This is a genomic window from Methylorubrum rhodinum, from assembly GCF_014199935.1.
Taxonomy (GTDB): domain Bacteria; phylum Pseudomonadota; class Alphaproteobacteria; order Rhizobiales; family Beijerinckiaceae; genus Methylobacterium; species Methylobacterium rhodinum.
Genome location: NZ_JACHOP010000004.1, coordinates 275,361 through 331,461, shown reverse-complemented (window position 1 = coordinate 331,461; position 56,101 = coordinate 275,361). Strand labels below are relative to the sequence as shown.

Annotated in this window: 50 protein-coding genes, 1 other RNA gene and 1 pseudogene (2 of these 52 only partly in view); 23 read left to right on the top strand and 29 right to left on the bottom strand. The window is 71.1% G+C overall.

Annotated features, from left to right (window positions below):
• The 5 genes from HNR00_RS07650 to HNR00_RS07630 all read left to right on the top strand — a co-directional run.
• Positions 1–2,449 carry the 3' portion of a caspase family protein gene (locus HNR00_RS07650; RefSeq protein ID WP_183567307.1) on the top strand. The gene continues 587 nt to the left of window position 1, outside the view, so only the last 2,449 of its 3,036 coding nucleotides appear in the window; its start codon lies off the left edge, out of view; its stop codon occupies positions 2,447–2,449.
• A 100-nt stretch (positions 2,450–2,549) separates the two neighbouring features.
• Positions 2,550–4,139 carry a DUF1800 domain-containing protein gene (locus tag HNR00_RS07645; RefSeq protein WP_183567303.1) on the top strand — a complete coding sequence of 530 codons (1,590 nt, stop codon included), beginning with the start codon at positions 2,550–2,552 and terminating at the stop codon, positions 4,137–4,139.
• Between the two features lie 8 nt (positions 4,140–4,147).
• Entirely contained in the window at positions 4,148–5,347 is a 1,200-nt protein-coding gene (locus tag HNR00_RS07640; RefSeq protein WP_183567405.1) for a DUF1501 domain-containing protein, read from the top strand.
• A gap of 84 nt (positions 5,348–5,431) precedes the next feature.
• Positions 5,432–6,682, top strand: a complete 1,251-nt coding sequence (locus tag HNR00_RS07635) for a NupC/NupG family nucleoside CNT transporter (protein ID WP_183567300.1) — start codon at positions 5,432–5,434, stop codon at positions 6,680–6,682.
• 33 nt (positions 6,683–6,715) lie between these two features.
• Positions 6,716–7,066, top strand: coding sequence for a hypothetical protein (locus HNR00_RS07630; RefSeq protein WP_183567297.1), 351 nt, complete (start codon positions 6,716–6,718; stop codon positions 7,064–7,066).
• A 29-nt stretch (positions 7,067–7,095) separates the two neighbouring features.
• Here HNR00_RS07630 and HNR00_RS26030 read toward each other — a convergent pair.
• Positions 7,096–7,716: pseudogene (locus HNR00_RS26030) on the bottom strand (energy transducer TonB family protein); the annotation flags it as partial.
• 204 nt (positions 7,717–7,920) lie between these two features.
• On the opposite strand from HNR00_RS26030, the gene HNR00_RS07615 reads away from it, so the two are divergent.
• Entirely contained in the window at positions 7,921–8,928 is a 1,008-nt protein-coding gene (locus tag HNR00_RS07615) for a hypothetical protein (RefSeq protein WP_183567294.1), read from the top strand.
• A gap of 65 nt (positions 8,929–8,993) precedes the next feature.
• Here HNR00_RS07615 and HNR00_RS07610 read toward each other — a convergent pair whose 3' ends face one another.
• The 4 genes from HNR00_RS07610 to HNR00_RS07595 all read right to left on the bottom strand — a co-directional run bounded on the left by HNR00_RS07610 (position 8,994) and on the right by HNR00_RS07595 (position 11,853).
• A complete protein-coding gene (locus HNR00_RS07610) occupies positions 8,994–9,278 on the bottom strand; it encodes a type II toxin-antitoxin system RelE/ParE family toxin (RefSeq protein ID WP_183567292.1) in 285 nt (94 codons plus the stop codon).
• Positions 9,278–9,514, bottom strand: coding sequence for a CopG family ribbon-helix-helix protein (locus HNR00_RS07605; RefSeq protein WP_183567289.1), 237 nt, complete (start codon positions 9,512–9,514; stop codon positions 9,278–9,280). Before HNR00_RS07605 ends, HNR00_RS07610 begins: the two co-directional genes overlap by 1 nt.
• 58 nt (positions 9,515–9,572) lie before the next feature.
• On the bottom strand, positions 9,573–11,489 hold the full coding sequence (locus HNR00_RS07600; protein WP_183567286.1) for a propionyl-CoA synthetase: 1,917 nt from the start codon (positions 11,487–11,489) through the stop codon (positions 9,573–9,575).
• Between the two features lie 184 nt (positions 11,490–11,673).
• Positions 11,674–11,853: a YdcH family protein gene (locus HNR00_RS07595; RefSeq protein ID WP_183567283.1), complete on the bottom strand. Its 180-nt coding sequence runs from the start codon at positions 11,851–11,853 to the stop codon at positions 11,674–11,676.
• 247 nt (positions 11,854–12,100) lie between these two features.
• Here HNR00_RS07595 and HNR00_RS07590 point away from each other — a divergent pair, with 247 nt between their 5' ends.
• The gene (locus HNR00_RS07590; RefSeq protein WP_183567401.1) at positions 12,101–12,322 is read left to right on the top strand and encodes a YdcH family protein; all 222 of its coding nucleotides are present in this window, start codon (positions 12,101–12,103) and stop codon (positions 12,320–12,322) included.
• A 24-nt stretch (positions 12,323–12,346) separates the two neighbouring features.
• On the opposite strand, the gene HNR00_RS07585 is transcribed toward HNR00_RS07590, so the two are convergent.
• Positions 12,347–12,523, bottom strand: coding sequence for a DUF3606 domain-containing protein (locus tag HNR00_RS07585; protein WP_183567281.1), 177 nt, complete (start codon positions 12,521–12,523; stop codon positions 12,347–12,349).
• A 219-nt stretch (positions 12,524–12,742) separates the two neighbouring features.
• Between HNR00_RS07585 and purE the strand changes: the two genes are divergently transcribed.
• From purE to HNR00_RS07565, 4 genes are all read left to right on the top strand, one after another.
• Positions 12,743–13,240, top strand: coding sequence for a 5-(carboxyamino)imidazole ribonucleotide mutase (gene purE / locus HNR00_RS07580; protein WP_183567278.1), 498 nt, complete (start codon positions 12,743–12,745; stop codon positions 13,238–13,240).
• Positions 13,241–13,274: 34 nt separating this feature from the next.
• Positions 13,275–14,393 (top strand): 5-(carboxyamino)imidazole ribonucleotide synthase, encoded by a 1,119-nt coding sequence (locus HNR00_RS07575; RefSeq protein WP_183567274.1) that lies wholly within the window; start codon positions 13,275–13,277, stop codon positions 14,391–14,393.
• 360 nt (positions 14,394–14,753) lie between these two features.
• Positions 14,754–15,620 (top strand): tetratricopeptide repeat protein, encoded by an 867-nt coding sequence (locus HNR00_RS07570; protein ID WP_183567272.1) that lies wholly within the window; start codon positions 14,754–14,756, stop codon positions 15,618–15,620.
• 149 nt (positions 15,621–15,769) lie between these two features.
• Positions 15,770–16,147, top strand: a complete 378-nt coding sequence (locus tag HNR00_RS07565) for a response regulator (protein ID WP_183567269.1) — start codon at positions 15,770–15,772, stop codon at positions 16,145–16,147.
• 38 nt (positions 16,148–16,185) lie between these two features.
• Here HNR00_RS07565 and glpX read toward each other — a convergent pair whose 3' ends face one another.
• The 4 genes from glpX to HNR00_RS07545 form a co-directional block, all read right to left on the bottom strand.
• Entirely contained in the window at positions 16,186–17,187 is a 1,002-nt protein-coding gene (gene glpX, locus HNR00_RS07560; RefSeq protein ID WP_183567265.1) for a class II fructose-bisphosphatase, read from the bottom strand.
• Between the two features lie 191 nt (positions 17,188–17,378).
• Positions 17,379–18,698: a homoserine dehydrogenase gene (locus tag HNR00_RS07555; protein WP_183567262.1), complete on the bottom strand. Its 1,320-nt coding sequence runs from the start codon at positions 18,696–18,698 to the stop codon at positions 17,379–17,381.
• A 411-nt stretch (positions 18,699–19,109) separates the two neighbouring features.
• The gene (locus HNR00_RS07550) at positions 19,110–19,484 is read right to left on the bottom strand and encodes a TIGR02300 family protein (protein WP_183567259.1); all 375 of its coding nucleotides are present in this window, start codon (positions 19,482–19,484) and stop codon (positions 19,110–19,112) included.
• A 258-nt stretch (positions 19,485–19,742) separates the two neighbouring features.
• Positions 19,743–20,048 (bottom strand): hypothetical protein, encoded by a 306-nt coding sequence (locus HNR00_RS07545; RefSeq protein ID WP_312886013.1) that lies wholly within the window; start codon positions 20,046–20,048, stop codon positions 19,743–19,745.
• A gap of 350 nt (positions 20,049–20,398) precedes the next feature.
• Here HNR00_RS07545 and aroA point away from each other — a divergent pair, with 350 nt between their 5' ends.
• Positions 20,399–21,763 carry a 3-phosphoshikimate 1-carboxyvinyltransferase gene (gene aroA / locus HNR00_RS07540; RefSeq protein WP_183567256.1) on the top strand — a complete coding sequence of 455 codons (1,365 nt, stop codon included), beginning with the start codon at positions 20,399–20,401 and terminating at the stop codon, positions 21,761–21,763.
• Positions 21,760–22,398 carry a (d)CMP kinase gene (gene cmk, locus HNR00_RS07535; RefSeq protein ID WP_183567254.1) on the top strand — a complete coding sequence of 213 codons (639 nt, stop codon included), beginning with the start codon at positions 21,760–21,762 and terminating at the stop codon, positions 22,396–22,398. The genes aroA and cmk overlap by 4 nt, the downstream gene beginning before the upstream one ends.
• Positions 22,399–22,744: 346 nt before the next feature.
• On the opposite strand, the gene murD is transcribed toward cmk, so the two are convergent.
• The 12 genes from murD to HNR00_RS07475 all read right to left on the bottom strand — a co-directional run bounded on the left by murD (position 22,745) and on the right by HNR00_RS07475 (position 41,226).
• Entirely contained in the window at positions 22,745–24,109 is a 1,365-nt protein-coding gene (murD, locus tag HNR00_RS07530; RefSeq protein WP_183567251.1) for a UDP-N-acetylmuramoyl-L-alanine--D-glutamate ligase, read from the bottom strand.
• Positions 24,110–24,261: 152 nt separating this feature from the next.
• On the bottom strand, positions 24,262–25,344 hold the full coding sequence (mraY, locus tag HNR00_RS07525; protein WP_183567248.1) for a phospho-N-acetylmuramoyl-pentapeptide-transferase: 1,083 nt from the start codon (positions 25,342–25,344) through the stop codon (positions 24,262–24,264).
• A gap of 108 nt (positions 25,345–25,452) precedes the next feature.
• Positions 25,453–26,910 carry a UDP-N-acetylmuramoylalanyl-D-glutamyl-2,6-diaminopimelate--D-alanyl-D-alanine ligase gene (locus tag HNR00_RS07520; RefSeq protein WP_183567245.1) on the bottom strand — a complete coding sequence of 486 codons (1,458 nt, stop codon included), beginning with the start codon at positions 26,908–26,910 and terminating at the stop codon, positions 25,453–25,455.
• Between the two features lie 289 nt (positions 26,911–27,199).
• Entirely contained in the window at positions 27,200–28,663 is a 1,464-nt protein-coding gene (locus HNR00_RS07515; RefSeq protein ID WP_183567242.1) for a UDP-N-acetylmuramoyl-L-alanyl-D-glutamate--2,6-diaminopimelate ligase, read from the bottom strand.
• 170 nt (positions 28,664–28,833) lie between these two features.
• Positions 28,834–30,639 carry a peptidoglycan D,D-transpeptidase FtsI family protein gene (locus tag HNR00_RS07510; RefSeq protein ID WP_376770361.1) on the bottom strand — a complete coding sequence of 602 codons (1,806 nt, stop codon included), beginning with the start codon at positions 30,637–30,639 and terminating at the stop codon, positions 28,834–28,836.
• 62 nt (positions 30,640–30,701) lie between these two features.
• Complete coding sequence (gene ftsL, locus HNR00_RS07505; RefSeq protein WP_183567236.1) at positions 30,702–31,145, bottom strand: cell division protein FtsL; 444 nt, start codon at positions 31,143–31,145, stop codon at positions 30,702–30,704.
• Entirely contained in the window at positions 31,142–32,179 is a 1,038-nt protein-coding gene (gene rsmH / locus HNR00_RS07500) for a 16S rRNA (cytosine(1402)-N(4))-methyltransferase RsmH (protein ID WP_183567233.1), read from the bottom strand. Before rsmH ends, ftsL begins: the two co-directional genes overlap by 4 nt.
• A gap of 416 nt (positions 32,180–32,595) precedes the next feature.
• An RNA gene (rnpB, locus tag HNR00_RS07495) (RNase P RNA component class A) lies at positions 32,596–33,004 on the bottom strand.
• A 46-nt stretch (positions 33,005–33,050) separates the two neighbouring features.
• Positions 33,051–35,495 carry an NAD-dependent DNA ligase LigA gene (gene ligA, locus HNR00_RS07490; protein ID WP_183567230.1) on the bottom strand — a complete coding sequence of 815 codons (2,445 nt, stop codon included), beginning with the start codon at positions 35,493–35,495 and terminating at the stop codon, positions 33,051–33,053.
• A 297-nt stretch (positions 35,496–35,792) separates the two neighbouring features.
• Entirely contained in the window at positions 35,793–38,966 is a 3,174-nt protein-coding gene (locus tag HNR00_RS07485) for an efflux RND transporter permease subunit (protein ID WP_183567228.1), read from the bottom strand.
• Between the two features lie 253 nt (positions 38,967–39,219).
• Positions 39,220–40,545 (bottom strand): efflux RND transporter periplasmic adaptor subunit, encoded by a 1,326-nt coding sequence (locus tag HNR00_RS07480; protein WP_183567225.1) that lies wholly within the window; start codon positions 40,543–40,545, stop codon positions 39,220–39,222.
• A gap of 312 nt (positions 40,546–40,857) precedes the next feature.
• Positions 40,858–41,226, bottom strand: a complete 369-nt coding sequence (locus HNR00_RS07475) for a hypothetical protein (RefSeq protein ID WP_183567222.1) — start codon at positions 41,224–41,226, stop codon at positions 40,858–40,860.
• Between the two features lie 375 nt (positions 41,227–41,601).
• On the opposite strand from HNR00_RS07475, the gene HNR00_RS07470 reads away from it, so the two are divergent.
• From HNR00_RS07470 to HNR00_RS07455, 4 genes are all read left to right on the top strand, one after another.
• Complete coding sequence (locus HNR00_RS07470) at positions 41,602–42,123, top strand: L,D-transpeptidase (RefSeq protein WP_183567398.1); 522 nt, start codon at positions 41,602–41,604, stop codon at positions 42,121–42,123.
• Between the two features lie 58 nt (positions 42,124–42,181).
• Positions 42,182–43,549, top strand: a complete 1,368-nt coding sequence (locus HNR00_RS07465; RefSeq protein ID WP_183567219.1) for a glutamine synthetase family protein — start codon at positions 42,182–42,184, stop codon at positions 43,547–43,549.
• A 248-nt stretch (positions 43,550–43,797) separates the two neighbouring features.
• Entirely contained in the window at positions 43,798–44,604 is an 807-nt protein-coding gene (locus tag HNR00_RS07460; protein WP_183567216.1) for an invasion associated locus B family protein, read from the top strand.
• 188 nt (positions 44,605–44,792) lie between these two features.
• Positions 44,793–46,022 (top strand): hypothetical protein, encoded by a 1,230-nt coding sequence (locus tag HNR00_RS07455; RefSeq protein WP_183567212.1) that lies wholly within the window; start codon positions 44,793–44,795, stop codon positions 46,020–46,022.
• Here the strand turns inward: HNR00_RS07455 and HNR00_RS07450 are convergent.
• The 3 genes from HNR00_RS07450 to HNR00_RS07440 form a co-directional block, all read right to left on the bottom strand.
• The gene (locus HNR00_RS07450; protein WP_246390389.1) at positions 46,010–46,444 is read right to left on the bottom strand and encodes a GtrA family protein; all 435 of its coding nucleotides are present in this window, start codon (positions 46,442–46,444) and stop codon (positions 46,010–46,012) included. The genes HNR00_RS07455 and HNR00_RS07450 overlap by 13 nt on opposite strands.
• Positions 46,444–47,964 carry a UbiA family prenyltransferase gene (locus HNR00_RS07445; protein WP_183567209.1) on the bottom strand — a complete coding sequence of 507 codons (1,521 nt, stop codon included), beginning with the start codon at positions 47,962–47,964 and terminating at the stop codon, positions 46,444–46,446. Before HNR00_RS07445 ends, HNR00_RS07450 begins: the two co-directional genes overlap by 1 nt.
• Positions 47,965–48,335: 371 nt before the next feature.
• On the bottom strand, positions 48,336–48,632 hold the full coding sequence (locus tag HNR00_RS07440; protein WP_183567206.1) for a hypothetical protein: 297 nt from the start codon (positions 48,630–48,632) through the stop codon (positions 48,336–48,338).
• A gap of 165 nt (positions 48,633–48,797) precedes the next feature.
• Here HNR00_RS07440 and ribH point away from each other — a divergent pair, with 165 nt between their 5' ends.
• The 3 genes from ribH to thiL are packed head-to-tail and all read left to right on the top strand — an operon-like array spanning position 48,798 to position 50,821.
• On the top strand, positions 48,798–49,307 hold the full coding sequence (gene ribH / locus HNR00_RS07435; RefSeq protein ID WP_183567203.1) for a 6,7-dimethyl-8-ribityllumazine synthase: 510 nt from the start codon (positions 48,798–48,800) through the stop codon (positions 49,305–49,307).
• Entirely contained in the window at positions 49,304–49,837 is a 534-nt protein-coding gene (gene nusB, locus HNR00_RS07430) for a transcription antitermination factor NusB (protein WP_183567200.1), read from the top strand. The genes ribH and nusB overlap by 4 nt, the downstream gene beginning before the upstream one ends.
• Positions 49,838–49,843: 6 nt before the next feature.
• The gene (gene thiL / locus HNR00_RS07425) at positions 49,844–50,821 is read left to right on the top strand and encodes a thiamine-phosphate kinase (protein WP_183567196.1); all 978 of its coding nucleotides are present in this window, start codon (positions 49,844–49,846) and stop codon (positions 50,819–50,821) included.
• Between the two features lie 146 nt (positions 50,822–50,967).
• Here the strand turns inward: thiL and HNR00_RS07420 are convergent, their stop codons facing one another.
• From HNR00_RS07420 to HNR00_RS07410, 3 genes are all read right to left on the bottom strand, one after another.
• Entirely contained in the window at positions 50,968–51,819 is an 852-nt protein-coding gene (locus HNR00_RS07420) for an SDR family oxidoreductase (protein WP_183567193.1), read from the bottom strand.
• A gap of 5 nt (positions 51,820–51,824) precedes the next feature.
• A complete protein-coding gene (locus HNR00_RS07415) occupies positions 51,825–52,004 on the bottom strand; it encodes a DUF1328 domain-containing protein (RefSeq protein ID WP_183567190.1) in 180 nt (59 codons plus the stop codon).
• Positions 52,005–52,085: 81 nt separating this feature from the next.
• Positions 52,086–53,411: a chloride channel protein gene (locus HNR00_RS07410; protein ID WP_183567187.1), complete on the bottom strand. Its 1,326-nt coding sequence runs from the start codon at positions 53,409–53,411 to the stop codon at positions 52,086–52,088.
• 358 nt (positions 53,412–53,769) lie between these two features.
• Between HNR00_RS07410 and HNR00_RS07405 the strand changes: the two genes are divergently transcribed.
• Complete coding sequence (locus tag HNR00_RS07405) at positions 53,770–54,207, top strand: DUF3429 domain-containing protein (RefSeq protein ID WP_183567184.1); 438 nt, start codon at positions 53,770–53,772, stop codon at positions 54,205–54,207.
• Positions 54,208–54,332: 125 nt separating this feature from the next.
• Here the strand turns inward: HNR00_RS07405 and HNR00_RS07400 are convergent, their stop codons facing one another.
• Positions 54,333–54,509: a DUF1328 domain-containing protein gene (locus HNR00_RS07400; protein WP_003599466.1), complete on the bottom strand. Its 177-nt coding sequence runs from the start codon at positions 54,507–54,509 to the stop codon at positions 54,333–54,335.
• Between the two features lie 241 nt (positions 54,510–54,750).
• On the opposite strand from HNR00_RS07400, the gene HNR00_RS07395 reads away from it, so the two are divergent.
• Positions 54,751–54,894, top strand: coding sequence for a hypothetical protein (locus tag HNR00_RS07395; protein ID WP_183567181.1), 144 nt, complete (start codon positions 54,751–54,753; stop codon positions 54,892–54,894).
• A 358-nt stretch (positions 54,895–55,252) separates the two neighbouring features.
• Positions 55,253–56,101: the 5' portion of a DUF2865 domain-containing protein gene (locus HNR00_RS07390; RefSeq protein ID WP_312886012.1), read on the top strand. It continues 153 nt past the right edge of the window; the window shows 849 of its 1,002 coding nt (coding positions 1–849); it begins with the start codon at positions 55,253–55,255; the stop codon falls past the right edge of the window.

The following is a 56,101-nucleotide window of genomic DNA, read 5'->3' as shown; positions in this document are numbered from 1 at the left end:
GGTCGGCCCCGACGAGAAGGGCCCCTACGGCGCCTACGCCACGGCGCTGGTCGAGATGATCCGCGAGGGCGGCCTCGCGCCGGCTCAGCTGTTGGACCGGGTGCGGCTGCGCGTGGACGAAACCACCAAGGGCGCCGAGGTGCCCTGGCATTCCGCCCGCATCGACGCCGCCTTCACCTTCTTCGAGCGCGCGCCCGACGCGCCGCCGATCGGCCGGCCCGAGGAGGTCGCCTCGCTCCGTTCGCGCCCGCTCAAGGAGATCGGCGCGCGCGACGCCTACGCGGTCTGCCTGCAGCGCGACTCGCTCGACGGTTATCAGGAATTCGTCCAGGCCTACCCGCGCGACGACATGGCCAAGCGCGTGCGCGCCCTCATCGCCGCCCGCCGCGAGGCGGTGACGTGGCGGCGCACGTGGATGGCCGACAGCCGCGACGCCTACTGGTCCTATCTTGACCGCTACCCGCGCGGCCCTCACGCCTGGGACGCCCGCCGCAGGCTCCGCCAGCTCGCCGCCGCCCTGGAGCCGCCGCCGCGCTTCACCGCGATCAGCTACGACGTGCCGCCGCCCCCGCCGGAGGAGATCGTCTATGTCGCGCGCCCGGCGCTCTACCTCGACGATCCGGTCTACGCGCTGGCCCCGCCCCCGCCGCCGCCGCCGATCTTCCTGCCGCCGCCGCCGGCCTACATCGTCGATCTGGCGCCGCCGCCGCCGCCGGTGGCCTACTACGCCCTGCCGACGCCGGCCTTCGTGCCCGTGCCGACCTATGTCAGCGCGCCGGACTACATCGTCCCGCCGCCCAACAACGTGATCTACCAGAACATCCACAACGTCACGGTGATCAACACGATCAACGAGAGCAACCGCGCCTCTTCCCGCGATCCGGGCTCCGTCCCGGCGGTCTCGCCCGGCCTCGCCGCCGGTGCGGGCGCGGTGGCCGGCGCGGTGATCGGTGCGGCGGCCGCTCGCGTCGCCCTGCCCCCGGCGGTCGCGCAGAAGGCGGCGCTGCGCAATCCGCCGACGAACCCGAATCCCGGCATGCCCGGCCCGTTCGGCAATCCGCCAAGCGCACCGCAGGGCGGAAACCCGCAGGCCGCCCGTCCGGGCCCGTTCCCGGCGCAATTGCCCGGCACCGTTCCCGGCCAGCCGAACCCGCAACAGGCGGGCCGCCCGGCCCTCGGCCCCAACGGTCAACCCTTGCCGCAGCAGCCCGGACGTCCGGGCACCGCCCAGCCCGACACGGCGCCGGGTCAGCCCGGCCAGCCGAACGCGCCGCTCGGCGTCGCCGGCCGCGGGCAGCCGGGCCAAGCTCAACCGGGTCAAGCGCTGCCGGGCGCCAACGGGCAGCCGCTGCCACCGCAGCAGGCGGGCCGCCCCGCCCCCGATGGAAGGGACAGGCCCGACGTCAAGGACAAGTCCGATCCTCAGCAGGCCGGCCGTCCGGGTGCACCCGGCGCGACCCCGCCGGGGGCCGACTCCAAGGGCAAGCCGGAGCCGCAGCAGGCTGGTAATCCGCTGCCGGGCCTGAACGGACAGCCGCTGCCGCCCCAGCAAGCCGGTCGCCCCGGCCCGGATGCCAAGGACAGGCCCGACGGCCAGCAGGCCGGCCGGCCCGGCGCGAACCCGGCGGCCCCCGAAGCCAAGGACAAGGCCGCCCCGCAACAAGCGGGCCGGCCGCTTCCCGGCGCGAATGGGCAGCCGTTCTCGCCGCAGCAGGCGGGCCGCACGGGTGCAGACCCGAAGGACCGCCTCGATGCGCCGCAGGCCGCTCGTGCCGGTGCCGGCGCGCCGCTGCCGCCACAGGCCGGGCGTCCGGGACCCATCGGAGGCCCGGCGGGTCGTCCGCAGGGGGCGACCCCACCCGGTTCCGATGCGCCCGATCGTCCCGCCACCCAGCAGGTCGGTCGCCCCGGCGCCCCCCTCGGCCTCGTCCCGCCGAATCCCGCCCCGCAGCGGCAGGACGCGGCGGCCCAGCGCCAGCAGCAGATCCAGGCGCAGCAGGCCCAAGCCGCGCAGCAGCGCCAGCAACAGCAGGCCGATCAGGCACGCCAAGCCGCAGCGCAACGCCAGCAGCAGATGCAGGCCCAGCAGGCCCAGGCCGTACAGCAGCGCCAGCAGCAGCAGGCCGATCAGGCACGCCAAGCCGCAGCGCAACGCCAGCAGCAGATGCAGGCTCAGCAAGCCCAGCAGGCCGCGGCCCAGCGTCAGCAGCAGATGCAGGCCCAGCAGGCGCAGCAGGCCGCGGCCCAGCGCCAGCAGATGATGCAGCAACAGGCCGCGGCTCAGCGCCAGCAACAGATGCAGCAACAGCAGATGCAGGCGCAACAGGCGGCCCAACAGGCCGCACGCCAGCAGCAGATGATGATGCAGCGCCAGCAGGCGGCGCCGCGTCCGGGGCCGGGGGGGCTCGGCGGCGGCCACGGCTGTCCCCCCGGCATGCCCTGCCGCTGAGGGCTTGCCGCACTCGGGCGGGGCCCACATCACGGCCGCATTTCGGGTGCCGAGTCCGGGTCCCGCCCTCACACGGCGCTCGCCGAGGAGCCCGCCCGCGATGCCGATCCCGATGCGCCGCCTCACCGGCCTTCTCGCGCTGGCGCTCCTCTGCGCGAGCGCCCCCGCCAGGGCCGAAGTGGCGGCCTCGCGTCCCCCGGCCCCGGCCCGGGTGGCGCCGTCGGTCGACGACGCGGCCCTGCTCGATGCGCTGAGCTTCGGCATCACCGCCGACGACCTCGCGCGGATGCGGGCCATGGGCCGCGAGGCATGGCTCGACGCGCAGCTCCATCCCGCGCCCGGCCTGCGGCTCCCGCCCGAGGCGCAGGCGGCCAGCGCGCCCTTCCGCGACGAGACGTCCGTCCTCGATGCCTTCTCGGCCTACAGCAGCCAGGTCAAGGCGGTCGTCCCCATGCCGGACGGCGAGGAACGACGGCGGTTCGCCAAGGAAGTCGGCTCGACCGCGATCCGGGCGGGCGAACGGGCGGTCGCGCGCACGATCCTCGCGGCACTCGCCTCGCCGGACCAGTTGCGCGAGCGGATGACGTGGTTCTGGCTCAATCGCTTCAGCGTCTACCAGATGAAGAGTCACCTGCGCCTGGTCGTCGGCGACTACGTCGACGCGGCGATCCGGCCTCACGCGCTGGGGCGCTTCCGCGACCTCCTCGGCGCCGTCCTGTGCCACCCGGCGATGCTGGACTATCTCGACAACGCCAAGAACACGGCGGAACGGCGCAACGAGAACTACGCCCGCGAACTGATGGAGCTGCACACCCTCGGCGTGAACGGCGGCTACACGCAGGGCGATGTCGAGCAGCTCGCCCGCATCCTGACCGGGGTCGGATACGGCCTCGCGCCGGAGCCGCGCATGCCGCCGGACCGACAGCGCGATTATCGCCGCGACGGCCTGTTCGTGTTCGATCCCACGCGGCACGATTACGGCGACAAGCGCTTCCTCGGCCGCACGATCAAGGGAGGCGGCTTCGCCGAGGTCGAGGAGGCGCTCGACCTCCTCGCCCGGCATCCCGCCACGGCGCGGCACGTCTCGGCGGCGCTGGCCCGCGCCATCCTCGGCGCCGATCCCTCCGAGGCCATGGTCGGGCGTCTCGCCGGTGTGTTCACGGACAGTGACGGCGACATCGCGCGGGTGGTGGGAGCGCTCGTGCGCGACCCCGACTTCGCCGCGGGCGTCGGGCGCGGCTTCAAGGATCCGGTCCGGTACGTGCTGTCGGCCGTGCGGCTCGCCTACGGCGACCGCGCGATCCGCAATCCCACGGCGATCCAGAGCTGGCTGAAGCGGCTCGGCGAGGGGCTGTTCTTCCGCACGACGCCGGACGGCTATCCCTCCGATGCGGCGGCCTGGAACGGGCCGGGCCAGATGGTGGCCCGCTTCGAGGTGGCGAGCCTGATCGGCGGGGGCGCGCCCACCCTGTTCGCCTCGCCGGTCGAGGGGACGCCGCCCCCCGAGGGGCCGAAGCCCCCGCCGCCGACCCTCCGGAACGAGGTCTACGCGACGGTGCTGCACGGACGCCTCGGCGCGCCGACGCTCGCGGCCCTGGCGCAGGCCAAGCCAGGACCGGAGTGGAACATGCTGCTGCTCGCCTCCCCCGAATTCATGCACGGCCTCGCCCCCCAGGAGTCCCTGCGATGAGCGCTCCGATGGATCGCCGCGACCTCCTCAAGGCCTCCCTCGCGCTCGGCCTCTCCACCGTCGCCGGACGGGTCTGGGCGGCGCCCCGGGCGGATGTCCGCCTGCTCGTCGTGTTCCTGCGCGGCGCCTACGACGCCGCCAACGTGGTGATCCCGACCGGCAGCGAACTCTACTACCGGGCAAGACCCAGGATCGCCGTGGCCCGGCCCGACCCGGCCTCGCCGGAGGCGAGCCTGCCGCTCGACGCCGACTGGAGCCTGCATCCGGCCCTGCGCGACACGCTCCACCCGCTCTTCGCCGCGGGGCAGCTTGCCTTCGTGCCCTTCGCCGGCACCGACGACGCGACCCGCAGCCACTTCCAGACCCAGGACACGATCGAGCTCGGCCAGACCTTCGGTCCGGGCCGCGACTACCGCTCGGGCTTCATGGCCCGGCTCGCCGCCGAGCTGACCCGGACGCGGCCGATCGCCTTCACCGAGCAGCGTCCGCTGATCTTCCAGGGCACCGCCGCCGGGGGAAAACCGGTGCCGAACGTCGGCGTCGCCCGCACCGGCAAGCCGATCCTCGACGAGCGGCAGAGCCGGCTCATCGCCGCCATGTACGAAGGGAGCCCGCTGGCCCCCTCCGTCCAGGAGGGCTTCCGCGTCCGCGGCGAGGTGTTCGAGGCGATCAGCGCGCATCGGGACCAGGCCGACCGCGGCGCGGTCTCGTCCAAGGGGTTCGCGCTGGCGGCCGAGCGCATCGGGCGGCTGATGCGCGAGCAGTTCACCCTCGGCTTCGTCGATGTCGGCGGCTGGGACACCCATGTCGGTCAGGGCGGCGCCAAGGGCTACCTCGCCAAACAGCTGACCGACCTCGGCCAGGGCTTGGCCGCCTTCGCGCGGGAGATCGGCCCCGGCTGGAACGACACCGTCGTCGTGGTGCTGTCGGAGTTCGGCCGCACCTTCCGCGAGAACGGCGGCGGCGGCACCGATCACGGCTACGGCAGCGCCTACTGGATCCTCGGCGGCTCGGTGCGTGGCGGGCGCATCGCCGGTCCGCAGAAGCGCCTCGACGAGGGCGCCCTGTTCGAGCATCGCGACCTGCCGGTGCTGACGAACTACCGCGCGCTCCTCGCCGGCCTGCTGCAACGCCTCTACGGACTGGATCGGGCGAGCCTTGGGCGCATCTTCCCGGGGGCCGCGCCGGCCGACCTCGGCCTGGTCTGAACCGGTCGACCGACCCTTGCGGCCTTGGCCCGGATCGCGCATGCGCCCTGTCGACGGCTCGGTTCAGGCGCGACTGAAAAAAACATGCTCGACAGGGTGCTCCACGCCGGCGCGAGCGTCGCGCTGCTCCTCGCGGTCGCCTTCGCCTTCTCGCTGAACCGGCGGGCGGTGCGGCCGCGGGTGGTGGGGGCGGCGCTCGCGCTCCAGGTCGGGATCGGGGCGCTGATCCTGTTCGTGCCGGCGGGGCGCATCGCCCTCGAATGGGTCGCCGGGCTCGTCACCAAGGTGCTGTCCTTCGGCGATGTCGGCACCGCGTTCCTGTTCGGCGGCCTCGTCGAGCCGCGGATGTTCGAGCTGTTCGGCGGGTCGGGGTTCATCCTGGCGCTCAGGGTTCTGCCGCAGATCCTCTACGTCTCGGCGCTGATCGGCGTGCTCTACCATCTCGGAGTCATGCAGGCGCTGGCGCGCCTCCTCGGCGCCGGCCTGCGGCGCGTGCTCGGCACCTCGTCGATCGAGTCGTTCTCGGCGGTCGTCACCATCTTCATCGGCCAGAGCGAGATCGCGGTGGCCCTGCGCCCCTTCCTCGCCCTGCTCACCAGCGCCGAATTGTTCGCCGTGATGACGAGCGGGGCAGCCTCCACCGCCGGCTCGATCCTGGCGGGCTACGCGGCGCTCGGCGTGCCGATGGAGTACCTCATCGCCGCCTCCTTCATGGCGATCCCCGGCGGCCTCCTCTACGCCAAGATCCTGTTCCCCTCGGACGAGCCGACCCGCGTGCTGACGACCCGCGTCGAGTTCGGCGAGGCGCGCGCGGCCAACCTGATCGAGGCGGCGGCCGACGGCACGCAGAAGGGGCTCGCCGTCGCGGTGGCGGTCGGCGCCATGCTGATCGCCTTCGTCGGGCTGATCGCGCTCGTCAACGCCGTGGTCGGCTGGGCCGGCGGGCTTTTTGGATTTCCCGGCACCTCGATCGAGGGCATCCTGGGCTGGCTCCTGGCACCTTTGGCGTGGCTGCTCGGCGCGCCGTGGGAGCAGGCGCGACTCGTCGGCGGCGCCATCGGCCAGAAGATCGCGTTCAACGAGTTCCTCGCCTACGCCACCCTCTCGCCGACGCTGAAGGCCGGCACCCTCGATCCGCGCACCGCCGCGATCGTCTGCTTCGCGCTCTGCGGCTTCGCCAACCTCACATCGGTGGCGATCCAGCTCGCGAGCTTCACCAGCCTCATCCCCGAGCGCCGCGCCGAGATCGCAAGGCTGGGCTTACGCGCGATCCTGGCCGGGACGCTCGCCAACCTGACGAGCGCGGCCATCGCCGGCCTGTTCATCGCGGGCTGAGGCTTTTTCGGCGCGCCTCACCATATGAGAGGCATGGAACACGCGACAGACGAGCCCAGGGTGGTGACGGCGCAGGACTGGGACGCGCGGGTCGACCGCGCCTGCGCCAAGCTGCCGGAGCGCGGCCGGAGGATCGTCGCGTGGCTGCGCGAGCCCGCGCGCTTCCCCATGCGGGTGCTGGCCGCGGTCCTGCTGATCCTGGGCGGAATCTTCTCGATCCTGCCCGTGCTCGGGCTGTGGATGCTGCCGCTCGGCCTCGCCCTGCTGGCGCAGGACGTGCCCGCCCTCAAGGTGCCGATGGAGAAGGCCGCCCGCTGGATCGAGCGGCAATGGCGGCGCTGGCGCCCGAAGAAGGACGAGGCCGGGGCGGAGCGGCAGCCTTGATCAGATGTTGGGGCCAGCCCGAACCGCAGCGGCAAGGTGATCTGCATCCGGGGCCCCAGATCCGGGGGCATCGGCGGCACCTTCAGGCCGACCGGCACGATCCGCAATCCGAGTTCGTCGATGGATTGGTTGCCCGACGAGCGGGCGATGGCCGAATGCGTGACGAGGCCCTCCCGCTCGACGGTGAATCGGATGGCGAGCCTGCCGCCGGTCAGCATCCTGTGCGGCAGCCCCCGAACCCGGTACGCGAACAGCCTTAGAAGTTCGAGCCGGTAGGCGTTCAGGCTCTCGGTCATCGGCGCCTCCCGCCCCACGAAGTGCAGCGGCACCGTCACGGCCAGCGACGGGATCGGCGCCTCCGCCGGCAGGGGCGGCAGCTTCGTCCCGACCGGAACGATCCTCGCGGCCAGACGATCGGTCGCCTCGGCCCCCGACGAGGTCTCGATCCCCGACTGGGTCACGACCCCGTCGCGGCCGACGACGAAGCGGACGAGGACCGTTCCGCCCGGCGTCCTGTGCCGGAGGTTCCTGACCTTCTGCATCAAGGTGCGGGCGAGCTGCTGACGATAGGCCTGCACGCCCGAGACCTCGGTCGCGTCGGAGGCCTGCGCCGGGGGCGGGCCGACCAAGCACAGGAGCAGCAGGCCCATGGCTCCGATCGCACGCCGCATCGTTCCCGCACGCTCCCTCTCGCAACGGCCAAGCTTTAGGGGGCGGACCGCCGATCCTCAACGATGAATTGCAACATCCGTTAAGTTCCGCCACGCCGTCCCCAGGCGGCGGCGCCTGTGCCGCGCGACGCTCCTGCTTGACAGGCCCGGCGCCGCAGCCGACCCATCGCAACCGCGCGCTCCATGCGGGCGCGTGCTTTTCGGAGACGAGTGGTGACACCGTTGCGTCAGTCCCTCCGCCGCCTGGCGGTCGCCCTCCTGCTCGCGGGCGCGGCGATGCCCGCGATTCCGCGCGGCGCCCTCGCCCAGGACGCCGTGTTCCCGCCGAGTTCCCGCTTCGGCTTCGCGGCGCCCGCCGACATGGTTATCTCGAAGCGCTTCACCGGTTTCGAGCGCAAGGGCGGCGGTGCCGTCGTCTCGGTGGTCGAGCTGCCCGGCCCGGCCTACACGGAGATGGAGCAGAGCTTCACCGACGAGACCCTGAAGACGCAAGGATTGGTCGTGCGCTCGCGCGAGTCGGTGACGCTCGCCGACGGGATGCCGGGCGTGCTGTTCACCGGCGAGGCCACCGCCTCGGACGCCCAGGGCGTGCCCGCGGTCAACAAGTGGCTGCTCATCGTCGGCGGCACCGATGTAACCGGCCTCGTCATCGCCCAGGCTGCCAGCGGCGTCGAGAGCGAGGAGGCCATCCGCTCCATGCTCACCAGCGTGAAGCTGCGCCCGGCGCTCGGCCTCGACGAGCAGGTCGCCGCCCTGCCCTTCCGCGTCGGCGACCCGGCAGGCTTCCGCCCGTTGCGGGCGCTCGCCGGCAACTCGGTGCTGATGACGCTCGGCCCCCGCGACCAGATCGCGGCGATGGAACAACCGATCCTCGTGATCGCCCAGGCGTTCCAGAGCGCGACGCCGCAGGAGCAGCGCGACGGCCTCGCCCGTCAGGCCCTGTTCGCCAACCAGACCATGAAGGACTTCCAGATCGAGCGCTCGCAGAGCTACCGCCAGAACGGCATCGACTGGCACGAAATCGTCGCCCGCGCCGTCGATATCCCGTCCAGCACGCCGGTCGTCGTGGCCCAGACCATCCGCTTCAACCCCGACGGCTACATCCGCGCCGTCGGCGTCACCCGCGCCGACCAGCGCTCCGACGTGCTGCCGCTGTTCCGGCAGGTGGTGGATAGCTTGCAGATGAAGTGAGGGGGGAGCGCAGTTTCGGGAAAAACATCCGATCACCGCACGTCATCTCGCAATGGCATGCGAAATCAGAAATCGTCAGGCCATTGTCGGGCGCCGTGGATGACGGCAAGAACTTCCACGCAGTCTCGAACCCTGTAGACAACGATGTAGGGCGTACCCGACAGGACGAACTCGCGGGTTCCGTCAGTGCGTCCTGTCCGACCCGCCGCCGGATTTGCAGACAGCAGAGCGTTCGTGCGATCCAAGATGTCATCGACCAGCCGCGCGGCAGCGGCGGGATTATGATGCCCGATGTAGTCCGTGATCGCTTCCAAGCTGTCCAGCGAGGCGCGAGTCCAAAAGACGCGCATCAGCTTTGGCGATATTTATTCCGAACCCGCTCGAAATCGGCGGGCGTGGCGAAGCGGCCGGCATCGGCGTCCTCGATCCCGGCGCGGACCTTCTCGACGAACCGCTCCTGCCATTCGAGGGAATGGCCGTGTTCGAGCGCGTCGGCGATCACCTCGCCCGCCGAGCGGCCTGCTCGCGCGGCGACGGCATCGACGCGGGCCTGCAGGTCAGGGGCGAGTTTCAGGTCGTGAGCCATACCGTATCCTGACAGAACTTCCGGCGCTCGAACACTCTGCGACGGCGATGGCGACGTCTCACCCCCCGATTCCCCGCTCCTTCAAGCTCACCCCGATCTCTTCCAGCACCGCCGGGTCCTCGATGGTCGGCGGCATGGCGAAATCCTCGCCGTCGGCGATGCGCTTCATCGTGGCGCGCAAAATCTTGCCCGAGCGCGTCTTGGGCAGGCGCCCGACGGTCAGCGCGAGGCGGAAGGCCGCCACCGGGCCGATCTCGTCGCGCACCTTGGCGACCAACTCCCGCTCCAAGACCTCCGGCGGCTTGTCGACGCCGGACTTGAGGACGACGAAGCCGCAGGGCGCTTCGCCTTTCAGCGCGTCGCGGATGCCGATCACGGCGCATTCGGCGACATCGGGGTGCGAGGCCAGCACCGCCTCCATGCCGCCGGTGGAAAGACGGTGGCCGGCGACGTTGATGATGTCGTCGGTCCGTCCCAGCACGGTGACGTAGCCGTCGGCATCGACGACGCCCGCGTCCGAGGTGTCGTAATATCCGGGAAACGTCGTGAGGTAGCTCTGGCGGAAGCGCTCGTCGGCGTTCCACAGGGTCGGCAGGCAGCTCGGCGGCAGCGGCAGTTTCAGCGCGATGGTGCCCATCGTGCCGGTTGGCACCGGCTTGCCGGCCTCGTCGAGGACGTGGAGGTCGTAGCCCGGCATCGGCTTGGCGGTGGAGCCGTGCTTGACCGGCAGGGGCTCGACGCCGAGCGGGTTGCCGGCGATGGCCCAGCCGGTCTCGGTCTGCCACCAATGGTCGATCACCGGTTTCCCTAAGGCCCGCTCGGCCCAGGCGACAGAATCCGGGTCGGCCCGCTCGCCCGCGAGGAACAGGGCACGCAGGCGCGAGAGATCGTAATCGGCGAGTTTTTGGGCGCGCGGGTCTTCCTTCTTGATCGCGCGCAGGGCCGTCGGCGCGGTGAACAGCGTCGAGACGCCGTGCTCGGCCGCGACCCGCCAGAAGGCGCCGGCATCCGGCGTGCCGACCGGCTTGCCCTCGTAGAGCACCGTGGTGCAGCCGTGCAGCAGCGGCGCGTAGACGATGTAGGAATGGCCCACGACCCAGCCGATGTCGGAGGCGCAGAAATACACCTCCCCCGGCGCCACGTCGTAGAGGTTCGTCATCGACCACGTCAGCGCGACGCAGTAGCCGCCGGAATCGCGCACCACGCCCTTCGGCCGCCCGGTCGTGCCCGAGGTGTAGAGGATGTAGAGCGGGTCGGTCGCCGCCACCGGCACCGGATCGGCGCGCCGCCCGTCGCGCCGCGCCTGCGCGACGCTTGTCGCCCAATCGCGGTCGCGGCCCTCGGTCATGTCCGCCACGGCCTGCGGCCTCTGCAGGATCAGGCAGGCCTCCGGCTTGTGGGCGGAGCGGTCGATGGCGGCGTCGAGCAGCGGCTTGTAGGCGACGACGCGGGTCGGCTCGATGCCGCAGGAGGCCGCCAGAATCACCTTGGGCGCGGCGTCCTCGATGCGGGCGGCGAGTTCGTTGGCGGCGAAGCCCCCGAACACCACCGAGTGGATCGCCCCGAGCCGGGCGCAGGCCAGCATCGTGAAGAGCGCCTCCGGCACCATCGGCATGTAGACGACGACCCGGTCGCCGTGGCCGACGCCGAGATCGGCCAGCAGTCCCGCGAGGACCGACACCTCGTCCTGCAATTGCCCGTAGGTGATCGTGCGCTGCGTGCCGGTGACGGGCGAATCGTGGATGATCGCGGGCTGGTCGGCGCGGCCTCCCTCGGCGTGGCGGTCGACGGCGTTGCGGCAGACGTTGAGCCGGGCCTCCGGGAACCAGCGGCCGTAGGCGCCTTGGGCTTCGTCGAAGGCGCGGGTCGGCGCCTCGTCCCAATCAATGGCTCGTGCCGCATCGAGCCAGAAGCCCTCGCGGTCGGCGAGCGACGCGGCGTGGAGGTCGGCGTAGCGGCGCGGGGCGTCGGTCATGGCAGTCTCGGGGCTTCCTCGCGGGGCCCGGTTCGCTCCGGGCTCGTCGGCCGCGATGATAGCGCGGTTTTGCCCGCCGCACCCCGAAAACGAAGACCGCCGCGCTGGAGGCCCAGGCGGCGGCAAACGCGATGAACAAAGAAAAAGGCCCGGCGGCGGGTGCCGCGGGCCTCGGGATGGGCGCCTAGTGCAGCGTCTCGCCGGACTGGAGGCGCTGGATTTCGTCCTTGAGTTGCAGTTTCTTACGCTTGAGTTCGGCGATGCGCAGGTCGTTGGTGGAAGGCGACTGGATCGCGTCGTGAAGCTCGCGCTCGAGGGCGTCGTGCTTGGCGGCGAGCTGGCTCAAATGCGTCTGCAAGGACATGAGGTGTGGCTCCTCTCATCGTTTCCGACACGGGTAGACTGGCACAGGATGACGCCGCTGTCGAAGCCATTCGGCGGCAAAATGTACCCTGGGCTAACAAGCTGATTTCAAAATCGTGCCACTTTGCGGAAGGGTTTTTCAGGCCCGTCATCCCCGGCCGAATCGGCCAAGTCGATCCTGCCGCCTTGCTCCGCTGGGAGGCTTGGCGCATGGTCGCGGCGGTCGGTGCGATGGCGTGTTTCGAGCGATGATGGCGGAAGAGGTTGCCAACGATCCAAGCCCCGATCCGGCGGGCGAGCTCAGCCGGTTGCGCGAGGAGCACCGGGATCTCGACGAGGCGATCGAGGCGCTCAAGCTGAGCATGGCGGGCGATCAGTTGCAGATCCAGCGGCTGAAGAAGCGCAAGCTGATCCTGCGCGACCGCATCAACCTCCTCGAGGACCAGATGACGCCCGACATCATCGCCTGATGCCGGGCGCCACGCTGTCGGCGTTCACTTCGCCAGATAGGCCGTGACGCTGGAGACGCGGGTGCCGACCATGCGGACGGCCTTGCGCAGGCGCTCGTCGGAGACCTGCAGCAGATCGGCCCAGTGGCGGCGGCTGGTGGTGTCGTGGATGTCGATGTGGGAGGGCGTGCGGGCGCGGGTGGTCGGGTCCTGAACGGACATCGGAAGACTCGCTGGTTGTAAGGGAGGCCCCATAAGGGCTGTTACGCTCACAACGCGGTTCCCCGGCTTCGGCTCCGGCAAAACGCTCGGTTCCCCGAGTTTTTCCGCCGCTTCCGGCCCGATCCTCCGGCCGCGCTTGCGAGCGCACGCGCGCCCCTGTTATGCGACCCGCTTCGCGGGCGCGGGCCCGTCTCTCGTGCGCAGCGGATCAGGACGACGATGGCGGGATCTCCCCCGGTCGCGATCATCATGGGGAGCCAGTCGGACTGGGCGACCATGCGGCACGCCGCCGAGACGCTCGACGCGCTCCAGATCGCCTACGACGCCCGCATCGTCTCGGCCCACCGCACCCCGGACCGGCTCGTCGCCTTCGCCAAGGGCGCGCGGGAGGTGGGCTTCAAGGTGGTGATCGCGGGCGCCGGGGGGGCCGCCCACCTACCCGGCATGGCGGCAGCGATGACGCCGCTGCCGGTCTTCGGCGTGCCGGTGGAATCCAAGGCGCTCTCGGGGCAGGACAGCCTGCTCTCGATCGTACAGATGCCGGCTGGCATTCCCGTGGGCACGCTCGCCATCGGCCGGGCCGGCGCGGTCAACGCCGCGCTGCTGGCCGCCGCGGTGCTGGCGCTGACCGACCCCGACCTCGCCGCCCGGCTCGACGCATGGCGCGCCCGCCAGAGCGAGTCCGTGTCCGAGCGGCCCGACACCACCCAGCCCTGATCGTTTTGCCAGCCCTGACAGACGCCAGAATCCGATGATCACCTCCACGCCCTCGCCGATCCGGCCCGGCGCCACCCTCGGCATCGTCGGCGGCGGCCAGCTCGGCCGCATGATCGCGCTCGCGGCGGCGAATTACGGCCTCAAGGTCCACGTCTACGCCCCCGACGCCGACAGCCCGGCCTTCGACGTCGCCGCCGCCCACACGGTCGCGGCCTACGAGGACGCGGCGGCGCTCGCGGCCTTCGCCGAGGCCTGCGACGTGGTCACTTACGAGTTCGAGAACATTCCGCACGCGACCGCCGCGATCCTGGCCGAGCACGCGACCGTGCGCCCGAGCGCGCAGGCCCTGCTGACCACGCAGGACCGGCTGGTCGAGAAGGATTTTGTGAATGGCCTCGGCATTCCGACGGCGCCCTACCGGGCGGTCGACACGGCGCAGGATCTGGAAGCGGCTCTCGCCGATCTCGGGCGGCCGGCCATCCTGAAAACCCGCCGCTTCGGCTACGACGGCAAGGGCCAGCGCTCGATCCGCGAGGGCGACGACGCGGCGGCGATCCTCGCCGGCTTCGACGGCGCGCCCTGCATCCTCGAAGGGTTCGTGCCGTTTCTACGAGAAATCTCGGTGGTGGCCGCCCGCGGACCGGACGGTGCCTTCGCCGCCTACGAGCCCTGCGAGAACGAGCACCGCGACCACATCCTGGCGCTCACCCGCGTGCCCGCCCCCGGCCTCGATCCGGCGACCGCGGCGGCGGCGGCGGCGATCGCCCGCACGATTGCCGAGGCGCTCGATTATGTCGGCGTGCTCGCCGTCGAGCTGTTCGAGGTCGAGGGTGCGGCGGGCGCCGCCCGCCTCGTCGTCAACGAGATCGCCCCGCGGGTGCACAATTCCGGGCACTGGACCACGGAAGGCGCGCTGACCTCGCAATTCGCGCAGACGGTCCGCGCCGTCTGCGGCTGGCCGCTCGGCGACACGGCCCGCACCGGCGGCATGGCCGTCGAGATGGAGAACCTGATCGGCGACGATTCCGAGCGCTGGCCCGCACTGCTCGCGGAGGCCGGCGCCCATCTCCACCTCTACGGCAAGGCCGAGGCCCGCCCCGGCCGCAAGATGGGCCACGTCACCCGGCTGATCCCGCTCGCCGCGGCGGATTGAGCCGCCGGCGCGAGTCTCCGGTTCGGGGCGGGACGGAGCCGATCGGCAGCCATCGGGTGCGGCTCGGCGAAGGTTCCAGCCCGGACGCCGGGAGACGGACGAGCCTGAACGACGCCGCCCGGTCCTGTCGCTCATCTGCAACAGCGGGCGACCGATTGGCCCGCCCGCCGGCCGGTCGGCGGCGGAGGGTGGGACGGGCCACACCTTCGCCACATCGCGCCGCTTGAGCAGCGGGACGGGGCGCCGTTTCCGCGGACCTTAAGCGCCCGTTCACCGTGTTGCGCCAGCGTGTGCGCGACGCATGGAACTCAGGTCCGCCGGGGCCGGCATCCGCGGAAGCGACGCGGGGGAGAATCGAGAATGATCGGGATGACGCTGCAGGGGCCGAAGGCGAGGCTGATCGGCGCCGTCGCGCTGACGGCCGCGGCGCTCGCCGGCTGCGAGACCTACGGCACCGCCACCGCGCCGCGCCAGTTCGCCGTGATGGAGACGGACACCACGGGGGCCACCAACGTCAACATCGCCTCGCTCTCGGACGTGATCGCCCGCAATCCGTCGGATGCCGGCGCCTACAACACCCGCGGCGCGGCCTATGCCCGCTCGGGCCAGTTCGGCGACGCGATCGGCGACTTCACCAAGTCGATCCAGCTCGATCCGAACTCGGCCTCGGCCTACAACAACCGCGCTCTCGCCTACCGCCAGACCGGCCGCACCGACGCGGCGATGCAGGACTTCTCCAAGGCCATCGCCAACGATCCGAACTTCTCCGCCGCCTATATCGGCCGGGCGAACCTGGAGCGGGCGCAGGGCGACCTCGACGGCGCGCTCAACGACCTCAACGTCGCGATCCGCCTCGCCCCGGAATCGGCGGAAGCCTATCATGCCCGGGGCCTCGTGCGGCAGAAGCAGGGCCAGAACCCGGACGCGGTCGGCGATTTCGCCGCCGCCATCGACCGCAACCCCTTCGTCGCCGCGCCCTACGCCGCCCGCGGCCAGAGCCTGATCGCGTTGAACCAGTACGACAAGGCGATCGAGGACTTCAACGCGGCGCTGAACGTGAACTCCAAGGACTCCGCGTCCTGGGCCTATCGCGGGCTCGCCTACGAGAAGACGAACCGCCGCAAGGAGGCGAGCGAGAGCTACCAGCAGGCGGCTCGCCTCGACCCCGGCAACGCCATGGCCAAGCAGGGCATCGGCCGCATGCAAGGCGGCGGCGGACTCTTTTAAGGCTCCGCGCTCGTCTTTTCCGGTTCGATCGCTCCGGTGTCGGACATCCCGTTCACGAACCTGTTACCGTTCGGGGCGTTCCTCCGTCGATCGTTTCCGGTCCCGGCGCCCCGCGCGCCGGCGTCGGAGAGCATCCAGGGAGGCGAACGATGATCCGATCCCGGTCGCTGGACGGGCGCATCCTGCTCATCGTCGAGGACGAGTACTTCATCGCCGACGACATGCGCCGCGCGTTCGAGGCGAGCGGCGCAACGGTGATCGGCCCGGTGGGCCGTGTCGAAGAGGCGCTGGAGATCGTCGCGAGCGCGCCCCGGATCGACGGGGCGGTGCTCGACATCAACCTGCGCCATGTGCCGGTCTATCCCGTAGCCGACCTGCTGCGGCAGCGCGGCGTGCCGTTCGTCTTCGCCACCGGCTACGAGAGCACCGTCATCCCCGAGCGCCTGCGCGACGCGATCCATTGCGAGAAGCCGGTCGAGGCCGGCCGCGTCGCCGACATGCTGTTCGGCGAGGCCGTGGCCAGCTGACGAAACGGGCGCTTCCGGAGGGCGAGCCCCCGCGCGGCTCAGCCACGCGGGGACGACGCCTCCGGCCGGCGGTGCTCGGTGGCGATGCGGCGGACGGTTCCGGTGTTGGAGCGGTAGACCACCGTCTCGGTCTCGATCCGGCCGGGGCGGAAGCGCACGCCGCTGAGAAGCGCCCCCGTGGTCACGCCGGTCGCCGCGACGATCACGTCGCCGCGGGCCATGTCGTGCATGTCGTATTTCCGGGCCGGATCGGTGATGCCCATCTTGGCGGCGCGTGCCCGCTTGTCGGCGGAATCGAGGATCAGCCTTCCCTGCATCTGGCCGCCGATGCAGCGCAGGGCGGACGCAGCGATCACGCCCTCCGGCGCGGCGCCGGTGCCCATGTAGATGTCGACGCCGGTCTCGTCCGGCTTGGTGCAGTGGATGATCGCGGCGATGTCGCCGTCCGAGATCAGGCGGATGCCCGCGCCCGTGGCCCGCACGGCGGCGATCAGGTCCATGTGGCGCGGCCGGTCGAGGATGATCGCGGTGAGGCCCGAGGGATCGACGCCCTTGGCCTTGGCGAGCGAGGCGATGTTCTGGGCCGGGCTCCAGTCGAGATCGACCGTGCCGGGCGGGTAGCCGGGGCCGATGGCGATCTTCTGCATGTAGACGTCGGGGGCGGCGAGCAGCGTGCCGCGCTCGGCCAAAGCCATCACGGCGATGGCGCCCGGCATGTCCTTGGCGCACAGCGTCGTGCCCTCCAGCGGATCGACGGCGATGTCCACCGCCGGCCCCGAGCCGCTGCCGACGCGCTCGCCGATATAGAGCATCGGCGCCTCGTCGCGCTCGCCCTCGCCGATCACCACGATGCCCTCGACGGCGAGCGCCATCAGTTCGGCCCGCATGGCATCGACGGCGGCCTGGTCGGCCTCCTTCTCGCGGCCCTGCCCGCGCAGGCGGGCGGCCGCGATGGCCGCGGCCTCGGTGACGCGCACCAGTTCGAGGGTCAGGCCCCGCGCGGTGGGATCGCTGAAGATTCCGGTATCGGCCACCGACATCGCCCTTGGGTTCCTCGTCCCGGAAAGCCCGACGTTCCGTCGGTGCCTGAGTGTCTCTCACGAAACGCCCGTCGCACCGTCGGGTCCGGGAATTTCGTGGGGCACTCTAACACGTGCCATGAACGAGAGTTCATGCCGCAGCCGTCGCTTGCCGAAAAGTCCGGCAAGATCCTGCCGATGCGGCATCCCCGCTATTCGCGCTCGATGCGGATGAGCTGGGGGGCCTCCGCCAGCAGCCCGTCGCCGTCGATGGCCGAGAGCGCCTTGCGCACAGTGCCCTCGGTCGCCGCGTAGGTGATGAGCACCAGCGGCACCGGCTGGCCCGACAGCCCCTGCGGGTCGCTCGACGCCGCCTTGGCGGAACGGCGCTGGACGATGCTCTCGATCGAGATGCCGGCTTCGGCCATGCGGGTGGCGACGCCCGCGGCGACGCCGGTGCGGTCGTGGACGGTCAGCCGGATGTAGTAGCCGCCCTCGTGGCGCTGCATCTCGACCCGGCGCGGAGCCGAGAGTGCGGCGACCGGCCGGCCGAAGGTCGGGCGCAGCACGCCGGCCGCCACGTCGGCGATGTCGGCGACGACCGCCGAGGCCGTGGCCTTGCCGCCCGCGCCGGGGCCGATCAGGGTGAGTTCGCCGACGGCGTCGGCATCGACCGTCACGGCGTTGGTCACGCCCATCACCTGGGCGATGGCGGATGCCTTCGCCACCATGGTCGGGTGGACGCGCTGCTCGATGCCGGCCTCCGTCGCCTGGGCGACGCCGAGCAGCTTGATGCGGTAGCCGAGTTCGTCGGCCATCGTCAGGTCGAGGGGCTGGATGGCGGAGATACCCTCGACCGAGACGCCGTCCGCGTCGATCTCGACCCCGAAGGCGAGGCTCGTCAGGATCGCGAGCTTGTGGGCGGTGTCGAAGCCCTCGACATCGAAGGTCGGATCGGCCTCGGCGTAGCCGAGGGCCTGCGCGTCCTTGAGGCAGGCCTCGAAGGTCAGCCCCTCGGCTTCCATCCGGCTGAGGATGTAGTTGCAGGTGCCGTTGAGGATTCCGTAGACGCGGGCGACGGCGTTGCCGGCCAGCCCCTCGCGGATCGCCTTGATGACCGGGATGCCGCCCGCGACCGAGGCCTCGTAGGCGAGCGCGACGCCCTTCTCTTCCGCGGCCTTGGCGAGCGCCGCGCCGTGGCGGGCGAGCAGCGCCTTGTTGGCGGTCACGACATGCTTGCCGGACGCGATGGCCGCCTCGACCGCCGCCTTGGCCGGGCCGTCCGCCCCGCCCACGAGTTCCACGAACACGTCGATGTCGCCGGACCGCGCCAGCGCCACCGGATCGTCGAACCACGTGAACCCGGAGAGGTCGAGGCCGCGGTCGCGGGACTTGTCGCGGGCCGAGACGGCGGTGACCGTGACCTTGCGACCGGAGGCGGCGAGCGCCTCGGCGCGGCGCGCCACCATGCCGACCACGGCGGCGCCGACGGTGCCGAGACCGGCGATGCCGAGGCGAAGGGTCTGGGTCATGGGCGTGCCGTCTCGGTGGGTTCGGGTGTGCGGCCCGGACGGCGGTGACGGCTCTCAGGCCCCCCGAGCGGGAGGCCGGCGGGAGGCACGGCGGCGCGTCCGGAACGGCGCGCACTTCTGCAACGATTTCGGCAGGGGTGCAAGGAAACCGGGGCCGTCGGCACGGGCCGCGAATCGACGCCAGCGGCCGATGCGAGGGTCGGTCGATCCCTCTCCATCGTCGTGCCGGGGCGCCGTAGGCGAACCCGGAACCGAGGGGCGCGGCGGAGGCGTGCCATCCACGACCGGCCGCAACGCCTCGTACAGCCGCGCATCACGGGTGGATTGCACGCCTCCAGCGCGCCCCTCCGGGTCCGGGTTCCGCTGCGCGGCCCCGGAATGACGGCGGTGGGTTGGAAAGCGAGGCGGGCCTCAGCCCTCCTCGTCGTTGTCCGTATCGTTGTCGATCAGGTCCGAGACGTCGTCGTCGCCGTCTTCCTCTTCCAGGAAGGTGTCGTCGTCGCCGCCCGTGCTGGCCTCGTCGCCGCTCTCGTCGTCCACGCTGATGTCGTCGGAATCGTCGCTGGCCTCGGCTTCATCCAGGGAGACGATCTCCGGGCCGGCCTTCTCCTCTTCCTCCTCGTCGTCGTCCGCCGCGCGGCTGGCGATCGGCGGGGCGACGCGGCTGGTGGCGACCTGATAGATCGTGCCGCATTTCGGGCAGGTCGCCGGATCGCGGTCGAGGTCGTAGAACTTGGCACCGCAATTCATGCACTGGCGCTTGACGCCGAGTTCCGGTCTAGCCACGGCAGCGAACCTCTGGGCAGATGTCGAAGGGGGTCGGGAGAAGCGGCCCCGTTAGTCGCAGCCTCCGCCCATGTCAAATAGACCTGCGGCCCGGCGCCCATCCGGAAAAAAAGCAAGGCGCGCCATCCGGGTGGATGCGCGCGCCTTCAGGTGGTTCCGGGTCTCACAAAGGAACTGACGAACGCGTTACCGCATCCTCCCGGCCTTCGCTGTGCCCGAGGGGCAACAGGGCTACAGGCCGCCCTCGTCATCGATCCGTCACAGAGCGTTCGCCGGCAGCGACGCCGTCGGCCGCCGCGTCTGCGTCGTGCCCCGCCTGCGGGCGCGGCGGGCCCAGACGCCCTGGCGCCGGTCGACGGCGACGCGCAGCAGGCGGCCGAGCAGCGTCTCTCCGCCCGGACGGCTCTTCTTGAATTCGTGGAGGACGGCTTCGAGGGCGACGATGCGCTCGCTCGGGCGGGCATAGGCCGCCTCCAGCTCGCTCAACGCTTCGCGGATGCGCTCGGCGAGCGCCGGATCGGCGGTCGCGGCAGCGTGTTCGACCTTGCGGAGACAACGGCGCACGGGCGTCATAGGGTCTAGTCATAGACATATGTTAGCATCTGTCGAGTCGGTCTTGCTGGTCGTCCTCCGTTGTCGGCGCCTGCCTCCGCGGAAGTGGAGTCCCCTCGGGCTTTCGCGCCGCCCGCCGCCTCGGCAAGAGCCGTGGCCCGCTGCACGCGGCGCTCTTCGCGCGCTGGCCCCGGGTGCTCCGGTTCGCCCGCAGGGCGCGACCGGGCTTCCGGATGACGCGGCCGGGCCCGCATGGTAACGGGCCGCGATCCGGCCGGGCCTCACCGCCCGGCAAGGCCCCGCGTTCGGTTCGACGTCGTGCGGGACCGCCCCGCCCTCTCGCCGGAAGCCCTGGCCTCCCCGTGTCGCACGATTCCGCTCCGCAGCCCCTCACCGCGCGTCCGGGCCACGCGCTCCACGGCGACCTGAAGCCGCCGGGCGACAAGTCCATCTCGCACCGGGCGATGATCTTCGGGCTGCTCTCCATCGGCGAGACCCGCGTCGAGGGCCTGCTCGAAGGCGACGACGTGCTGCGCACGGCCGACGCCGCCCGCGCGCTCGGCGCCACCATCACCCGCGAGGGCGAGGGCCGCTGGCGCGTCGTCGGCACCGGCATCGGCGGGATGCAGGACCCGGCGGGCGTGCTCGATTTCGGCAATGCCGGCACCGGCTCGCGGCTGATGATGGGCGTGGTCGGCGGCCAGCCCGTCACCGCGACCTTCGACGGCGACGCGAGCCTCCGCAAGCGGCCGATGCGGCGCATCCTCGACCCGCTGCTGCAGATGGGCGCGGAGATCCTGTCGGAGGCCGAGGGCGGACGCGTGCCGCTGACGATCCGGGGCCCGCGCGAGGGCATCCCGATCCGCTACGAGCTTCCCGTCGCCTCGGCGCAGATCAAGTCGGCGGTGCTGCTCGCCGGCCTCAACGCGCCCGGCGTCACCACGGTGATCGAGCGCGCCGCCTCCCGCGACCACACCGAGCGGATGCTGCGCCTGTTCGGCGCTCAAGTGACCGTCGAGCCTTACGGCGAGTGCGGCCACGGCCGCTCCATCGCGCTCACCGGCCAGCCCACTTTGCGCGGCACCGACGTGATCGTGCCGGCCGACCCGTCCTCCGCGGCCTTCCCGCTGGTGGCGGCGCTGATCGTGCCGGGCTCCGAGGTGACCCTGCGCGGCGTCATGATGAACCCGCTGCGCACCGGCCTCATCACCACGCTGATCGAGATGGGCGCCGAGATCGAGCGCCTCGACGAGCGCGAGGAGGGCGGCGAGACCGTCGCCGACCTCCGGGTGCGGGCGAGCCGGCTCAAGGGTGTCGACGTGCCGGCCGAGCGCGCGCCCTCGATGATCGACGAGTATCCCGTCCTCGCGGTGGCCGCGGCCTTCGCCGAGGGCGCCACCCGGATGAACGGCCTGCACGAACTCAGGGTGAAGGAATCCGACCGCCTCGCCGCGGTCGCGGCAGGGCTTTCCGCCAACGGCGTCGATCACCGGGTCGAGGGCGACGACCTGATCGTGACCGGAAGCGGCGCGCCGCCCGCGGGCGGGGGCACGGTCGCGACCCATCTCGACCACCGCATCGCCATGGCCTTCCTCGTGATGGGCATGGCCTCGAAGAACCCGGTCACGGTGGATGACGGGGCGATGATCGCCACGAGCTTCCCCACTTTCCGCCCGACCATGGCGGCGCTCGGCGCCGAGATCGTCGAGGAGGCGGCCTCCGCATGAGCGCGCGCCTCGTCATCGCCATCGACGGCCCGGCCGCCTCCGGCAAGGGCACGCTCGCCAAGCGCCTGGCCGCGCATTTCGGCCTGCCGCACCTCGACACCGGCCTGCTCTACCGCGCCGTGGCGCTCGCGCTGATCGATGCCGGCGCCGATCTCGGCGACGAGGCCGCCGCCGCCCGCGCCGCCGCCGCGCTCTCGGCGGAGGGGCTCGACGACCCGCGCCTGCGCGAGCGGGCGATGGGCGAGGCCGCCTCGCGGGTCTCCTCGGTGCCGCAGGTGAGGGCTGCTTTGCTCTCCTGGCAGCAGCGCTTCGCCGGCGGCCCCGAGGGCGCGGTGCTCGACGGGCGCGACATCGGCACCGTGGTCTGCCCGCAGGCCCGGGTGAAGCTCTTCATCACCGCGACGCCCGAGGAGCGGGCGCGGCGCCGTCACCGCGAACTCGCCGGCCGCGGCGAGGCGGCCTCGCCGGACGCGATCCTCGCCGACATCCGCGCCCGCGACGCCCGCGATTCGAGCCGCGCCGCCGCACCGCTGAAGGCGGCGGACGACGCGGTGGTGCTGGACACGACCGAACTCGACGCGGACGCGGCCTTCGCCGAGGCGCTCGCCGTCGTCACACGCCTCGGAGGCCGATAGGCCGCATCACAGGAGAGACTTCAGGTTCGAAGGGCAAGCCCGTCGCCGATCCAGGGCTCGGCCCGATCTCCGCTAAGGGTTTGATCCCACACTGTGGGAGCCCTGCCCGAGCAGGAGCGGCCAAGGTCGAGCACGCGGTGCGGACGGCGACGGAGGCACGCCCGATCCCGGCCCGGCCTCCGCCCGACGCGGTCGCGCGCCGCCGCGCAAACGACCCTTCCAGGCCGGCAACGCCCGAGACGCCCGATCCGAGCGCATATCGGGCAGCGTCCCGGCTCGAAGGGAAGCGGGGCTCTGCCCCGCTGCCCCGCCAAAGGACTCGTCCTTTGGGATCCCGATACTTGGCCTATTGGGGAAGCGCCTGCACCAGGGCCCGGAATCGATCGCCGCGGACCTCGAAGTTTGGGAACTGGTCGTAGGAGGCGCAGGCCGGCGACAGCAGCACCACCGGCTCGGGGGCTTCCGAGGCGGCGGCAGCCTTCGCCGCCGTTTCGGTGGCGACTTCAAGCGTCTCGCAGCTTGTGTAGGGCACTCTGCCCTCCAGGGTCGCCGCGAAGGCCTCGCTCGATGCGCCGATCAGGTAGGCGTGGGCGATGCGCTCGAACAGCGGGCTCAACGGCTCGATGCCGCCCTCCTTGGCCTTGCCGCCGACGATCCAGTGGATGTCGCGGAAGGCGAGCAGCGCCTTCTCGGTCGAGTCGGCGTTGGTCGCCTTGGAATCGTTGACGAACAGCACCCGGCCGCGGCGCCCCAGCCCCTCCATGCGGTGGGCGAGGCCGGGGAAGCTTTTGAGGGCCGCCGCCAGCGTCTCGCCCTCGATCCCCAGCGCGCGGGCGACCGCGACGGCCACCGCCGCGTTTTGGCCGTTATGGGCGCCGCGCAGCGAACCGATGCCGGTAAGGTCGGCGAGGACGGTGCCGTTCGCCTCATCGATGCGGGTGCCCTGCACGATCAGGTCGCCGGTCTCCTCGCCATGGCCCTCGACATGGATGCGCACCCGCGGCTCCGCGCGACGGGCCGCGATGGCGGCGCAATAGGCGTCGTCCACGCCGATTACGGCGAGGCCGGCGTTCGCGACCACCCGCTCCTTGATCGCGGCGTACTTCTCCATCGTGCCGTGGCGGTCGAGATGGTCCGGCGTGAGGTTGAGCAGCACACCGACGCTCGGCGCCAGCGAGGGCGTCAGGTCGATCTGGAAGGTCGAGAGTTCGATGACGTGGACGCGGCCTTCTGCCGGCGGCTCCAGCGACAGGATGGCGGTGCCGATGTTGCCGCCCATCTGCACGTCGCGGCCCGCTTCCCGCAAGACGTGGGCGGTGAGCGCCGTCGTGGTCGACTTGCCGTTGGTGCCGGTGATGGCGACGAACGGGGCGTCGGGGGCGAGCGCCGCGCGCTCCCTGCAGAAAATCTCGATGTCACCGATGATCGCGACGCCGGCGGCTTTGGCCAGCGACACGGTCCAGTGCGGCTCGGGGTGGGTGAGCGGCACGCCGGGCGCCAGGACGAGGGCCGAAAAACCCGACCAGTCGGCCTCGCGCAGGTCGGCCACCGTGATGCCCTGATCGCGGGCGCGGTCGCGGCTGGCCGCGTTGTCGTCCCAGGCCAGCACGTCGGCCCCACCGGCCAGCAGCGAGCGGACGGTGGCGAGCCCGGAGCCGCCGAGGCCGAACAGGGCGATCTTTCGGCCGGCGAAGGTGGTGGCGGGGGTCATGGGCGATCTCGACAGACGGCGGAGGCCGCCGGTGCACCTCTCCTCCCCCTTGCGGGGAGGAGCCGGAGGTGGGGGTGGTGCCGGATGTGGCTCAGAATTCGATCCTGAACCACCCCCACCCTAACCCTCCCCGCAAGGGGGAGGGAAGGCGGTCAGCGCAGCTTCAGCGTGGCCAATCCGACCAGCGCCAGGATCACGGCGATGATCCAGAAGCGGATCACGACCTGCGGCTCCTTCCAGCCCTTCTGCTCGAAATGGTGGTGGATCGGCGCCATGCGGAAGACGCGTTTCCCGGTGAGCTTGAACGAGGCGACCTGGATGATCACGGAAAGAATCTCCAGAACGAACAGGCCGCCGACGATGGCCAGCACGATCTCGTGCTTGGCCGCCACCGCAATCGAGCCGAGCAGGCCGCCGAGCGCCAGCGAGCCGGTGTCGCCCATGAAGATCTGCGCGGGTGGCGCATTGAACCACAAGAAGCCGAGCCCCGCCCCGATCACCGCGCCGCAGACCACCGCGAGTTCGCCGGTGTCGCGGACGTAGTTCACCTGCAGGTAGCCCGCGGTGAAGGAGTTGCCGACGAGGTAGGCGATGATGCCGAAGGTGCCGCAGGCGATCATGACGGGGACGATGGCCAGCCCGTCGAGTCCGTCGGTGATGTTGACCGCGTTGCCCGCGCCCACGATCACGAAGGCGGCGAACGGCACCCAGAACCAGCCGAGGTTCAAGAGCGCATCCTTGAAGACCGGGAAGGCGAGCTGGTTCTGAAGCGAGACCGGCGAGTAGATCGAGATCAGCAGGCAGGCAGCACCCGCGATGGCGAATTCGAGCAGGAGCCGGAACTTGCCGGAGAAGCCCTTGTGCGACTGCTTCGTCACCTTGAGGTAGTCGTCGTAGAAGCCGATCGCGCCGAAACCCAGCGTCACGGCCAGCGTCACCCAGACGTAGTGGTTGCGCGGGTTGGCCCAGAGCAGCACCGAGACGATGGCGCCGGCCAGGATCATCAGGCCGCCCATGGTCGGCGTGCCGCGCTTGGTCAGGTGGCTGGCCGGCCCGTCCTCGCGGATCGGCTGGCCCTTGCCCTGGCGGATGCGCAGGAGCGAGATGATCCAGGGCCCGAACCAGAACACGAAGAAGCCCGCCGTGAACAGCGCGCCGCCGGTGCGGAACGTGATGTAGCGGAACACGTTGAGGGGCGTGAGCGTGCCGCTCAGTTCCGACAGGAGATAGAGCATCGGTTCCGTCCGCGCGCGGCCAGGTTCGGTTTCGAGTTCGGCCGCGCGGGGCGCGCCTCCGGACTCACGGTTGGGCGGGCGCGAATCGGGCCCGACCGTCGATTGTCTTCAGCGAACCGCCTGGAGCGAGGCTTCGCGCTGGTCCGGGGGCAGCGCGTAGCGGGCTTTGACCGCTTCGACAATCCGGACCATGCGCATGGAGTTCGAGCCCTTGACCATCACGGCGTCGCCGGGGCGCAGGGTCGCGACCACGGCGTCGGTCAACTCGTCCGCCGTGTGGGCGGCGACGCCGCGATTGTCCATCGGCAGCACCTCGAACAGGTGGCGCATCAGCGGACCGGCGGTGAAGACGAGGTCGATGCCGTTGGCCTTTACGGCCTCGGCGAGTTCCCGGTGCAGGTGCTCGCCGGCCTCGCCCAACTCCTTCATGTCGCCGAGCACGGCGATGCGGCGGCCCTTGGCGCCGGTGTCGATGCCCGCGAGCGTCACCAGCGACGCGCGGATCGAGGCCGGGTTGGCGTTGTAGCTCTCGTCCACGAGGTAGGCGTCGCCTTCGTCGATCCGCAAGGCGGTGCGCTCGCCGCGCCCGACCGGGGGTTTCAGCCCGGCGAGCGACAGGGCAGCGCGGGCGAGGTCGGCGCCCAGCGCGTGGACGCAGGCCAGCACGCCGAGGGAGTTCATGGCGACGTGCCGGCCCGGCGTACCGAGCTGGTAGGTGACGGGCACGCCCATCACGGTGGCATCGACCACCGAGATGTCGGGGCGCGTCAGGATGCGGTGGGCGCGGACATCCGCCGATTCGTGCTCGCCGAAGGTGATGACCCGGCCGGCCTGCGAGGCGTGGGCGTGGGCGAGCATGCGCGAAAAGTTCGGGTTGTCGCGGTTGATCACCGCCACGCCGCCCGGCGCCAGTCCGGAGAAGATCTCGCCCTTGGCGTCGGCGATGGCCGAGAGGGAGGGGAAGTGCTCGATATGGACCGGCTCGACCGTGGTGATCAGCGCCACGTCCGGCCGTACCTGGGCGGTCAGCGGCAGGATCTCGGCGGCGTGGTTCATGCCGATCTCGAACACGCCGAAGCGCGCGGATTCGGGCATGCGCGCGAGCGTCAGGGGCACGCCCCAGTGGTTGTTGTAGGAGGCGACGGAGGCGTGGGTCTCGCCTTGCGCGCCAAGCACGTGGCGCAGGGCCTCCTTGGTGCCGGTCTTGCCCACCGAGCCCGTCACTGCGACGATCGCCGCCTTCGTCCGGGCGCGGGCGGCTGTGCCGATGGCGCGCATCGCGTCCAGCACCGGGTCTTCGGAGCCCTCCGGCACCGCGAGCACCGGGCCGAATGCCGAAAATTCTTCGGCGCGGGACTGCGCGACCACGGCGGCGCCCGCGCCTTTGTCGAGGGCGGCGCGGACGAAGTCGTGGCCGTCGCGGGCCTCGCCGCGGATGGCGAAGAACAGGTCGCCGGGCTGAAGCGTCCGGGTGTCGATCGAGGCGCCGCCGATCGGGCGCGGCGCGCCGTGCAGCGTGCCGCCGGTGGCGGATTCGAGGGCCGCCGGGGTCCAGAGCTCGGTCATCGGGCAATCTCTTGGACGAATGAAGCGCGAGAAACCCCTCCCCCCTCCGCGGGGGAGGGTGGCCCCCGAAGGGGGTCGGGAGAGGGGAGCGACGCTTCCGGAGATATCTGGACGAAGGCGGCCAAGCGGAGCCGTCGCGCTGCCCCTCTCCCGCCCGCTCCGCGGGCACCCTCCCCCATCTCAAGTCGGGCCTGCCCGACTTGAGCACTTAAGAGTGCGGATATCGGGCTGGCCCGATATCCTTGGGGGGGAGGGTTGTGCGCGTCCTGCGCAGCGAGCGATTGGGCCCTCATCCGTTCACCTCAGCGATCGCGGCGCGTAAAACCTCGTGATCCGAGAACGGAAGCACGCTTGTGCCGACGATCTGGCCGGTTTCATGGCCCTTGCCGGCCACCACCAGCACGTCGCCCGGCTCCAGGCCCCGCACGCCCTCGCGGATCGCCTCGCCCCGGTCGCCGATCTCTTCGGCCCCCGGCGCGGCGGCCAGGATCGCGGCGCGGATGCTCGCGGGCTCCTCGGTGCGCGGGTTGTCGTCGGTGACGATGACGCGGTCGGCCAGCCGGGCCGCGATGTCGCCCATGATCGGGCGCTTGCCGCGGTCGCGGTCGCCGCCGCAGCCGAAGACCAGGACGAGCCGACCCGTCGCGAAGGGGCGCAAAGCCGTCAGAACGTGCTCCAGCGCCTCGGGCTTGTGAGCGTAATCGACGAGGCATAGGCCGCCGTTGGCTTCCCCGATCCGCTCCATGCGACCGGGCACGCCGGTGAGATGGTCGAGCGCGGCGAACACGGAAGCCGGGTCTTTTTCGCCGGCCGGCGTCGAGAGGGCAAGGCCCGCGGCGACCAAGGCGTTCTCCACTTGGAACCCGCCGACCAGCGGCAGCCGCACTTTGTGCGTGTCGCGTCCGTGCGCCAAGGTGAGGGCCTGGGCGAACCCTTCCGTGCGGGCGTCGAGGACGCGGATGAAGTCGCCGTGTCGGCCGGTTGTGCGGATCGCGTGGCCGGCGGCGTCGGCGGTGCCGATGACGCGCTCGGCATAGGCGCCGTCGGCGTTGATGACCGCCGGACGGCCCTTGGGCAGGAGCGTGGTGAACAGGCGGAGCTTCGCTTCGAGGTAGTCCTCGACGGTCGGGTGGTAGTCGAGATGATCGCGGCCGAGATTGGTGAAGGCGGCCGCCCTCAGTTCCACGCCGTCGAGGCGGCGCTGCTCGATGCCGTGGGAGGAGGCCTCCATGGCCAGATCGGTGATGCCTTCGTCGGCCAGCCGCGCCAGGGTCTCGTGCAGGGTGACCGGATCGGGCGTCGTCAGCGAGCCGTAGGCGGCGCCGCGGTTGGTCACGATGCCGACCGTGCCGAGGCTCGCGGCGTCGCGGCCGATGCGCGACAGGATCTGGCGCACGAAGTCGGCGACCGAGCTCTTGCCGCTGGTGCCGGTCACAGTGACCACGGTTGTGGGCTGGCGGCCCGACAAGCGGGCGGCGGCGAGAGCGAGCGCGCGGCGGGCGTCCGCGACGGCGATCCAGGCGGTGGCCGCGGGTAGATCGGCCGGGCGCTCGCCCTCGCCAACGACGGCGACCGCACCCGCTTCCGCGGCCTTGGCGGCAAAGAGCCGCCCGTCGGCCGTGGTGCCGGGCACGGCGACGAAGACGCCGCCGGGCACGACCTTGCGGCTGTCGGCGGTGATGCCGGCGACGGGTTTTCCCGCGTGATCGGTGGCGGCATCCCCGAAGAGATGGCCGAGGGTGGGCTGGCTCATGCGAGGCTCCCGAGTGTCTGCGGGTTCCCCTCCCCCTTGCGGGGAGGGGTCAGGGGTGGGGGTCGGGCAGAAGGCACCGCTTCGCCTCATCCTGAACCACCCCCACCTCCTACCTCCTCCCCGCAAGGGGGAGGAGAGCGCCCTATCCTATTCGCCGGGGCGGGCAGCAATCACGGCCCACCCGTCTGCAGCGCGTGGTACGCCCCGAGCTTCACCATCAGCGGGAACGGCTTCACCGGCGCCTCGAACTTCGGCGGCAGGCCGAGCACCGGGGCGGTGCGCTCGATGATCCGGCCCGTCACCACGCCGGAGTTCCAGGCGGCGGTGGCGTAGCCGCCGCTCTCCGGCAGTCCTTGCGGCTCGTCCATGATGGTGACGAACAGGTATTTCGGCTTGTCCATCGGCGCAGCGGCGGTGAAGGTCGTGAACAGGCGGTTCTTGGCGTAGCGCCCGTTGATGACCTTCTCGGCCGTGCCGGTCTTGCCGCCGACGTAGTAGAGCGGCACCGCCGACTTCTTGGCCGAGCCCTCGACCGCGTTGAGCCGCATGATGAAGCGCATCGCCTCGCTGGTCTCGGGCTTGATCACCCGGGTCGACTTGGCGTGGGCCTCGGCCTCGGTGGTCTTGAGGAAGGTCGGCGTCATCAGCTCGCCGCCGTTGACGATGGCCGCGACCGCGGCGGCCGCCTGGAGCGGGGCCACCGCGAGGCCGTGGCCGAAGGCGATGGTGATGGTGTTGATCTCGGTCCAGCGCGACGGGACGATCGGCATCGCCGATTCCGGCAATTCGGTGCGCAGCCGGTCGAGCAGGCCCATCTTCCTGAGGAAGGCCTTGTGACCGGGCACGCCGACGCCGAGCGCCATCTTGGCCGAGCCGATGTTGGAGGAGTGGGTGAACACCTCCGGCATGGTGATGACGCGGTTGGTGCCGTGATATTCGTGGATCTTCTGCCGGCCCCAATGCAGCACGCCGCCGCGGGTGTCGAAGGTGGAATTCACGTTGTACTTGCCGGAATCGAGCGCCATGGCGAGCGTCATCGCCTTGAAGGTCGAGCCCATCTCGTAGACGCCGACATTCATCCGGTTGATGCGGTCGTCCGAGAGTGCGTCCTTCGGCTCGTTCGGGTCGAAATCCGGGTAGGAGGCGAGCGCGATCAGCTCGCCGGTGTTCACGTCCATGATCATCGACGCGCCGGCCTTGGCCTTGAAGTGCTCGACGCCCTTCACGAGTTCGTCGCGCACGGCGAACTGGGCCCGCAGGTCGATCGAGAGCTGCACCGGCTTCAGGTCGGTCTGCTTGGTCGCGAGCCCGAACTCGTTGAGCGCGCGGTTGCCCTGCATGTCGATGTACTTCTCGATGCCGGCGATGCCGACATTGTCGAGGTTGGTCACGCCGAGGATGTGGGCGGCCGCCGTGCCGTTGGGGTAGACCCGCTTGTGGTCGGGCAGGAAGCCGACGCCGGGGATGCCGAGGCGATGGACCTCGAGCTGCTGTTTCGGCGTGATCTCGCGCTTGATCCAGACGAAGCCCTTCTTCGACGCGAGTTTCGCGCGCAGTTCCGCGGCGTTCAGTTCCGGAAGAACCGCGGTGAGGAGTTCGACCGCCTCGTCCCGGTCGAAGGTGCGGGCCATGCGGGTCGGCTCGGCGAAGACCGAGACGGTGCGGATGTCGGTGGCCAGCATCTCGCCGTTGCGGTCGATGATGTCGGGGCGCACCGCCGTGGTCGCGGCGGCGGCGACGCGGTGGTCGTTGCTGTTGTCGGCGGGCGTGGCCGCCACCACAATGAGCCGCAGGGAGATCGCGCCGAACACCGCCGCGAAGGCGAGGCCGACGATGGCGACGCGGGCATGCGAGCGCTCGATGGCGAGCCGGAACATCGTGCGGGTGAAGCGGGTGAGCGCCGAGGCCGGCGGCTCGCTCGCCACCACGCGCTCGGGGCCGGCCTCCGCCTGCAGGACGGCCGGGGCTTCGACCACTTGTGGTTCTGGCACGGCCGGGGTGTGCGGCTCCTGGGAAGAGTCGTGCGACACGGCGAACGCTACCTCGTGGCCGAAGGACTGGTGGAGAGATTGCGGGTGGAGACGGTGCGGGTGGCGACCGAGCCGGTGGTGCGCGGCTCGTCGCGGGGCGTCAGCGGCTTGTCCTTGGGCGTCGCGGTCGGCGTCGCCGTGGAGGCGAGCAGCCGGCCGATCTCGTCGCCGCGGTCGGGGCGGGCCGGCAGGTCGGACAAGCGGGCGAGATGCTCGTCGCCGATGAGTTCCAGCGCGAGATGGCGCTCGACCGCGGCCTGGAGCCGGTCCGGCCGGGTCAGCAGCTGCCACTCGGCCCGCAGCACGGCGATGGCCTGCCGCTCCTTGTGCAGCGCGCTCTTGAGCTTCGACACCTGCCCCGCCTGATAGAGCGTGTCGTACTTGATCGAGTAGGCGTAGATCGCCGAGCCGATCAGGCCGGCAATCGCCAGCACGTTGAGAAGCCGGATCACCGCCGTCCCCCCTTCTGAACTGCGGGCAGGCTCGCCAGCGCCTCGATGGCCGAGAGCGGCGGCGGGGCAGCCGCCTCGGTCCGCTCGGCCGCGCGCAGCTTCGCCGAGCGGGCGCGCGGGTTGCCGTCGGTCTCGGCCTCGGAGGGCAGGACGGGGCCCTTGGTGACGAGCCGGAAGCTTTTGGGCGCCGGCGCCTCGACGCCGGGCAGGTGGCGCGAGCCGTGGGACGTGCGCCCGCTGCGGGCGGCGAAGAACTGCTTGACGATGCGGTCTTCGAGCGAGTGGAACGTCACCACCGCGAGCCGCCCGCCGGCCTTCAGAATGCGCTCGGCGGCGTGCAGGCCGCGTACCAGCTCGCCGAGTTCGTCGTTCACCGCGATCCTGAGGCCCTGGAAGGCGCGGGTCGCGGGATGGATCGGGCTGCCGGGCTCGGCCCGCACCACGCTCGCCACGAGGTCGGCGAGCTGAGCCGTCGTCTCGATCCGGCCGCGGCGGCGCGCTTCCAGAATGGCGCGGGCGACCGCGCGGGAACGGCGCTCCTCGCCGAAATGGTAGAAGATGTCGGCGAGGGTTACCTCCTCCGCCTCGTTGACGATGTCGGCGGCCGAGGGCCCGTCAGCGCCCATGCGCATGTCGAGCGGCCCGTCCTGGCGGAAGGAGAAGCCGCGCTCGGCCTGATCGAGCTGCATCGACGACACGCCGATATCGAGCACCACCGCATCGGCTTCGCTCTCGCCGATTCCGGCGAGCAACGTGTCGAGATCGCCGAAGCGGCCCGGCACGAGGCGAAGCCGGCCGTCCGCCGCCCGCACCATCTCGGCGCCCGCGGCGATGGCGGTCGGGTCGCGGTCGATCGCGACGACACGGATATCGGGATGCGCGTCGAGCAGCGCGCGCGTGTAGCCGCCGGCCCCGAAGGTGCCGTCGATCACGAGGCCGCCGCGGCTCGTGTCGAGCGCGGTCAGCACCTCGGGCAGCAGCACGGGAAGGTGGCGGGCATGGTCGCCCTGCGGCCGGCGCGGCGGGCGGCTCATCGGCAGGCCTCCGCGAAGGCGGGGCGTCGTGAGGCGCGGAAAGCCCGGACGGCTCCGACGGTCTCCGTCACGGGAAAATGCATGATGGCCTGCTGCGTGGACGGACCACGCGGCAGCGGCCCGGACGATGGTGGCGTTGCCGACTCGTCGGCCCTGGACACGCGCGCGATCCCTCGTCAGGCAACCTGAACGAGTGTCGGCCGATCCGGTATCGGGCGTCAACGGGATGGCGCGGGGTAACATAGGCCCTCGAAACGCGTCAACGAGCTCGGCCATGCGGGCGGCCCCTGATCAGACCCCGGCAAGGTTAACCGAGCGCTAATGGCGGGCGGAAAAAGCCGGCCGGTCCCGGCAGGCCGGCTCGCCCGCGCCCCGCTCAGGCCGCGGCGCGCAAACGCATTTTCGCTTTTCGAGGGTGGATCAGCCGGCCTGTAAGCCGGGTTCTGTAGGGCCCAAACAACTCGAAGAGTTGTCGAGCGTGGCAGCCATTCCTCTGGGACGGCCGTTGCCGACCGCCTCGAGCAACCAACCCGGGCGACGGGCCTGGAGAGCGGGCCTGCCCTCCCCCGCGGGGAAGGGCGTGTCGCCCCTATTCGGTTTTGCTCCCGGTGGGGTTTGCCGTGCCGTCCGCGTTGCCGCGTCCGCGGTGCGCTCTTACCGCACCCTTTCACCCTTACCCCGACAGGACGCGTGTCCCTGCGGGGCGGTCTGCTCTCTGTGGCACTGTCCCTGGGGTCGCCCCCGCCGGAGGTTATCCGGCACCGCCTCTCCATGGAGCCCGGACTTTCCTCCCCGCTGACGCGGAGCGGCTGCCCGGCCGGCTGATCCGGCGCCGGACTTGCGCCGGGCGCGGGCCGGGGTCAAGCGCGGATCAGGCTTGGGCCAGCATCCCCAGCCATTCGTCCTCCGACACCACCTTCACCCCGTGCTTCTCGGCGTCCTTGAGCTTCGAACCGGCGCCGGGGCCGGCGACGACGAGGTCGGTCTTGGCCGAGACCGAGCCCGAGACCTTGGCGCCGAGCCGTTCAGCGGTGGCCTTGGCCTCGCTGCGGGTCATCTTTTCGAGGGTGCCGGTGAAGACCACGGTCTTGCCGGCGAAGGCTGCCGCAGAAGTCGCGGCCTCAATCGGCGTCGTCTCGACCTGTTCGAGCAGCGCCAGCACGGCGTCGCGGTTGTGGCTCTCCGAAAAAAACTGGATCAGCGAGTCGGTGGCCACAGGCCCGATCTCGCCGTCGTCGGCGAAGACCCGGTAGGCGTCGCCCGGTTTCTGGCCCGACGCCCGCTCCAGGGCGGCCTCGGCCTCCGCCTCGCTGCCGTAATGGGCGAGCACCGCCTCCCGCTGCGACGGCGTGAGCCGCGCCCGCAGCCGGCCCCCAAGGCTCAACCCCTCGATCTGCTCGCCGGGCGTCGGGTCGAGAGTCTCAAAGAGCTTGTCGCGGGTGCCGGGGCCGATCCGCGGCAGCGCCGACAGCTCCAGCCAGTCGCGGCCGGCCTGGGCTGCCGCGGCCGCGTCGAGGGCCGCCATCAGGGCCCGCATGTCGGAAAAACGCTTGGCGAGCGCCTTGGCCGTCGACTCGCCGATATGGGGAATGCCGAGTGCGAACAGGAAGCGGTTGAGCGCGATGTGTTTCCGCGCATCGAGCGAGGCGAGGAGATTGTAGATCGCCTTGTCCTCCTCCTCGCCCTTCTTCTTGGTCGGCTTCTTCGGCGGCGGCTCGCCTTCCGCACGGCGCTGGGCCGAGAGTTCTTCGCGCCGGGCGACGATTGCCGTTTTCAGCGGTTCGAACGTGAGGCGGAACAGGTCGGCGGGCTGGCGCACGAGGCCGGCCTCGAACAGCACCTCGATATAGGTCTGCCCGAACCCTTCGAGGTCGAAGCCGTTGCGCGAGACGAAGTGTTTCAGCCGCTCCAGCCCCTGCGCCGGGCAGATCAGGCCACCGGTGCAGCGCCGCACCGCGTCGATCTTTTTGGTCCGCGGGTTCAACTCGCGCACCGCCCGGCTGCCGCAGGCCGGGCAGTTCTCGGGGAAGACGTACGGCACGGCGTCGGCCGGGCGCTTGTCGAGCACCACGTCCCTGACCTTGGGGATCACGTCGCCGGCCCGCACCACGATGACCGTGTCGCCGACGCGGATGTCGCGGCCCTCGCGGATCGGCTCGCCGTCGCCGCCCACGCCCTGCACGTAGCCCTCGTTGTGGAGGGTTGCGTTCGACACCACCACGCCGCCGACGGTGACGGGCTTGAGCCGCGCCAGCGGGTTGAGCGAGCCGGTGCGGCCGACATTGATGTCGATGGCCAGAAGCTGCGTGATGGCTTCCTGGGCGGCGAACTTGTGGGCCAGCGCCCAGCGCGGCGCGCGGGAGACGAAGCCGAGGCGACGCTGGAACCCGAGATCGTCCACCTTGTAGACGACGCCGTCGATGTCGTAGCCGAGATCGGCCCGCTCGGCCTCGATCGCGCGGTAATGCGCGATCATCTCGGCCGCGTTCTCACAGCGCTTCGTGCGCGGGTTGACCGGCAGACCCCAACTGCTGAAGCGCTCCAGCACCGCCGATTGCGTGTCGGCGAAGGGCTCCGACACTTCGCCCCAGGCATAGGCGAAGAAGCGCAACGGGCGGGACGCCGTGATCGCCGCATCCTTCTGGCGCAAGGAGCCGGCAGCGGCGTTGCGCGGGTTGGCGAAGATCGGCAGGCCTTCCGCCTCCTGGCGCGCGTTGATGGCAGCGAAGTCGGCGTGGGACAGGTAGACCTCGCCACGCACCTCCAGCACCTTCGGCCAGCCGGCGCCCGAGAGTTTTTCCGGGATGTCGTCCACGGTCCGGGCGTTGGCCGTGACCTTCTCGCCGACCTCGCCGTCGCCGCGGGTGGCCGCGGTGTCGAGCTGTCCGTCCACGTAGCGCAGCGACAGCGACAGCCCGTCGATCTTCGGCTCTGCGGTGAAGGCTACGCAATCATCCGCGCCGAGGTTGAGGAAGCGGCGCACGCGGGCGACGAATTCTTCGACCTCCTCGTCCGCGAAGGCGTTGCCGAGAGAGAGCATCGGCACCGCGTGGCGCACCTTCTCGAAGCGGCTCGACGGCTTGGCACCCACGGAAGCCGAGGCGCGGCCAGTGCCGGCGAGCGCGGGGAAGCGCGCCTCGATCTGCTCCAGTTCGCGGCGCAACGCGTCGTATTCGGCGTCCGAGATCTCGGGCGCGTCCTCGCCGTGATAGAGCCGGTCGGCCTCGGCAATCGCTTCCGAGAGCGCGGCGTGGCGCGCGCTCGCGGCCTCCTCGGTGAGGGCGTCGACTTCGGCAGAGATCGGGGAGCGCGACATGGGCGCGTTCTAGCGCAGGCGCGCTCGGCGGGCAGCCGCCTTTCCCAGCAATCCCGTCCGTATCCCAGCAATCCCCCCTCATCCTGAGGCGCTCGCGAAGCGGGCCTCGAAGGAGGGTTCCAGCGTATCACGCGATCCCTGGAGCCCGCCTTCGAGGCTTTGCTTCGCTACGCACCTCAGGATGAGGGGTATGGGTGGGAGGATTGTTGAAAAGAGAAACAGCAGAAGCACTTGGAGCCGCGTCCCCGATCCGAGGATCGAAAACGCGGCTCCAAGCTTCGCGCCAAAACGTTTCTGCTACTCCGCCGGCACCGAATGCCCGTGGCCGTGGCCGTGCACCGCTCCCGGCGCCGCCTCGACGTTGTCGCCGGCGGCGACCTCTTTCGACTTGAACAGGCGCATCACCACCACGAAGAACACCGGCACGAAGAACACCGCCAAGACGGTCGCGGTGATCATGCCGCCCATCACGCCGGTGCCGATCGCCTGCTGGCTCTTCGAGGCGGCGCCGGTGGCAATCGCCAGCGGCACCACGCCGAAGATGAAGGCGAGAGAGGTCATCACGATCGGGCGGAATCGGAGCGTGGAGGCCTGGATCGTCGCCTGGACGATGTTGGTGCCGGGCTTCCACAGGTCGCGGGCGAATTCCACGATCAGGATCGCGTTCTTGGCCGACAGGCCGATGATCGTGATGAGGCCGATCTTGAAGTAGACGTCGTTGGGCATCCCGCGGAGATACACCGCCGCCACCGAGCCGATCACGCCGAGCGGGATCACGAGCAGCACCGAGAACGGGATCGACCAGCTCTCGTAGAGCGCGGCCAGACACAGGAACACGATCAGCACCGAGAGGGCCAGCAGCAGCGAGGCTTGGCTGCCCGCCTCCTTCTCCTGCAGCGACTGGCCGGTCCAGGCGTAGCCGAAGCCCTTGGGCAATTGCTGCATCAGCCGCTCCATCTCCTTGAGCGTGTCGCCGGTGGTGTAGCCCTGGGCCGGCTCGCCGGTGATGCGGACCGACTGGTAGCCGTTGAAGCCGATGATCTGGGCCGGGCCGACGCTCCATTTCAGGTCGGCGAAGGACGACATCGGCACCATCGTGCCCTGGCTGTTCTTGACGGCGTAGTTCAGGAGGTCCGACGCGTTGAGCCGCTGGATGTCTTCGGACTGCACGATCACGCGCTGCATCTTGCCCCGGTTGGGGAAGTCGTTGACGTAGACCGAGCCGAGATTGACCTGGATCGAGTTGTTGATGTCCTCGAAGCCGACGCCGAGGGCGGCGGCCTTCTCGCGGTCGATCACGAGTTCGGCCTGGGGCGCGGGCGGCAGGCCCTCGACGTAGACGTTCTTGAGAATGGGGCTCTTCTTGGCGAGCGAGAGCAACTGCTCCTGCGCGGCCATCAGCGCCGAGTAGCCCTTCTGGGCGCGGTCCTGCAGGCGGAAGGAGAAGCCCGAGGCGTTGCCGAGGTTGTCGATCGGCGGCGGCTCCAGCGCCTGGATCACTGCGTCCCTGTAGCCGGAGAGCGCCTTGTTGGTGCCTGCCACGAGGTTGGCCGCCGAGTTCGCCGCGTCGCGCTCGCCCCAGGGCTTGAGCGTCACGAAGGCTTGGCTCGTCATCTGGCCCTGGCCGGAGAACGAGTAGCCGTTGATGATCGTCACGGTCGCGACGCCGGGCTGCGCCATCAGGTGCTCCTCGACCTTCTTCACCGCGGCGAGCGTGCGGTTGAAGGAGGAGCCCGGCGGGGTCTGGATGTCGACGGTGAAGAAGCCCTGGTCCTCCAGCGGCAGGAAGCCCTCGGGCAGGCGCATGAAGGCGTAGCCGACGCCCGCGACCAGCACGAGGTAGATCGCCATCACCCGGCCGGATCGGGCGATGAAGGCGGCCACGCCCCGCCCGTAGCGGGCGGTCTCCCGATCGACGACGCGGTTGAACCAGCCGAAGACACCGCCCTTGGCGTGGCCGTGCCCCTTCTCGATGGGTTTGAGCAGCGTGGCGCAGAGCGCGGGCGTCAGGGTCAGCGCGAGCAGCGCCGAGAAGGCGATGGAGGTCACCATCGCGATCGAGAACTGCCGGTAGATGATGCCGACCGAGCCGGGGAAGAACGCCATCGGGATGAACACGGCCACCAGCACCAGGGTGATGCCGATGATCGCGCCGGTGATCTGGCTCATCGCCTTGCGGGTGGCCTCCTTGGGCGGCAGCCCCTCCTCGTTCATGATGCGCTCGACGTTCTCGACGACGACGATGGCGTCGTCGACGAGGATGCCGATGGCCAGCACCATGCCGAACATCGTCAGCACGTTGATGGAGAAGCCGGCGAGCAGCATGACCGTGCATGTGCCGAACAGGGCGATCGGCACGACGATGGTCGGGATCAGCGTGTAGCGGATGTTCTGCAGGAACACGAACATCACGATGAAGACCAGCACCACCGCCTCGACGAGAGTGTGCAGCACCTTCTCGATCGAGGCGTCGACCGCCGGGGTGATGTCGTAGGGGATGTCCCACTTCACGGTGTCGGGGAAGAACTGGGACAGCTCGACCATCTTGGCCCGGATGGCCTTGGCGGTCTCGATGGCATTGCCGTCGGGCGCGAGCGTGACCGAGATGCCCGCCGCTTGGCCGCCGTTCAGGCGGGTCGTGAACTTGTAGTCCTCGCCGCCGAGCTCGATCCGCGCGACGTCGCGCAGACGCACGTTGGAGCCGTCCGGGTTGGCCCGCAGCACGATGGCGCCGAACGCCTCCGGCTCGGTCATCTGACCCTTGACGATGATCGGGAAGTTGACCGCGTGCCGCTCCGGCGAGGGCTGCGCGCCGACCGCGCCCGAGGCGATCTGGACGTTCTGGTTCTCGATCGCCTTGGTGACGTCGGCTGCGTTGAGCGAGAGCCCGCGCAGCTTGTCCGGATCGATCCAGACGCGAAGGCTGCGCTCCGTCGAGTAGAGGGTCGCGCGGCCGACGCCGGGGATGCGGCGGATCTCGTTGATGACGTTGCGGATCAGGAAGTCGCCGAGTCCCACCTCGTCGGTCTTCCCGTCGGTCGATACCAGGGTGATGATGTTGAGCGTCGCCGCGGAGGCCTCCTCCACGAGGATGCCCTGCTGGCGCACCTCCGCGGGCAGACGCGCCTCGACGCGCTTGAGGCGGTTCTGCACCTCGACGCCCGCGTAGCCCGGATCGGTGCCGGGCTGGAAGCTCGCCGTGATTTCGACCACGCCGAAGGAATCGGAGGCCGATTCGAAGCTCAGGATGTTGGCCGCCCCGTTCAGCTCGTCCTCTATCAGGCGCGTCGTGCCCGTGTAGAGGTTCTCCACGGAGGCACCCGGATAGGCGGTCGAGAGCGCGATCGCGGGGGGCGCGATGACCGGATATTGCGCGATCGGCAGGTTCGGGATCGAGAGCGCGCCGCCCAGGAGGATGAACAGCGCGACGACCCAGGCGAAGACCGGGCGGTCGATGAAGAAGCGGGCCATGGGGCTCGGTGCGTCCTGTCGATTTCTGTCGGAGCGGCGGACCCGTGGGTCCGCCGAGGGCGCGGGCGCTGAAGGGTTTCTCGATCCCTCCTCCCACCCTCCCCCTCATCCTGCGGTGCCGCGAAGCGGACTCGAAGGCGGGCTCCAGTTCGCTCGGCGATCCCTAGAGCCTTCCTTAGAGGCTGAGCTGACGCTCAGCACCTCAGGATGAGGGGAGTGGGTGGGAGGTCATCGGCCGAAAATCCCGAAAAAATCAGTCCTGGAACTGGTGGGCGACGATGGGCTGGGCGACCGAGCCGGTGGCGGCCTCCTTGTCGCGACCGTCGGTGTCGTGGCTGTCGGCATCGACCGGCTTGCCGGCGTCGGGCGAGGCCTCGGTCTTCCAGCGGACGGCCTTCACCTCGGTGCCGGCGACGATCTTCTGGAAGCCCTCGACCACGACCTTCTGGCCGGGCTCCAGGCCCTCGCGGATCAGCCAGTTGCCGCCCACGACGGGCCCGACCTCGACCGGCTGGAGCATGACCTTGCCGTCGTCCTTGACGACCCAGACCTCGGGCTTGCCGTCGTTGGAGCGCTGGATCGCCTGCTGCGGCACCGCGATGGCGTCGGAGTCGATGCCCTGCTTGATCCGGGCACGGACATACATGCCGGGAAACAGCTCGTCGTGCGGGTTGGGGAACAGCACGCGCAGGGTCACCTGTCCGGTGCTCGGGTCGGCGGTCACGTCGGAGAACAGCAGGCGCCCGGCCGAGCCGTAGAGCGTGCCGTCGTCCATGATGAGGTGGACGTTGGCGGTGTCGTGGGCGAGCTTCGACAATTCGCCCGAGGCGATGTCGCGGCGCAGCTTGTTCAGCTCGCCGACCGACTGGGTGATGTCGACGTAGATCGGGTCGAGCTGCTGGATCGTCGCCAGCACGCCGGTCGTGCCGGACTCGATCAGGGTGCCCTCGGTCAGCAGCGCCCGGCCGATGCGGCCGGAGATCGGCGCGCGCACGTCGGTCCACGAGAGGTTGAGCTTGGCCCGGTCGCGGGCCGCCTTGGCGCCGGCGACCTCGGCCTCGGCCTGCTTCTTGCCGGCGAACGCCGTGTCGTACTGCGCCTGGCTCGCGGTGTTGCGGGCGAGCAGCGTCTCCAGGCGATCGGCCTGCTGGTTGGCGAGCACCAGGGCAGCCTCGCGGTTGGCGAGCGTCGCCTCGGCGCTGGCGAGTTCGACCTGATAGGGGGCCGGATCGATCTTGTAGAGGACGTCGCCCTCGTTGACCTGGCTGCCCTGCTCGAACAGGCGCCTGACCACGAGGCCGGAGACGCGGGAGCGCACCTCGGCGATGCGCATCGGCGCGACGCGGCCGGGCAGGTCGCGGACATAGGGGATCGGCTGCGGCTTGACGCTGACGACGCTGACCTCGGGCGGCGGGCCCGGCACCGGGGCGGCGGCCTTCTGCTCGTTGCAGGCCGAGACCGCGACCATCACGGCGCTGACCAGCAGCGTGGCCGAAACGGTCCAGCGGGAACGGGGGCGCCCGGTCTCGAACCCGGCGGGGCCGGGGAGAGTCTCGGGCGTCTGGGTGGACGGCGTCACGATGGGGTCGCTCCTCACGATACGCTCGACGCGTGCCGCCGCCCGCGGACAAGCGGGGGCCGCCTCGTGTCAGGGACCACGGCCGCGCCCCGGACGGGGCCGAAGGGGCCGTGAAAGTGCCTTGGCAATCGCCGGGCCAGAGCGATGGAACGCTCGTCGGGGGCCCGTCGGACGGATGCCGGAGCATCCGAGGGGGAAGACGGCCGCGGGGCGCGGGCCTTTACGGTCGGGCGCATCCTGGGGCCGAAGTTTGGCATTCCCGCGACGCGCGGGGAGACCGTCGGCCCCGATGCGTCGCCGCGACGCGCCGGCTCAGGCCCTGGGCGGGCGCTCGGGCCGCGGGTGGTCGGTGCCGTCGGGGCGGGCATCGGAGCAGGGCCGGCCGCTCGCGCCGAGCGCATCCGGCACGGGAGCGGGCACGATCGGGCCGAGGCGCCAATGCGTCTCCGATTCCTCGAGATCGAGGGCGGCGCGGTCGAGGCGCTGGCCCGTGACCGGCTCCCGGGTCGGGCGCTGCTCGAAGGCGGTCTCGTGGAGCGGGCTCGCGGCAAAGGACGCGTCGGTCGGCAGGCCGGCGACGACGAGCAGGCTCATCAGCCCGGCCAGGATGGACAGGACGAGGCGGGTCGGGAGGCCTGCTTGGGCGCGGCCGGAACGGGCAGTGCGGTTGAGAAGCGTCACGGTAATACGAGTGTGGGGGAGGAAACCGTTCCGTTCAATCGACTGCGACATTCTGGCCGGTCCGGTTTCCGGGGGGTGATTCATCTCCGAGAACGTCATGTTTCATACGAACTTTCCGCCCCAGCATCGCCCGGAGCGGTAAACGGATTGTCATCGCCGGCACGCAGGGAGGCGTCCCATTCGGCGCAGGTGTTGCCGAACGGCAACGCTTTCGCCTTTCTCCCGCCCCCTCCCCCGGCCCAGAAACCGACATGGTCCGGTCGCGGGAGCGCGCCGGGCCGACCCTTCGAGGAGGACTCGAACGTGACGAACCGTCATCCGCGACTGCCGCGCCTCGCCGCGGCCCTGGGTCTGTGCGGGGCTCTTGCCGGCACCATGGGCACCGCCGAGCCCGCCCGCGCCGACCTGCTCGACAGCGGGCCGGTCGCCGACTTCATCAACGTGTTCAAGACCCAGGCGATTCCCCGCGAGACGGTCGCCTATGCCGGCAAGGAGCGACCCGGCACCATCGTGGTCTCGACCTCGCAGCGGCGGCTCTACTACGTGCTCGGCGGCGGCGCGGCGATCCGCTACGGCGTCGGCGTCGGGCGTCGCGGCTTCTCGTGGTCGGGCACCAAGACGGTCACGGGCAAGAAGGAATGGCCGGATTGGCGCCCCCCGGCGCAGATGCTCGCCCGCCGCCCCGACCTGCCGCGCTACATGGCCGGCGGCCAGGACAACCCGCTCGGCGCGCGCGCCATGTATCTCGGCTCCTCGCTCTACCGCATCCACGGCTCCAACGAGCCCGAGACCATGGGCGCGGCGGTCTCCTCCGGCTGCATCCGCATGACCAACAAGGACGTGGTCGACCTCTACGACCGGGTGAAGGTCGGCACGAAGGTGGTCGTGAAGGATTGACGCCCTCCCCGGCGCCCGCTGCGGCGGGCGCCGCCCCGAACGCGAGACATGTCCCCGCATGACCGACGACGAGGCCGGCGCCGACCTCCGCGCCCTTCAGGACGAGCTGCGCGGGCGCGGCATCCGCACCCTCGTCGCGGCCTTCGTCGATCTCCACGGTCTGCCGAAGGGCAAGCTCGTCCCGCTGGAGCGGCTGCCCGAATGGGCGGCGGGAGCCGAGCGGCACACCGCCTTCTCGATGGAGGGGTTCGGCTCGTGGCAGGAGACGGACGAGGCCACGGCGCTCCCCGACCTGTCACGCCTGAGCCGGTTGCCCTGGGAGCCGGACCGGGCCTGGGCGCCCGCCGACCTCATGTTCGAGGGCAAGCCGTTCCCAATGTCGTCCCGCGTCGTCCTGAAGGCCGTCCTCGCCGAGGCCGAGGCGATGGGCTTTGCCTGCGACCTCGGCATCGAGTGCGAGGTGTCGCTGCTGCGCCGGGGCGCGGACGGCGCGCTCGAACCGCCGCAGGCCGGCGGCCTCGAATTGCCCTGCTACGACCTCGGCGGGCTGCGGGCGGGCCGCTCCTGGCTCGACGGGGTCGCGGGCGCGATCCGGGAACTGGGCTGGGGGTTGGAGGCCGTCTCCCACGAATCCGGGCAGAGCCAGTTCGAGTTCAACATCCGCTACGCCGACGCCCTGACCGCCTGCGACCGGCTGATCCTGTTCCGGACGATGATCAAGCACTACGCGGAGAAGGAGGGGCTGGTCGCCACGACGATGCCCAAGCCCTTCGCCGACGCGGCGGGCAACGGCGCCCACTTCAACCTGTCGCTGCGCCGCCTCGCCACCGGCGAGAACGCCTTCGCCGGCCGATCGGGGGAGGACCCGCACGGGCTCGGGCTCGGTGAGACCGGCATCCACTTCCTCGGCGGGGTGCTGCGGCACGGGCGCGGGCTGTGCGCGGCCTTCGCCCCGACGGTGAACAGCTACAAGCGCCTCTCTTCCGTGAACGGGACGTCGATCCACGGCCCGGCCCCGACCTTCAACAGCTACGGCGGCAATGCCCGCATCAATGCCCTGCGGGTGCCGACCGGCGGCGGGCGCCTGGAGAACCGCATCCCGGACGGGGCGGTGAACCCCTATCTCGCCGCCGCGCTGATGCTCGCCGCCGGGTTGGAAGGCGTGCGCGAGCGGATCGATCCCGGCCCGCCCAACGCCGACGATCTCGGCGCCCTCGATCCGGCCGAGCGCCGCCGCCGCGGCATCGCGCCCCTGCCGCAGACCCTGCGCGAGGCGGTGGAGGCGTTTTCCGCCGATCCCCTCGTGGGGCGGACGTTGGGGCCGGCCCTGCGCGGCGCCTTCGTCCGGGCGAAGAGCCGCGAATGGGCCGAATACCACCATGCGGTCGGCGCCTGGGAGACCGCGCGCTACGGCCGGATGTTCTGACGGCGGCGCGAAGGCGGGGTCGCCCGCTCACCCCCGCTTGAGCCCTCGGGCCTGGGCGTGTACGGCGCAGGCGTCATGCCTTCGCCGCATTCGAGGGGAAAGCAGACCGCCCGCTCGTCCGGGTGCGCATGGCGCGCCGGGGGCTCATCCTCCGACGGGGCGGGCCGCATTCTTCGTCAAGACCGGTGCGCAACCTGCAAACAGGCGCCGCGTCCCACGCGACATCCGCTGAAGGGGTCATAACGCCGATGTTCCTTGCCAAGTCTTCCATGGCCAAGCATTCCGCGCGCCCGCTGCGCGTGGCCGCCTTCCTCGCCATGGCGGGCCTCGGAGCCGGCCTGGGCGGGGCCGCTTTCGCCCAGGCGCCCGCCAAGAAGCCGGCGGCCCCCGCCCCGACGCCCGCCCCCGCCCAGGCCCAGCCGGCGGCGCCCGCCGGGCAGCAGGCCCAGCAGACCGGCCCGCAGATCATCAACGTCAAGTCCGAGCCCAGCCAGCCCGAGTGGACCAAGGTCTGCGGCAAGGACAACGGGTCGGGCACCGACGTCTGCTACACCACCCGCGACTTCGTGTCGGATTCCGGCCAGCCGGTGATGGCGGTCGCGCTCTACGACATGAAGAACGCGACGGTGAAGCAGGAGGTGAAGGTCGTCCGCTTCCTCCTGCCGCTCGGCCTGATGCTGGCGCCGGGCATCCGCTTCAGCATCGACGGCAAGGAGGCGACCGCCGGCAAGTTCGCCGTCTGCTTCCCCAACGGCTGCTTCGCCGAGGCCCCGAGCATCTCGCCCGAGCTGCTCGCCGCCTTCAAGAAGGGGGGGACGCTCAACGTCTCGGTGCAGAACCAGACCCAGCGCGAGGTCGTCTTCGCCGTGCCGCTCACCGGCTTCGGCAAGGCCTTCGACGGCCCGGCGATCGACCCGAAGGTGCTGGAGGAGCAGCAGAAGAAGCTCCAGGCCGAGATGGAGAAGCGCAGCGACGACATGCGAAAGAAGCTGGAGCAGCAGCAGGGCGCCGCCCCGGCTCCGGCTGCCCCGGCCGCCAGCGCCGCGCCGAAGTAAGCTTCAAGGCACCGACAGGCTCCATCGCCCCGCCGCGGAACGCCCGCGGTGGGGCTTTTTTTCGTCTCGGTGCTTGCCGGGGCGATCCATCCGCGCAGGCCAACGGGCCGGTCGAGGTGAATCGCGCCTTAACCATTCCTCCCGGAGGCTGAGCCCCGCGATTCGCGAGCGAGGGACGGCCTGCGGCCATGACGGGACACGGATTCGAGGCGCGGCGCGACCGGGTGCTGGCGGTGGTGACCGCGCTCGCGGGCGCCGCCCTGCTAGCGCTGCTCCTGCTGCGCGCCGGCCTGAAAGATACCGGGCTCAACTCGCACGGCGCGCTCGCCGACGCCTTCCTGCACGGCCGGCTCTGGATCGAGAGCTGCCCGGAGATCGATTGCGCGCTCTACCAGGGCCGCACCTACGTGATCTTCCCGCCGCTGCCGGCTTTGGTGGCGATGCCGTTCGTGGCGCTCTTCGGCTTTCCCGGCTTCAAGGGCTTCGTCTTCCTCGGCCTCGCCCTGAGCGCGTTGAGCCTGCTGGCTTGGCGCGCGATCCTGCGCGCGCTCGGCGTGGCGCGGGCCGACGCGCTGTGGCTCGTCGCGGCCTTGGCCTTCGCCAGCCCGCTCTATCAGGTGACGCTGCGCGCCGACGGCGTGTGGTTCTACGCGCAAGCCGTCGGCTTCCTGATGGTGACGGCGAGCCTGTGGGCGGCGATCTGCCGGAAGTCCCTGCCGCTCGCAGGCCTGTTCGTCGGCCTCGCCTTCCTGTGCCGGCAGATGGCGATCTTTTATCCCTTGTTCCTGCTGTTCCTCTGCCTCCCGCGGGAACGGCCCCTGCTGGAAGCCCTCCGCGGCGCGGTGAAGCCGGTGCTGCTGGCCGGCATTCCGGTGGCGGCGGCGCTCACGGTCTACTTCGCCTACAATTATGCCCGCTTCGGCAGCCCGACCGAGACCGGCTACGGCTTCATCCACAACCCGGACCAGACGAGCTTCATCTGGCACCGCATCCGCGAGATCGGCCTGTTCTCGCGCGAGTACCTGCTGTTCAACACGCTCTACCTGTTCCTGCAGGGCATCCACTTCGAGTTCGGCGGCCCGAGCCTCACCACGCTGACCGGCTTCGACAAGGCCGGCACGGCCCTGCTGGTGGCGAGCCCCTGGGTGCTCCTGGCCTTCTATGCCAAGCTCGACCGGGTGTTCGCGGCGGGCGCCGCGGTGATCGCGATCATCGCCGGGATCACGCTGCTCTACCACTCGAACGGCGCCGAGCAGATCGCGACCCAGCGCTACGCCCTCGACTGGCTGCCGATCCTGATCGTGCTGATGGCGCGGGGGACGCGCCCGGCGGCCTTCGCGGCCCTGCCGCTGCTGGTCACCTGGGGCGTCGTCGCCAACCTCGCGGTGATCGCCGTGCTGTCGGCCTACAAGGTCTGAGGCTCGCCCGAGCGCGTCGAAAAGGTCAGGAGGCGATGGCCGAGATAGTTCGCCACCGCGCCCACAGCGATGCCGACGCCGTGGCCCAGAGCCTCGGCCAGGGCGAGCGGAACGCCCGGCACCAGAGCCCCGAGCCCGGCGACGAGGCCGGCGCTCACGGCCAGCACCACGCCGGCGCCCACCGCGTTGACCGCGACGAACACCGCCAGTTGCCCCCGCACCGAACCGGCGCCCGCGCCGCGGAACACGAATCGACGGTAGAGCCAGAACCCCGCGGCCATGCCGATGACATAGGCGACGAGGAGCGCCGCCTCGAACGGCAGGACGAACGAGAGCAGGATGCGGGCGAGCCAGTTGATCGCCGCCGCCGAGCCGCCCGCGATCAGGAAGCGGACGACCTCGCTGTTCAGGGTGCTTCGCATCACATCCCCCATCCGGACATCAGCCCCTGCGGCAGGCCGAAGGCGGCGATGCCGAAGGCGAGGCCGGCGATTCCGGCGAGGGCGAGGCTCGGCCGGTCCTTCACCGCGAAGGCGACCGGATCGTCGTTCAGCTCGTCGCGTCCGGCCAGCAGCCAGACCCGGCCCATGAACAGCACCAGCACCATCGGGAAGGCCCACAGCGCCAGCGGCGCCGCCAGGACGGCGTGCCGAAACGCCTCGTTGGCGAGGTAGAGGATGAAGATGACGACGCTGGCGAGCCCGGCCGCGATGCCGAAGGCCAGCACCACCGGCTCGTCGGCGCTCTGGTAGCCCCGCCCCGACAGCTTGCCCGAGCGCCCGCGCTTGGCCGCACCCCGCAATTCGGTGTGGCGCTTGGCGAAGGAGAGCGAGGTGAACAGGAACATCGAGAAGGTCAGCAGCCACGGCGACCACGCCACGGCGACGGCGGCCACGCCCACGGCGATGCGCAGCGTGAACAGGCTGCCGAGCGTCAGCGCGTCCAGCATCGGCACCCGCTTGAGCCAGGCCGAGTAGGTCAGCGTCAGCGCGAGATAGGCGAGCACGCCCGCGAGCACCGCCGGTCCCGCCGCGAAGGCGACCCCGAGGCCGCCGGCGAGGCCGAGGACGAGGGCGAAGAGGCCGGCGAGAAGCGGCAGCCGCCCGCTCGCCAGGGGGCGCTCGCGCTTCGACCAGTGGGCGCGGTCGTGCGGCAGGTCGAGGAGGTCGTTCAGGAGGTAGCTCGCCGAGGCCACGAGGCCGAGCGCCAGGAAGGCCGCCGAGGCCAGCCCCCAGGCCGCCGCGTCGCCGGCCTTTCCGCCGAGGACGAGCGGCAGGAAGACGAGCCCGTTCTTGGCCCATTGATGCAGGCGCAGGCCCTTCGCCAGAGCGCGCAGCCGGGAGGCCGCGGGAAATTCCTGCACCGGCTTGCCGAGCGCCCGGGCCGCCCGCGCGACGCCGCCCGGCGCCTCGACGACGATGATTTTTTGCGCGCGCACCCAAACGGGAAGGTCGGCCGCCGCGTTGCCGGCATAGTCGAAGCCCTGCGGATAGAGGCTCGCGAGCTGCTCCGCCTTGGCCGCGCCCTTGAGGTTTCTCACCCCGTCGCTCGCCACCACCCGGTCGAAGACGGGAAAGGCCTGCATCACCTTGAGCGCCATCACTTCGTCGGCCGCCGTGGCGAGCACGATCTCGCGGCCCTGTGCCCGCTCGGCCTCGATATGGGCCATGAGTGCGGCGTTCGCCGGCATCGTCGCGATGTCGAGCACCGCCCGCTCGGCGACCTTGCGCTTGAAATAGGCCTTCCCGCGGGGCAGCCACAGCAGCATCGCGAAGACCATCAGCAGGTTGCGCCGAAGCAGCGAGACCGCGCCTTCGAGCAGCAGATCGGTGCGCAGCAGCGTGCCGTCGAGATCGATCACCAGCGGCACCGGCCGCGGCGCGGCGGCCGGGATGATTGTGGGCGCGGATGCTGCCGCCCGTCGAACGCTCGCGATGCCCATGATGCCCGCCTGTTCTTGCCGGCGGGTCGGTCTTCGGACCTCCGCCTCGTCTCGACGACGTTCGGACGGGCTCGGCTTCGTGCGGGTTAAATCGGCGGGGATCGGCTCGATGTGTGCTCGCCTTCCCAAGTTCTTGCTTGAGCGACGCGATTGGATTTCAGTCAAATTTTACGCGGTATTATTCGGTTAATATTGACGAACTCTATCATCTGCCGCCGTCGTTCCGAGGCCGCGCAGCGGAACCCGGAATCCACGACTGGCCGCGACACCGCTCGCAGCCGTGCATCGCGGGTGGATTCCGGGTTCGCTTATCAGCGTCCCGGAATGACGGCAGCAAGACAATGGACCTGCGCCCGGCGCCAAGCCTTCGCTCACTCCTCCGGGTCCCTCACCGCGAACGAGCGCGCGAGTTGCCGCGCGCTGTCGAGCTGCGCCTCCAGCGCCTCCGTCACCATCGCGAAGTGCTGGCGCTCGGCGGTGCTGGGGGCGCCGCGGGAGAGTTCGGCCAGGATGCGCGAAAAATCGCGTCCCAGATCGTCGATCGTCCGGGTCGGCTCGGTGCGGGAGCGGTCGAGCGAATGCTGCACCAGCAGCAGCTTCACGATCTGCTGCGTCGCGCTCAGCTCCGCTTCGAGCGTGGCCAGAGCCGCCTCGATCCCTTCGCTCATGACCTCTCCCGCTCCTCGCCGCCGGGGCAGGCTACACCGCTTCGTCGCGCACGGCGTCCCGCGCATCGCCGCACGGCTCGCCGCGCCGCTTGTGGAGCGGAAGGCTTCTGGGCTAACCCTCCGCCCCTCCCCTTGCCCAACCCATCCCCGGACCCGTCCGAGCCCATGGTAGCCCAGAACCGCGACGCGGCCGCGCCGAAATCGATCCTCGAAAGCCTCGCCGGCACCCGCGTGCTCGTGGTCGAGGCGCGCTACTACGAGGAGATCGCCGACGAACTCCTGGCCGGCGCCCGCGCTGCGATCGCGGCGGTCGGCGCCGAGGCGCGGGTCTTCACCGTGCCGGGCGCGCTGGAAATCCCGGCCGCGATGGCGATCCTGCTCAAGGCCGGCGAGCGTATGGGCGAGCCCTACGATGCGGCGGTGGCGCTCGGCTGCGTCATCCGCGGCGAGACGGGCCATTACGACATCGTCGCGGGCGAGAGCGCCCGCGCCCTGATGGACCTCTCCGTGTCCGAGCGGCTGCCGCTCGGCAACGGCATCCTCACCGTCGAGACCATGGAGCAGGCGCTGGTGCGCGCCCGGGTCTCGCAGATGAACAAGGGCGGCGGCGCGGCGGAGGCGGCCCTGAGCCTCGTCGCGATCGAGCGCGCCGCCAGACTGGAATCCGCCCGATGAGCCAGCCCGCCGAGAGTCCGGCCGCGCCGGAGACCGCTCCCAAGCCGAAACCCGCCCCGTTGAGCCTGCGCAAGGGCGCGCGGCTGGCCGTGGTGCAGGCGCTCTACGAGATGGAGATCTCGGACAAGGGCGTGATCGAGGCGCTCGCCGAGTTCGAGGCGTTCTGGATCGGCCAGGAGGTCGACGGCGTCGTCCATCCGCCGGCCGAGACCGCCTTCTTCCGCGACGTGCTGCGCGGGGCGGTCGAGGAGCAGCGCGCCATCGACCCGAAGCTCGACGCCGCGCTCGCCAAGGGCTGGCCGCTGCGCCGCCTCGAAGTGGTCCTGCGCGCGATCCTGCGGGCCGGCGCCTACGAGCTGATGTTCCGCCGCGACGTGCCCGCCCGCGCGGCGATCTCCGAATATGTCGATGTCGCCCACAGCTTCTATGCCGGCGACGAGCCCGGCATGGTCAACGCCGTGCTCGACCGCGTCGGCCGCGAGGTGCGCTCGACCGAGTTCGGCATCCCGGCCGCGCCGAAGAAGGGCTGACGGCGCATGGCGCGGGCGGGGGAAGAGGCCCTGATCGCGCGCTACTTCGCGCCGCTCAGCGGCCCCGGCGCCGACGGTCTGCGCGACGACGCCGCCAGTCTCACCCCCTCCCCCGGCCACGACCTCGTCGTGACGGCGGACGCAGTGGTGGCGGGCGTCCACTACTTCCCCGACGATCCGCCGGGCTCGATCGCGGTCAAGGCGCTCGGCGTCAACCTTTCCGATCTCGCCGCCAAGGGCGCCACCCCGCGCGGCTTCCTGCTGACCCTGGCGCTGCCCGACGACTGGACCGAGGATTGGCTCGCCGCCTTCGCCGAGGGCCTCGGCGCGATGTCCCGCACGCACGGCTGCCCGCTGCTCGGCGGCGATACCGTGCGCTCCGGCGGTCCGGCCCTGATCGGCGTCACCGCCTTCGGCGAGGTGCCGACCGGCACGATGGTGCGGCGGCAGACGGCGCGGGCCGGGGACCGGCTCTGCGTCAGCGGCACCATCGGCGATGCGGCGCTCGGCCTCGCGCTGCGGCTCGCCCCCGACGCAGGGCTCGACGTCGCCCATCGCGACGTCTTGCAGGATCGCTACCTGCATCCGCGCCCGCGGCTGGCGCTTGCGCCCGTGCTGCGCGGCCACGCCCGTGCCGCGATGGACGTGTCCGACGGCCTCGTCGGCGACTTGACCAAGATGCTGGCCGGCACCGGCCTGACCGCCCGGATCGAGGCCGCACGGGTCCCGCTCTCGGCTGCCGCTCGGGTGCTGATCGCGAAAAATCCGTCCCGCCTCGCCACGGCACTGACCGGGGGCGACGACTACGAGATCCTCTGCGCGGTGCCGCCGGACTCGCTGCCGGCCTTCCTCGCCGAGGCCGAGCGCGTCGGCGTCCCTGCGGCCGAGATCGGTCTCGTGGAACCGGGCGAGGCGCCGCCGCTCGTGGTCGACGATGCGGGCGAGGCGATGACGTTCGGGGCGGGCTCGTTCAGCCACTTTTGAGAACGGTTTCCCGTCCTGCGCCCGGCATTTGTGGGCGCCTATATCAGCGAGCCCGGAACCCCCGACCGGGCCCGACACGTCGTACGGCGGCCCGTCACGGGCGGCTTCCGGGTTCCGCTATGCGGCCGCGGGACGACGGGGGGCGTTCACTCCTCGATCCCCACCTGCCGCCGGCTCAGCGTCCAGACCTTTTCCTGCAACGCCTGGTCCCGGCTGAGCGGCGACGTGTCCGTCTCGCGGCAGCGCGCGAAGTAGCGCCCGTTCACGCCCGCGATCTCCGGCGCCGTCGCCACGAACAAGGACGTGCGCGCCCCCTTCTCCGGCGTGATCAGCAACGGGCGGATCAGGCGCCACGCCAGCTTCAGCATCCCGTGGGTATTGCCCGCGAACCCACTCGCCACGACGCCGGGATGCACCGCGTTGACGGTCATCCGAGTGCCGGACAGCCGCCGCGCCAGGGCGTAGGTGAAGAGCACGTTGCCGAGCTTGGCCTGCGAATACGCCCCCATCGCCGCATAGCGCCGGGCGCCGTCGCGATCGTCGAGGTCGATCCGGCCGCGGGTATGGGCGGCGGACGCCACGTTGACGATGCGGGCGGACGGCGCCGCGGCGAGCCGCGGCATCAGTTCGTGCGTCAGGAGCACGTAGGCGAGATGGTCGAGCGCCCAGGTGCGCTCGATCCCGTCGGCGGTGACGTGGCGCTCGGAGAAGATCGCGCCCGCGTTGTTCACGAGGATGTCGAGGGCCGGATAGCGCGCACCGGCCTCCGCCGCGAGCCGGCGGACCTGCGCCTGCTCCGAGAGGTCGGCGACGAAGCCGTCGGCCTGCGCCCCCGTCTCCCGCCGGATGCGCGCGACGATCGCTTCGGTGCGGGCGGGATCGCGCCCGACCACCCCGACTCGCGCGCCGAGGCGAGCGAGGCCCAAAGCCGTCTCGGCGCCGATCCCGGAGGTGGCGCCGGTGACGAGGGCGGTGCGCCCGCGCAGATCGACGGCCATCCGGCTCAGAACACCGCCTGACCGATCGCGACCGCGATGACCACGATGATGATCGCCAGCACCAGGAAGAGGCCGAACAGGATGCGGGCGATGGAACTCGCGCCCGAGGCGATGCCGGTGAAGCCGAGCGCGCCCGCGACCAGAGAGATCACGAAGGCAATGGCGGCCCATTTCAGGAGGGTCATGACGCGGAACTCCGAAGCGTAAGCGTCGCGATAATCGACGCCGGGGCCGCAGCGTTCCGTCCGCTCGCGATGATCGGGCGATTATCGTTCGGTCGGGGCCGCCGCCTGCCGCACCAGCACCTCCGCCAGCGCATGGTAGAGCCCGCTGCTGCAGACGAGCTTCGACACCGCGTCGGCGATCAGCGCGGCCAGCATCAACGGGATCATCATGGCGTGGTCCTGGGTCATCTCGGTGACGATGACGAAGGCGGTGATCGGCGCCTGAAGCACGCCGGTCAGGTAGGCGACCATGCCGATCAGCACGAGCGCGCCGACCGGCACCTGCGGCAGCAGCAGGGCCGCCTCCGCGCCGATCCCCGCGCCCACCGCCAGCGAGGGCGCGAACAGGCCGCCGGGGATGCCGCTGATCGACGAGAGCAGGGTCGCGAGCCACTTCAGCGGGGCGAATTCGATGCGGGCGGCGCTCTCGCCGTGCAGGATCGCCCGCGCCTCCTCGTAGCCGGTCCCGTAGACGGTACCGCCGGAGGCAAGCCCGCACAGGGCGACTCCGAGGCCGCACAGGACGGCGAAGGCGATCGGAAAACGGGCGACGAAGGCCCCGCTCCGCCCCGGCAGGCCGCGGGCGACGGCGATGACCGCGCGGCTGAACAGCCCGCCCGCGAGCCCACCCGCCACGCCGATCAAGGGGACGGCGAGCCAGCCGGCGGCGAGCGAGAGACGGGCGTCGGTGGTGCCGAAATAGGTGTAGTCGCCCAGGATCGCCAGCGAGGTCAGGCCCGCCGCGACGATCGTCGCCACGACAAGCCCGCTGCCGCGGCTGTCATAGGCGCGGCCGAGTTCCTCGATGGCGAAGACGATGCCGGCGAGGGGCGCGTTGAAGGCCGCCGCCACGCCTGCGGCAGCGCCCGCGAGCAGCAGGCCGAGCATATGCGCCGGGCTCACCCGGCCGAAGGTGGCCATGATCGCCGCCCCGACCTGCACCGTCGGCCCCTCCCGGCCGATCGAGGCGCCGCAGAGGAGGCCGAGCACCATGACGACGACCTTGCCGCCCGCGACCCGCAGCGAGACCAGCGCGTGGCGGGCCGCCGGATCGTCGATGGCGCGCGCCGCGATGACCTGGGGGATGCCGGACCCCTGCGAGTTGGGGAAGACGCCCCGCGCCAGCCATGCGGCGAGGGCGAACCCGGCCGGGCAGAGCAGGAGCGCGAGCCACGGCGAGAGATCGAGTGCGCGGCGGAACGCGGCCTGCGCGGCGTCGGCGGCCCAGGCCATCAGCACGGCGGCGAGCCCGACGCAGACGCCGCCGGCCACGAACAGGGCCCGGCGCCGCAGCACCGTCCAGGCATCGGGCGAGGGGACGCGCAGCCGCTGCAGGGCGGATCGCAGGACGGAGGGACTCAGCGGCATAGCATCAGAGAAATGGCATCAGAGGAATGGCATCAGAGGAATGGCATCCGGGAATCGGGGTGGAGATCGTCCGGCGGACAGGTCCCATGCGGCGATCTTGCAGGGATCTTGCCGGGCCGGTCCCCTCGCCGCCAAGCCCGCTTGTCCGTTATCCGGTGGGCAGGGCCGGCGGCCCCATTCCCGGAGCCGGAACCTTGACGACACACGGCTCGATCTCTCGCGGTGCAGCAAATGGTCCCGGTTGCGGGAGTTGCCCGGATCTGCGCGTGTAGGCGTTGCGCTATCGAGGGCGGACGGGGGCCGGGGCGGCACCGGATCGCCGTGGACGGACGGCAACCGACAAGGACCGGGAGACGGCATGGCGCGGCTGACCACGGTTCCGGTGAGCGCGGTCCTTCTCGGGATCGCCGGGCTGATCCCGTTCGTGGGCTTCGCGGCGCTCGCGGTCAGCGGGTCCGACGGCGGCCTCGGCACGATCGGCCTGTCGCCGCGCACGATGCTCTCCGCCTACGGCGCGGTGATCGCCTCGTTCCTCGGCGGCATCCGCTGGGGCGTCGCCGCCGCCCGCGGGGCCGGCTGGCCCGATTACCTGCTGGCGATCGTTCCCTCGCTCCTCGCCTGGGCGGCGCTCGCGGCGCCCGCCCCGTGGGACCTGCGCATGCTCGGGGCGCTGGTCCTTCTGTGGGGCTTCATCGATCAGGATCTCTCACGCCGCGGCATGGTGCCCGGCTGGATGAGCCGGCTGCGGCTGGCGCTTTCCGTCGTCGCCGGAGCGGCGTTGCTGGTCGCGGCGTGACGAAGTCTCGACGCGTGTCTCCGGGCGGACACGAAAAAAGCCTCCGGCGCGACCTTGCGGGCGCGCCGGAGGCTTTTTTGTTGCGCGCGCTGTCCCGGTAAGGGCGGGCGCGCGACGGAACGTCGTTACAGGGTCGGCGAGCGGCCGCGCATCAGGCCGATGACGGCCGAGATGGCGAACAGGACGATCGCGACGAAGAAGACGAGCTTGGCGGCCTCCATGGCCGTGCCGGCGATACCGCCGAAGCCCAGCAGGGCGGCGACCAGGGCGACCACGAGGAATGTAACGGCCCAACCGAGCATTTTGCAAGTTCCTTCCAAGAACTGGCGCGGCACGTGCCACGGCCTCTTGACCGCAATAACGTCAAGGTTTCACAGTCGGTTCCTTTGGCGGGCCGCGGTTCCTGCGCCGTCCCCACGATTCCTGTGACGTGCGTTTCGTCGCCCTGCGGCGAGATGCCGGGCGGAACCGGGTGGCGGAACGGGCCGTTCGTCACCAGCTATCTCTCGACGGCCCTCAGGAATTTCGAAGGAGGCGTTCGGCGTGCCTGCACAGACCAAGACCGGATCCATCAAAGCCGCTCTCGCGAAAGCCGTGCACGCCGCCGTGGAGCGGCTCTCCGCCCTCGTGCCCCAGCCGGTGCTTCAGCCGGTGCCCGTCCGGGTGAAGTCGGGCCGGCGCCGCTGACGCCACCGAGACACCGCCTCGAGGATTCCAGAAGCGCCGCCCGCCCCGGGCGGCGCTTCTGCGTTGTGGAGGGTCCTTCCACACCCCTGTCGCGTTAGCGTTACCGGGCGCGGATCGTGCAGCGAATCCGTTTCCGGCGGTCCGCCAAGGCCTTGCGACGGGAAGCGGCCCTTCGCTCCGGCCAGTGGGGTCCGCCCCCCGCGCACCTCCGCGGTTTCCCGCAATTGTCCGCCCGCACGGGGCCGTCCTAGCTGCCCCGGCGCGGACCGGAGCAAGCCGGACCCGCAGCAGCGGGAGACGGACGGGAATGGCCTTCGGCAAGCGTGCCTCGGCAGCGTGGAGGCGGACGCCCGTCCGCGTGAGCCCGCCGATCCGGCGGCGGCGCGCATGGACGACCGCGTTGTTCGGGCTCGCCCTCGGCTTTGCCGGCATGGGGGCCGCCACCACGATGGTGCGCGCGTCCGAGCGCGGCATCTTCGCCGAGATGTTCGACGCGCTGTTCGGTCCGCCGAAGCCCGCCGCGGCGCCCGTGGCGGCGCCCGTCGAGATGCCGCGCAAGACGCCGCGGCGCTATTCGGCCCTGCCCGATGCGCGCAGCCTGAAGGCCGGCCGCTCTCTGGCGCAGCAGACGCCGCGGGTTCGGGCCCGCGCGATACGGCCTCCGGTCGCGGAAGCCGCGGCCGGTCCGGGGCCGGCGCCGCTCAAGGGCACACAGACCGTGTGCGTGCGCCTGTGCGACGGTTACGCCTTCCCCCTCGGCCGGCTGCGCAACCCCACCGACCTCCCGGTGCATCAGGCGGCCTGCGCCGCCGCCTGCCCCGGAACCCGCACCGACCTGTTCACCCTCGCTTCCGGCCAAACCGAGTTCGAGCAGGCCGTCAGCCTCGCCGGTCAGCCCTACCTGTCGGCCTCCTGGGCCAATCTCTACCGGACCAAGCGCGTCGCCCACTGCGCCTGCCGCCCGGCCGGGGCGACGGGTCCACTCCCGAGCGCCGCCGAGGATCCCACCGTGCGGGCGGGCGACGTGTTCGCCACCGCCGACAGCGCCGAGGTGGTGACCGCGGTGACGCGCACCGGCCCGGTTCTGGCCGACTACCGGGAGGCGGGCATCACGGAGGTCCGCCGCCGCGCCATCGAGGCGCGCGTCGGGGCGATCGGCCGGGACGCGGACGCGGCGGCCTTCCGGCGCGTGCTGCGGCTCGCCGAG

Bases quoted from the DNA above. Each gene is read 5' to 3' on its own strand.
- HNR00_RS07470 (WP_183567398.1), top strand. From the start codon at position 41,602: ATGGGCACCGCCGAGCCCGCCCGCGCCGACCTGCTCGACAGCGGGCCG.
- HNR00_RS07595 (WP_183567283.1), bottom strand. From the start codon at position 11,853: ATGTCCTTGCAGACGCATTTGAGCCAGCTCGCCGCCAAGCACGACGCC.
- ligA (WP_183567230.1), bottom strand. From the start codon at position 35,495: ATGTCGCGCTCCCCGATCTCTGCCGAAGTCGACGCCCTCACCGAGGAG.
- HNR00_RS07415 (WP_183567190.1), bottom strand. From the start codon at position 52,004: ATGACCCTCCTGAAATGGGCCGCCATTGCCTTCGTGATCTCTCTGGTC.
- HNR00_RS07590 (WP_183567401.1), top strand. From the start codon at position 12,101: ATGATGGCGGAAGAGGTTGCCAACGATCCAAGCCCCGATCCGGCGGGC.
- HNR00_RS07600 (WP_183567286.1), bottom strand. From the start codon at position 11,489: ATGACCGACGCCCCGCGCCGCTACGCCGACCTCCACGCCGCGTCGCTC.
- HNR00_RS07455 (WP_183567212.1), top strand. From the start codon at position 44,793: ATGACGGGACACGGATTCGAGGCGCGGCGCGACCGGGTGCTGGCGGTG.
- HNR00_RS07610 (WP_183567292.1), bottom strand. From the start codon at position 9,278: ATGCGCGTCTTTTGGACTCGCGCCTCGCTGGACAGCTTGGAAGCGATC.
- HNR00_RS07645 (WP_183567303.1), top strand. From the start codon at position 2,550: ATGCCGATCCCGATGCGCCGCCTCACCGGCCTTCTCGCGCTGGCGCTC.
- HNR00_RS07465 (WP_183567219.1), top strand. From the start codon at position 42,182: ATGACCGACGACGAGGCCGGCGCCGACCTCCGCGCCCTTCAGGACGAG.
- HNR00_RS07585 (WP_183567281.1), bottom strand. From the start codon at position 12,523: ATGTCCGTTCAGGACCCGACCACCCGCGCCCGCACGCCCTCCCACATC.
- HNR00_RS07485 (WP_183567228.1), bottom strand. From the start codon at position 38,966: ATGGCCCGCTTCTTCATCGACCGCCCGGTCTTCGCCTGGGTCGTCGCG.
- HNR00_RS07615 (WP_183567294.1), top strand. From the start codon at position 7,921: ATGCGGGCGCGTGCTTTTCGGAGACGAGTGGTGACACCGTTGCGTCAG.
- thiL (WP_183567196.1), top strand. From the start codon at position 49,844: ATGGCGCGGGCGGGGGAAGAGGCCCTGATCGCGCGCTACTTCGCGCCG.
- HNR00_RS07440 (WP_183567206.1), bottom strand. From the start codon at position 48,632: ATGAGCGAAGGGATCGAGGCGGCTCTGGCCACGCTCGAAGCGGAGCTG.
- HNR00_RS07450 (WP_246390389.1), bottom strand. From the start codon at position 46,444: ATGCGAAGCACCCTGAACAGCGAGGTCGTCCGCTTCCTGATCGCGGGC.
- rsmH (WP_183567233.1), bottom strand. From the start codon at position 32,179: ATGAGCCGCCCGCCGCGCCGGCCGCAGGGCGACCATGCCCGCCACCTT.
- HNR00_RS07555 (WP_183567262.1), bottom strand. From the start codon at position 18,698: ATGACCCAGACCCTTCGCCTCGGCATCGCCGGTCTCGGCACCGTCGGC.
- HNR00_RS07445 (WP_183567209.1), bottom strand. From the start codon at position 47,964: ATGGGCATCGCGAGCGTTCGACGGGCGGCAGCATCCGCGCCCACAATC.
- HNR00_RS07605 (WP_183567289.1), bottom strand. From the start codon at position 9,514: ATGGCTCACGACCTGAAACTCGCCCCTGACCTGCAGGCCCGCGTCGAT.
- HNR00_RS07520 (WP_183567245.1), bottom strand. From the start codon at position 26,910: ATGACCGAGCTCTGGACCCCGGCGGCCCTCGAATCCGCCACCGGCGGC.
- glpX (WP_183567265.1), bottom strand. From the start codon at position 17,187: ATGTCGGTGGCCGATACCGGAATCTTCAGCGATCCCACCGCGCGGGGC.
- HNR00_RS07630 (WP_183567297.1), top strand. From the start codon at position 6,716: ATGGAACACGCGACAGACGAGCCCAGGGTGGTGACGGCGCAGGACTGG.
- cmk (WP_183567254.1), top strand. From the start codon at position 21,760: ATGAGCGCGCGCCTCGTCATCGCCATCGACGGCCCGGCCGCCTCCGGC.
- ribH (WP_183567203.1), top strand. From the start codon at position 48,798: ATGGTAGCCCAGAACCGCGACGCGGCCGCGCCGAAATCGATCCTCGAA.
- mraY (WP_183567248.1), bottom strand. From the start codon at position 25,344: ATGCTCTATCTCCTGTCGGAACTGAGCGGCACGCTCACGCCCCTCAAC.
- HNR00_RS07405 (WP_183567184.1), top strand. From the start codon at position 53,770: ATGGCGCGGCTGACCACGGTTCCGGTGAGCGCGGTCCTTCTCGGGATC.
- HNR00_RS07515 (WP_183567242.1), bottom strand. From the start codon at position 28,663: ATGAGCCAGCCCACCCTCGGCCATCTCTTCGGGGATGCCGCCACCGAT.
- HNR00_RS07640 (WP_183567405.1), top strand. From the start codon at position 4,148: ATGGATCGCCGCGACCTCCTCAAGGCCTCCCTCGCGCTCGGCCTCTCC.
- murD (WP_183567251.1), bottom strand. From the start codon at position 24,109: ATGACCCCCGCCACCACCTTCGCCGGCCGAAAGATCGCCCTGTTCGGC.
- HNR00_RS07410 (WP_183567187.1), bottom strand. From the start codon at position 53,411: ATGCCGCTGAGTCCCTCCGTCCTGCGATCCGCCCTGCAGCGGCTGCGC.
- HNR00_RS07565 (WP_183567269.1), top strand. From the start codon at position 15,770: ATGATCCGATCCCGGTCGCTGGACGGGCGCATCCTGCTCATCGTCGAG.
- purE (WP_183567278.1), top strand. From the start codon at position 12,743: ATGGCGGGATCTCCCCCGGTCGCGATCATCATGGGGAGCCAGTCGGAC.
- HNR00_RS07575 (WP_183567274.1), top strand. From the start codon at position 13,275: ATGATCACCTCCACGCCCTCGCCGATCCGGCCCGGCGCCACCCTCGGC.
- HNR00_RS07635 (WP_183567300.1), top strand. From the start codon at position 5,432: ATGCTCGACAGGGTGCTCCACGCCGGCGCGAGCGTCGCGCTGCTCCTC.
- nusB (WP_183567200.1), top strand. From the start codon at position 49,304: ATGAGCCAGCCCGCCGAGAGTCCGGCCGCGCCGGAGACCGCTCCCAAG.
- HNR00_RS07420 (WP_183567193.1), bottom strand. From the start codon at position 51,819: ATGGCCGTCGATCTGCGCGGGCGCACCGCCCTCGTCACCGGCGCCACC.
- HNR00_RS07570 (WP_183567272.1), top strand. From the start codon at position 14,754: ATGATCGGGATGACGCTGCAGGGGCCGAAGGCGAGGCTGATCGGCGCC.
- HNR00_RS07400 (WP_003599466.1), bottom strand. From the start codon at position 54,509: ATGCTCGGTTGGGCCGTTACATTCCTCGTGGTCGCCCTGGTCGCCGCC.
- HNR00_RS07460 (WP_183567216.1), top strand. From the start codon at position 43,798: ATGTTCCTTGCCAAGTCTTCCATGGCCAAGCATTCCGCGCGCCCGCTG.